Origin of the sequence: Paraburkholderia sp. RHO2 (assembly GCF_050955445.1) — a bacterium.
GTDB classification, from domain to species: domain Bacteria; phylum Actinomycetota; class Actinomycetes; order Mycobacteriales; family Mycobacteriaceae; genus Prescottella; species Prescottella agglutinans_A.
In genome coordinates, this window is the sequence record NZ_CP162617.1 from 3,842,782 (window position 1) to 3,900,452 (window position 57,671).

Genomic DNA, 57,671 nt, shown 5'->3' on the forward strand with positions numbered 1-57,671 from the left:
CGACAAGGTGAGCGTCGTCGGGGACCTGTCCGGCAAGCCCGACACCCTCGCGCGCATCGTGCGGGTCGCGGATCGGGAGACCGTGCTGCGCCGCACCGCCGACGACACCGATCCGTTCGAGCGGATCGTGGTCGCCAACGCGGAACAACTGCTCATCGTCGTCGCACTGGCCGATCCGCCGCCGCGCACCGGGTTCGTCGAGCGCGCCCTCGTCGCCGCCTACGTGGGCGGTCTGAAACCGATTCTGTGCCTGACGAAGAGCGATCTGGCGACGCCGGACGAGTTCGCCGCGACGTTCGCCGATCTCGACATCCCCGTCGTGGTCGCGGGCCGCGACGACCCGATCGAGCCGGTCACCGAGATCCTCACCGGTCGCCTGACCGCGCTCATCGGGCACTCGGGGGTCGGCAAGTCGACCATGGTCAATCGCCTCGTGCCCGATGCCGATCGAGCGACGGGCGTCGTGTCCGGTGTCGGCAAGGGACGTCACACGTCCACGCAGTCGGTGGCGCTGCCGCTGCCCGGCAGCGGCTGGGTGGTCGACACGCCCGGCATCCGCTCGTTCGGGTTGGCGCACATCTCCCCCGAGAACGTCGTCGACGCGTTCACCGATCTGGCCGCGGCCGCCGAGGACTGCCCGCGCGGGTGCACCCACCTGGGCCCGCCGGCGGACCCCGAATGCGCCCTCGACAAGCTCACCGGCAAGTCCGCGGGCCGTGTCGAGGCGGTGCGCCGATTGCTCGTCGCGCTGATGTCGAACGAGGCCTGGACGTAACCCCGGTATCTGATACCCGCAGTACCAATTTCCCGCCGGCAACCGTTAGGGTGTGCCCAGGATCACGATCCGAAGCCATCCGACCGGGGGGATCACCGTGCGAAGTCTTCTGCGCCACGCCTGCTCGAGATACGCCGTGTCCGCGCTCGCCGCCGCGACGGCCGTCGCGGTCGGCATGACCGCGAGCGCCCCCGTCGGGTCCGCCGATCCCACCGGCGGACCCGACGGGCAGGCGTGGGTCGCGGCGACCGACGGGCCGAACCGGTACCCGGCCATCGCCGTCGTGGAGGACGTGCCGATCCGGATGAGTGACGGCGTCGTGCTCCGCGCGAGCGTCTACCGCCCGGCCGACGCCTCCGGCACGGCGATCGACACCGCGCTGCCGACGATCTTCAACATCACGCCGTACACGCGTCTGGTCCCGGCCCTGGCGGACGCCGCGAGCGCCCATCCGGTGCTCGGGCAGGCCCTCGACCAACTCGGCGCGGCCGACCTGTCCGGCACACCGTTCGACGGGCTCACCGAGCTGACCGGCGGTCTCGGCGGCGGGTTGCTGCGCACGTTCGGCGTCAACCGCAACCTCGTGCAGAACGGCTACGTCCAGGTGGTGGTCGACGTTCGCGGCACCGGCTACTCGGAAGGCGTCTGGGACGTCCTGGGCGACCGCGAGCAGCAGGACACCGTCGAGGTGTTCGAGTGGGCCCGATCGCAACCGTGGTCGGACGGCACGCTCGGCATGGCCGGTGTCTCGTACTCCGCGATCAACAGCCTGCACGCCGCCGACAAGAGACCGGAGGGGCTGAAGGCGATCTTCCCGGTGGAACCGTCCGAGGACCTGGCACGCGAAATCGTCGCCACCGGTGGAGCTTTCGGGGCCGGCTTCATGCCGGCATGGCTGGTGGCCGTCAACGGGCTCAAGTTCGTCCCGATCGATTCGCTGCTGCGCGGCGACTTCGACCCGCAGTGGCTGGCCGACCGACTGGCGGATCCCGCGGTGATGTTCCCGCAGATGTTCGACGCGGTGTTGAGCGGCCGGGGCGAGGCGTCGAACGACGGCGCGTTCTACGACGTCCGCAACGCCGATGTCGAGCGGATCCAGGTACCGACGTTCGTCACCGGCGGCTGGCACGATATCTTCGGCCGCGGCGAGCCGCGGATCTTCGACCGGCTGCAGTTGCCGGCCGGGCAGAAGCAGCTGCTGATGGGGAACGGCTACCACATCAATCCGGGCCGCGGCCACGGCGAGGCGGGCGCACCGCCGCGCCTCGACGTGCTCGAGCGAGCGTGGTTCGACAAGTGGCTCAAGGGCGTCGACAACGGCATCGACCGGTACGGCCCGGCCACGCTGTACCAGCAGGGCGGCGGGTGGATCACCGCCGCGCAGTTCCCGCGCGCCGGTGCCGAATACCAGCGGATGTATCTGAGCGGCGCCCCGTCCGGTTCCGCACCGCACGCGGTGGTCGACGGCTCGCTGACCGCCGCCGCGCCGACCACGTCCAGCATGCACACCGTCGCACCGGGACTGCGTGCGGCGTGCTCGCGCGACACCGCGCAAGGCACGGCGGGAGCCGGCGCGATCCTCGGTTCGGCGTGCACCGAGGACGCCCGCTTCGCCGAGGCCGAGGCGCTGACGTTCACCACCGCGCCGGTCACCGAGACGACCGAGATCTCCGGCCCGATCGCGGTGCACCTGCTCACCACCACCGATGCCACCGACGGCTTCTGGGCGGTCACCGTCAACGACGTGGCCCCCGACGGCCGTTCGACGGTCCTCACCAATGGGGCGCTGTTGTCGTCACGCAGGGTGCTCGACGAGGCGAAGAGCGAGAAGGACCCGTCCGGCGCGTACACGGTCCCCGTCGCCGATCTGGGCGCCGACACCAAGCGCGTGGTCACTCCGGGCGAACCGCTCGTCCTCGACATCGGACTGAACGGCACCGAGGCGAAACTGGCACCGGGTCACCGACTGCGCGTGGACATCTCGGCCGCAAGCTTCCCGCGTTACCTTCCGATGCTGCCGGACCTCGAGGCGACGGGGCTGAAGCCGCAGCGCCTGCTGATCGACCCCGCAAATCCGAGTTTCGTCAACGTCCCGGTGGTCGGTACCGCCGGCTGGTGACGTCGCCCGACCTCGGCGGCGTGATGATGCGGTTGCGCACGATTCGCGGGAGCCACCGCGGGGTCGATACGGCGTCCGTGCCAATGGGCCGACAGTCCGGATCGACACCGCGCGGTCAGTCGGCGCCGCGGGCGCGCGCCGCGAGGACGCGGTACTCCTCGTCGCTGATCGCCCCGGAGTCGAGGAGCGACTTCGCGGTCGCGAGCTCCTGCTCGGCCGACGTTCCGGCGGCCCGCCGGATGTATGCGTCCTCCGCCTGCCGGAAGTGCCGGTCCGCGGCTGCCGCCCGGTCGACCATGCCGTGTCCGCGCGTGATGAGGTACACGACCTCGCCGATGACGGGAAGGACGAACAGGAAGAAGACCCACACCGCCTTCCCCCAGCCGGGGGTCCGGTGGTCCCGGAACAGATCGGTGAGGATCGAGAAGAGCACCATCACGTAGGCCGCGAACGCGAAGAACGCGAAGACGAGCCAGAAGAAATCCCAGAACGAGTCCATCGTCCGCTCCGTTCCCAGACCAAAGTCGACCAGACGTTGTCCGTCAACTGTACTGCCCCACCCCCGGCCCCGCCGGGGTCACGAGATCGCGGTAGTCGGCGGCCCACCATCGCAGACGAGTGCGCCCGGATCCCCGGTAGAGCACGCACCGAATGGTATGTGCCACACCGGGAACCCGGGTGTCGGTCGTTCTAGCGCGCCACCAGCGCCCGGAGGCCGCGGCGCTTCTTCGACGCCTTGATCGCCGAGAGCAGTCCGCTGCGGCGACCCGTCGCGGGGTCGATGGTCGCGGTGGTGTTGCCACCGAACTTGCGCTCCGAGGCCGTCTCGGGGGCATCGTCGGACGTGTCCTTGAGGTACTTGTTCGGCAGCGACAGCTTGGCGATGGTGCGCCACGCCTTGGCGTACTGCACCGGCAGCGGTCCGGTGGTGTACGGCAGGTCGTACTTGTCGCACAGCGCCCGCACCTTGACCGCGATCTCGGCGTACCGGTTGGATGGCAGATCCGGGTAGATGTGGTGCTCGATCTGGTAGCTGAGGTTGCCGGTCATGAAGTCCATGACCCGACCGCCGGAGATGTTCGCACTGCCGAGCATCTGACGCAGGTACCACTCGGCGTGTGTTTCCTTGTCGACGTCCGCCTTGGTGAACTTCTCGGCCCCGTCCGGGAAGTGACCGCAGAAGATGACCGCGTTGGTCCACAGGTTTCGGATGACGCCGGCGGTGAGGTTCGCCGTGAGCGTGGTCTTCCACGCCTTGCCGGTGAGGGCCGGGTAGACCACGTAGTCCTTGAGGGTCTGCTTCGCGATCTTGCGGCCGACCTCCTTGGCGTTCCGCTTGGTGTACTCGCGGTCGTCGCGGCCGGCCGCCACCCTGCCGAGCTCGAGCAGCTGGATCGCGATGCCGTACTCGAACAGCAGCGCCAGGATGGCGTTGTACGCGAGGTTGCCGTAGTTGAACGGCCGCCACTTCTGGTCGCGGGTGACGCGCAGCAGGCCGTATCCCACGTCGTCGTCCATGCCCAGGATGTTCGTGTACTTGTGGTGCAGATGGTTGTGGGTCTGCTTCCAGTGGGCCGACGGGTCGACGTTGTCCCACTCCCAGTTCGCGGAGTGGATCTCGGGATCGTTCATCCAGTCCCACTGCCCGTGCATCACATTGTGCCCGAGCTCCATGTTCTCGATGATCTTCGCGACGCCCAGCATGCCGGTACCGAGCAGCCACAGGGGCCGCTTGCGGCTACCGAACAGCACGGCGCGGCCACCGATCTCGAGCCCGCGCTGCAGCCGGATGGTGTTGCGGATGTAGCGCGCGTCGCGCTCGCCGCGCGACTCCTCGACATCCCGACGGATGGCGTCGAGTTCGCGCCCGAGCGCCTCGACGTCGGCATCCGTCAGATGCGCATACTCCTTGATGTCCGTAATCGCCACGCGCCTACCGTACCGTAAGTTACGACACCGTAGGTTAAGATCGTGTGACTGTGAGGCAGCTCACTTTAGCCTAGTTTCGGCGTCGTGCACGACGCTTTCCCACCCGCGCTTCGGCATGCGCGCGCAGCGCCGACAGCAGGCCGCGATGCTGGCCCGTCTCGGCGTCGACATGCAGCGCCTCCGCGATCCGGGATCCGCCGAGCCGGAACTTGTGCTCCGACGAAGTCTCCGGCGCATCGTCCGAGGTCCGCTTGAGAAAGCGATCCGGCAGCGCCAGCTTGTGGATGGTCCGCAGCGCGAGCAGGTACTGCTTGCTCAGCGGGCCCGTCGTGTAGGGCAGGTCGTACTTCTCGCACAGCCCCCGCACCCGCACCGCGATCTCGGCGTACCGGTTCGACGGCAGATCCGGGAACAGGTGGTGCTCGATCTGGTAGCTGAGGTTGCCGGTCATGAACGCCATCACCGGGCCGGCGTCGATGTTGGCACTGCCGAGCATCTGTCGCAGGTACCACTGGGCGCGCGTCTCGGTCTCGAACTGCTCGATCGTGAACTTCTCGGCACCGTCCGGGAAGTGCCCGCAGAAGATCACCGCGTACGCCCACAGATTGCGCAGGAAGTTCGCGGTCGTGTTCGCGGCGAGGGTGTGCTTCCACGCCCGACCCGTCAGCGCGGGGAACAGCACGAAGTCCTTGCCGACCTGACGGACGATCTTGACCGCGAACTGCTTGTTGGGCCCCGAGTTCCACTGGCCGGGGTCGACGCCCTCGAGCTTCTTCTGCGCCGCGAGGTCGTGCAGCGCGATGCCCCACTCGAACGTGGCCGCGAGGATCACGTTCGCGATCGGCTGCAGCAGGTTGATCGGCCGCCACTTCTCGTCGCGGGTCATGCGCAGGATCCCGAATCCCACGTCGTCGTCCATGCCGACGATGTTGGTGTACGTGTGGTGCGTGTAGTTGTGCGCGCGCTTCCAGTGCTCGGACGGCCCCGTCATGTCCCACTCCCACGTCGTGGAGTGGATCTCCGGATCGTTCATCCAGTCCCACTGGCCGTGGGTGACGTTGTGCCCGAGCTCCATGTTCTCGATGCACTTGGCGAGCGTGAGCAGCGTCGTGCCCACCACCCACGCCGGCCGATGGCGGCTTCCGAACAACACCACCCGTCCGCCCAGCTCGAGCGAACGCTGCAGCCGGATGGTGCGCCGAATGTAGCGCGCATCCCGCACGCCCCGAGACTCCTCGACATCGCGACGAATTGCATCCAATTCGCGCCCGAGGGCTTCGATGTCGACGTCGGTGAGGTGGGCGAACTCTTTGATATCGGTGATAGCCACCGAGGGTCCTCCGTTGGGGTAGATCAGTTCACCGGCGTCGACCCACCGACGCAAGGCGTTACGTGCAACGATACGGGAAATCGGACATCCGGCGACACGCCGGACCCGACATCAGCCGAGGATCACACGTCGAGAGTGCAGTCGCCCGCCGCGGCGGAGATGCACGTCTGGATGCGCTCCCCCTCGGCGTGCTCCTTACCGTTGCGCAGATCCACTGCGTGCCCCGACGCGAGCGGCACCACACACGTCTGGCAGATGCCCATACGGCAGCCGAACGGCATCAGCACGCCCGCCTTCTCGCCGGCCTCGAGCAGCGTCGTCGCGCCGTCGGCCCGGACCTCCTTGCCGGACCGCCCGAACGTGACGGTGCCGCCCTCGCCGGACAGGTCGGCGCGCGGCACCGCGAACCGCTCCAGGTGCAACTGCGGCGCGATGCCCTCGCGCTCCCACGTCTTCTCGATCTCGTCGAGCATCGGCAGCGGGCCGCACGCCCACGTCTGACGCTCCCGCCAGTCCGGGCACACCTCGTCGAGTTCGGGCAGCGTGAACTTGCCCTCCGAACGGGTGCACCGGACGTGGCGACGGAACGAGTCGTGGGTCTCGTGCAGTCGGGTGAGCTCGTCACCGAACATGACGGCGTCCTCGGTGGGTGCCGAATGGACGTGCACGATGTCGGGCACGTCGCCGCGACGATCCATCGTCCGCAGCATCGACATCACCGGAGTGATACCGCTGCCGGCGGTGAGGAACAGAATCTTCCGCGGCGGCGGCTCCGGCAGCGCGAAGTTGCCGGTGGGGGCCGCGAGCCGCACGATCGTGCCCGACGGCACGCCCGTGACGAGGTGGCTCGACAGGAAACCCTCCGGCATCGCCTTGACCGTGATGGAGATCAGCTTGTGGTCGACGTTGGGCGCCGACGTGAGCGAGTACGAGCGCCAGTGCCACCGACCGTCGACCAGAATGCCGATGCCCACGTACTGGCCCGGCTGATAGTCGAAGTCGAATCCCCAGCCCGGCTTGATCACGAGGGTCGCCGAGTCGGCCGTCACCGGCCGGACCTCGACAATCCGCCCGCGCAACTCGCGCGCCGACCACAGCGGGTTGACGAGATGGAGGTAGTCGTCGGGAAGCAGCGGCGTCGTCAACCGGGTGACGGCACCGCGCACCAGGTTGGCCACGGACCGGTTCGAACCCGCGACCCTCGCCGCAGGCGCCTCGATCCAGCTCTTCAGTCCCATCCGACCTCCATCTCGTGTGAGTAGGGCCAGCGTAGGGCATGGGCTACGGTCGCGTAAGTTGCGCCCGGTAGTGAGCCCGAGTAAGGATCCGCCGGTCGAGGACTCAGAGCAGCTCGAGCAGGAACGGCAGCTCCTGGGTCGCGTACCACGCGAGCTCGTGATCCTCGGCGTCTCCCAGGACGAACTCCGCGTCCTCGTCCCCGAGATCCGCCGCATCGACCACCTGGACGGCCTTCTCGATGTCGGCCTCGGCCTCGGCGAGGTCGACGTGCACCGACGCGACCTGGGCGAGCCGGACGACGTCACCGAGCCGGACGACCGCGTCGTCGAGATCCGGGCGCGGTTTCGCCTCGTCGACGTCGGCCGCGATCACCGCGCGCCGGTAGTGCGGCGCAGCGCCGTCGCCGCCGTCCTCCGGGGTGGCGGCCGCGATCAGGCGCAGCGACGCGCGCGCGGCCTCCGCCATCGCAACCTCGGACAGTTCGTCGTCGTCGCCGGAGTGGTACGCCTCGCGCAGCGCCGGGGTGACGGCGAAAGCGGTCCGGCTCACCGGTGACAACTCACGCTCGTCGACCAGCTGCCGCAGCATCGCGATGGTCGCGGGAACGTAGACCCTCACGCGCGACCCCCGGAAACCCGCACCCACACCGACGGGTACACCGACTCAGCCACTGGCATCCACCAACTCCTCGAGAGACTCGTGCAACGACGCGGCGACCACGTCCACATCGGTCATGGCGTCGCGATCCGCATTCAAACCGTAGTGGACGTAACCGTCGTACGACGTCAGCGCAATGCTGATCGTCTGATTCTTCAGCAGCGGCGACACCGGGTACATCTCGACCATCCGCATGCCCGCCAGGTACAGCGGGATCTGCGGGCCGGGCGCATTGGTCACCATCACGTTGAACATGCGCTGCGACAGGTTGCCGGCGACGCGCGCCGCCCGCGCGTGCAACGACGCCGGCGCGAACCCCGACAACCGGATCATCGTCCTTGCCGTCACCTGCCGGCTCTGCCGCGCGAACGCTTCCGTCGCGTGCGCCACATGCGAGAGCCGCACCACCGGATTCGGCTCGCCCACAGGCAGATCCACCAGGAACGACGACGTACGCCCGTGCGGCAGGCCCACCTCGTCGTCGCCGCACACATCGACGACGGTCGCGCCGTTCGTCCCCGGCTGGGCCTCGCAGATCGACATCGGCACCAGAGCCCGCACGGTCGTCGCCTCCGATACCGGCTCCCCGCGCGAGAGCAGCCACGTCCGAAGCGCGCCCGCCACCACGGTCAGGACGACGTCGTTGATCGAGCAGCCGTAGCGGGCACGGATCTTGCGGTACCGGTCGAGGTCGGTCCGCGCCACGGTGAACCGCCGGTTGCGGGAGATGGTCGCGTTGAGCGGGCTCGACGGGGCCGGCTGCGCCGCGGTACGGACCAGAGCCGCGACCTTGCCGACCGCGTCGGCCGCCCCGTCGATCACCGACGACATGTCCCCCAGCGTCATCCGAAGCGTCTCGAGCCCCTCTCGCGGCTGCGACACCAGTTGCGCCAGCGAGCCGGCGACGAGGGCCACCTCGCTCGGTGCCGGTTCGGGCATCCACAGGTCGTCGGTAGCGGGCGGTAGTTCGTCGTCCTCGTCGAGGATCACCTGACTGATCTCGAGCGCCTGTTCCCCGTCGACGAGCGCCGAGTGCGACTTGGTGAAGATCGCACAACGGTTGTCCGCCAAGCCCTCGACGACGTATATCTCCCACAACGGTCGGGTGGTGTCCAGCGGCCGGGACGTCAACCGCGCCACCAGGTCGTGCAACTGTTCGTCGGTGCCCGGCGACGGAACCGCGGACCGGCGAACGTGATACGTGATGTCGAAGTCGGGGTCGTCCACCCACACCGGGCGCGCGAGACCGAATGCGATCTCCCGAACCTTCTGCCGATACCGTGGAACCAGGTGCAGCCGACTCTCGATCAGCCGCAGCACGGCCTCGAAGTCGAGCCCCGACTCGGGTAGTTGCAGGATCGCGAGGGAACCCATGTGCATGGGCGTGTTGCTCGCGTCGAGGAAGTAGAACGACGCGTCCTGCGTCGTCAGCCTGGTCGCCTTCGCCATTATCGCCCCCTGCCGTCCGAACCGCCGTCACCCGATTCGTCCGCCGTGCCCGAATCGAGAAGGATCGCAATCTCTTCCACCGCAGCCGACGGATCGGAGTGATGTACACCCACCATGCCCGCCTCGGCGGCCGCGTGCACGTTGCTCGCCAGATCATCGACGAAGATGCACTCCCCCGGGTCGAGCCCGAGACGGGCAGCGGTCAGCGCGTAGATCCGCGGATCCGGCTTGGCCATCCCGACGTCACCCGACAGCACCACCTCGTCGACGAACGGGCCGGCGAGGTCCCGCAGTCCCTGCCCCGCCGGGCCCCCGGGGTCGTTGCTCAGGATCGCGGTGCGGATCCCGTGGCGACGCGCGTCCGCGACGGCCCGGGCCATCAGGGCCGGATCCGAACCCGGTCCGCCGAGCACCCCACCGAAGTCCAGCACCAATCCGCGCACGCCCTCACCCTAGGACCCCCTGATCACGATGGCGAGACGAGCCGATCCACCGGTGCGTCCCCCTCGCTTTTCGTCGTCCGACGTGCGATGCTGTGCGCCAGATTCCGTCCTCTCCGCGGAGTCGGCCCCCACCGCTGTCGCCGCGCGACAGCACACGTCGACATGGGTACCGCCGCACAGCGACCGCGGTACGGAGAGGTCAGAGAATGAACACTGCGCACCGGTTCCTTTCCCGGGCACCGCAATTCGAACCACCCGCGGGCGACGCCGCCGGGTCGGCACCGTGCCGCACCGCCCCGACGTCGGCGACGTCGCCGTCTGCACGCCGATCCCCACACAGCGGCCGTTCGCCCAGACGATCCGCGTTCCCCGACGACGCGGCGCCACCCGAAGCCCGCCGATTCGCCGAGCAGGCCCTGCGTCTGACACTCGAAGTGATGGACCGGCGCCGCACACCGACGCAACTGCGCACGGTGGCCACCCCCGCGGTGGTCGACGTGGTGCACTCCCTGGCCCGCGCGGGCGTTGCCGGAAGCCGACTCGGGACGGCCGCCCTCGAGCGCGTCCGCGTGCGACCGGTGCGCCCCGACGCCGCCGAGGTGTTCGGCACCTACAAACGCGCCGACCGGGTGTTCGCCGTCGCCGCGCGTATCGAACGCGGCGTCGGCACACACCCGGCCGGATGGGCGATCACGTCACTGCGGATCGCCTAGGTTCAGCGGTCAGCGCCTGCGCTTGGACTTGGGCGCATTCCTCTTGGCGTCCGCCCGGGCGGCCTCCCGGCGCTCCCGGCGCGTTCCCGCCGGGGCGTCGGAGTCGCCCGCGACCCTGCTGACGTGCGCGGTGCCGTCCTCGGCGGGACCCGACAGCGTGAGTCCGCGCTGCTGGGCCTCCTCCAGCCCCTTGGCCCGGAGCGCGACCGGCGCCTTCGACTCGGCGGCAGCCTGCTCCGACGGCAGCGGCGACGACTGCTGGGCGAGCGCCGGACCGCCGGCCGCGGCCGCGGCAGCGGACGCGGCCGTCACACTCACCGGAGCCCCGCCGCCCTGCGGGGTGCCGGCCTCGACCTGCAGATTGAACAGGAAGCCGACCGACTCCTCCTTGAGGCCGTCGAGCATCGCGGTGAACATGTCGAAGCCCTCGCGCTGGTACTCGACCAGCGGGTCGCGCTGCGCCATCGCCCGCAGGCCGATGCCCTCCTTGAGGTAGTCCATCTCGTAAAGATGCTCACGCCACTTGCGGTCCAGCACCGACAGCAGCACGCGGCGCTCGAGCTCACGCATACCGCCCTCACCGGCGATCTCGTTGATCTGCTGCTCCCGCTTCGCGTACGCATCGCGCGCGTCCTGCAGGAGCGCCTCGAGCAGTTCCTCCCGGCCCAGATCCGACTCGCCGGCCTCGGCCGAAGCGACGAGTTCGTTGTGGTCGATGCCGACCGGGTACAGCGTCTTCAGCGCCGTCCACAGCTGCTCGAGATCCCAGTCCTCGACGTAGCCCTCGGCAGTGGCACCGTTGACGTACGCGGTGACCACGTCCGTGATCATCGCCTCGACCTGGCCCTCGAGATTTTCGCCCTCGAGGATGCGGCGGCGCTCGTCGTAGATGACGGTGCGCTGCTGGTTCATCACCTCGTCGTACTTGAGGACGTTCTTGCGGATCTCGAAGTTCTGCTGCTCGACCTGCGTCTGCGCGCTCTTGATCGCCTTCGAGACCATCTTGGCCTCGATCGGGACGTCGTCGGGCAGGTTCAGGCGCGTCATGATCGACTCGAGCGCGGCACCGTTGAACCGCCGCATCAACTCGTCACCGAGCGACAGGTAGAAGCGGGACTCACCCGGATCGCCCTGACGGCCGGAACGACCGCGCAACTGGTTGTCGATCCGGCGGGACTCGTGCCGCTCGGTGCCCAGCACGTACAGACCGCCCGCGTCCCGGACCTTGACGGCGTCGGCCTTGACCTCGGACTTCACCTTGTCGAGGACCTCGTCCCAGGCCGCCTCGTACTCCTCCGGATTGTGCACCGGGTCGAGACCCTGCTTGCGCAGCACGATGTCCGCGATGATGTCGGGGTTGCCGCCGAGCACGACGTCGGTGCCACGACCGGCCATGTTGGTCGCGACGGTGACGGCACCGGAGCGTCCCGCCTCGGCGACGATGGTCGCCTCCTGCTCGTGGAACTTCGCGTTGAGCACGTTGTGCGCGACACCGCGCTTGGTGAACTGCCGCGACAGGTACTCCGAGCGCTCGACGCTCGTGGTGCCGATCAGGACCGGCTGGCCCTTCTCGTGCCGCTCGACGACGTCGTCGACCACCGCGTTGAACTTGGCCTCTTCGGTCTTGTAGATCAGGTCGCCGTTGTCGACGCGGACCAGCGGCCGGTTCGTCGGGATCGGGATGACGCCCAGACCGTAGGTCTGGTGCAGCTCGGCGGCCTCCGTCTCGGCCGTACCCGTCATGCCCGACAGCTTGTCGTACAGGCGGAAGTAGTTCTGCAACGTGATGGTCGCGAGGGTCTGGTTCTCGGCCTTGATCTCGACCCGTTCCTTGGCCTCGATCGCCTGGTGCATGCCCTCGTTGTAGCGACGGCCGACGAGGATGCGTCCGGTGAACTCGTCGACAATGATGACCTCGCCGTCGCGGACGATGTAGTCCTTGTCGCGCTGGTAGAGCTCCTTCGCCTTGATCGCGTTGTTCAGGTAGCTCACCAGCGGCGAGTTCGCCGCCTCGTACAAGTTGTCGATGCCGAGCTGGTCCTCGACGAACTCGACGCCGGCCTCGTGCACGCCGATCGTGCGCTTCTTGATGTCGACCTCGTAGTGGACGTCCTGCTTGAGCAGCGGCGCGATGCGCGCGAACTCGCTGTACCACTTGCTGGACGCGTCGGCCGGACCCGAGATGATCAGCGGGGTCCGGGCCTCGTCGATGAGGATCGAGTCGACCTCGTCCACGACGGCGAAGTTGTGGCCGCGCTGCACCAGATCGTCGAGGGTGTGCGTCATGTTGTCGCGCAGGTAATCGAAGCCGAACTCGTTGTTCGTGCCGTACGTGATGTCGGCCGCGTACGCCTTGCGCCGCTGCGCGGGCGTCATGCCGGACAGGATCACGTCCACCTCGAGCCCGAGGAAGCGGTGGACACGGCCCATCCACTCCGAGTCGCGTCGGGCGAGGTAGTCGTTGACGGTGACCACGTGCACGCCGTCACCGGAGATCGCGTTGAGGTACGCCGGGAGGACACAGGTCAGGGTCTTGCCCTCACCGGTCTTCATCTCGGCAACGTTGCCGAAGTGCAGCGCCGCGCCGCCCATGATCTGGACGTCGAAGTGCCGCTGGCTCAGAACGCGGCTGGCGGCCTCGCGGGCCACCGCGAACGCCTCGGGCAGCATCTCGTCGAGCGTCTCGCCGTCGGCGTAGCGCTTCTTGAACTCGTCGGTCTTGGCCCGGAGCTGCTCATCGGACAGCGCCTCCACCTCGGGAGAGAGGGAAGAGACATGGTCGGCGATGTGCTTGAGCCGCTTGACCATGCGACCTTCACCTACACGGAGCAGCTTCGATAGCGACAGTGACGGCACGGTCCTCTTTGTCCTCAATCCAGGTGGCGGAATCCGGTGTCGGAAACCTGACAAACGGAATCCGGCCGAGGTCGGGCGACCCCAGCCGGATCCCATGGTATGCGTAATCACGGTCGGACGAGTAGACCGACCGCCGACGATGTCACGCCAGGCGTATCAATCCGTAGTCGAACGCGTGGCGCCGGTACACGACAGAAGGCCGGTCTGTCTCCTTGTCGTGGAACAGGTAGAAGTCGTGTCCGACCAGTTCCATCTCGTAAAGCGCGTCGTCGACGGTCATCGGTTCGGCCGAGTGCACCTTCGTGCGCACGATCTGTCCCGGACCGGGCGGAGCCTCGCCGTCCAGGGAGAGTCCTTGATCGATCGCCAACGTGTCGTCCTGCGCCAGTGTGGCGGTGGCCTGCGCAACGGAGACCGGGGTCTTCTCGCCGTAGTGGACCTTGCGACGATCCTTCGTCCGACGCAATCGACTTTCCAGCTTGGCAGTCACGGATTCGAATGCCGCGTAGAAACTGTCCGCGCTCGCTTCGGCGCGGACGACGGGTCCCTTGCCGCGAGCCGTGATCTCGACCCGCTGGCAACTCTTGGCCTGTCGGCGATTGCGTTCGTGCTGGAGTTCCACATCGAAGTGGTAGATGGTGGGATCGAAGCGCTCGAGTCGTGCGAGCTTCTCGGAGACGTAGACCCGGAAGTGATCCGGAACCTCGACGTTCCGTCCTTTGACGACGATTTCGGCGTTGTTGGCGCCCGATGGAACTTGAGCCTCTGCGGTGTCTTCTGCAACGAAAACCGAGGCCTTTGCAGGGGTCGTCACTCGTACCTCCCGATTAACGGCCGGCTCACCTTGTGAGACCGGCGAGTTCGATCTCGACCGGGCGGGGAACCACCCGGCATCAGAACGTGAAATATCACCTCCCACCTGTGACTTCGGGTGTGAACGCGACGCTAGTACGTAACCGCCCCGTGTGCCACTGTTCGGCCGTAATTCACGGGTGTGTCGTCCGAGACATCCGTCCGGATCGCCCGAATCCGCAGGACACGGGCTCTGCGGCCGTCGGCCCCGAATCGCCGCTCACGCGGAGGCGACAACGAGGACCGCCGCCACCGGCACACCCACCGCGCCGAAAGCCCGAACGGATTCGGTGGCAGTGGCCCCGGTGGTGACGACATCGTCGACCAGAATCACCTCGGCGCCTCGGCGCCCCACCGCGAGGAGGTCCCGCGCGGCCGATGCCGACACCCGGATCCGCCCCGACAGGTTCTCCTGGCGCTGCGCCGCGGACAGCCCTACGGAGTCGCGCGCTCCCCGACGCATCGAGAGCGCGGGGCACACCCGACAGTCGTCGCCGAGGGCACCGGCCGCGACACGCACCGAACGCAGCACCGGGTCACCGCCCCGGCTGCGGGCGGCGCGGGCGCGGGTGGGGGCCGGCACCAGACACACCGGTGCCGCCCCGGGCGGTGACAACTCCCCCCACCGCCGCAGGGTCACGATCGCACCGGCCAGGGCGAGCCCGATCGGGGTGGCCAGATCCCTCCGGCCGCGTTCCTTTCCCGCGATGACCGCACCCCGCCGCGGCCCCGAGTACGGTCCGAGCGCCCACACCGGCACGCGGGGATCCACGCGGGGGCTCACCGCGACGGGGACGTCGGCCAGCGAACGGCGACACCGCTCGCACCATGCGGAGCCGGGATCACCACAGCCACCGCACTCGGCGGGCAAGACGAGGTCGAGGAGCGCGCGCACGGCGGCCAGTGTGCCCGCCGCCGCCGACAAGTCCCGGCGGCTCAGCCCGGCACGACCGGGACGGCCTGCGAGCCGGTCAGGCCGGGCACCTCACGCCAGTACCGATCGCCGGCCGGGTCGTTGTTGTTGAGTTGGAAGACCGTGCGCGCATCGGCGACGTACTCGGTGGTCAATGTGGCGTCGACCGCCCTGACCGGCGACGTGAGGTTCCGGCTGGGCAGCGGATCCATCCGCGACCCGTCCACCGCCAACTGCACCACCGGGACGTCGGACCCCTCTCGGACGACGACGACGGTGTCGGCGGTGCTCCAGTCGAGCGACACCGCGGGCCCGCCCAGCCCGTGTGCGATCGCGCGCGGACTGGTGAGCGAGTACTCACCGTCCGGCAGCCGCGACACCGTCGCGACGTAGACCTTGCCGTCCACGATCAGCGCGGCGCGCACCCCGTCCCGGGACAGGCGCAGCTCGGTGATCGGACCGCCCAGCGCGGCGATGGCGCCGCTCTCGACGGGCATCGTGGAGAGCTTGCCGGTACCGGTCTCCCGGACCACGCGCACCACCGAGGAATCGTTCACCACCGCCCACACGGTGGACCCGTCGAGGGCCCACGTGGGGCGGGTGAGGGTCTGCGCCTCCAGCGCCGTCGCCACGTTGCCGTCGTACGTCCCCACGACGAGCGCCGTCTGCGGCTCCGGCGCCGGGCGCCGCGTCTCCGCCACCGCCGCCGCGAGCGTGCCGTTCTGCGACAGCGCGACCGAACGCAGATTGTCCGACGCCCCGAAGTAACCCGGCACGGGGGTCGCGGTGGCGTCGCCGACGCTGACCAGCCCGCCGCCGCGCAGGGCGTGCATGCCCACCGACGCGCTCGACGTCGCGAGCGGATTGAGCGAGCCCACGTCGGCGATGGTCCATCCGTTCGGGTAGCGCTCGTCGAGCGGCTGACCGTCGGCCAGCAGGACGTACGGGCCCGAGATTTCGGCGTTCGCCAGCGTCCAGATCACTTGCGCGGCAAGGAGTTCCCGCGACTGCGGGGTCATCCGACCGAGCCCCTGGAAGTCCACCCGGACTCCCCCGAGGCCGACCCCGACCTGGGATTGCCGGCCGTCGGCCTTCGTGATGGGGCCGAGCACCGAGACCCCGGAACCGAGCTCGTTGCGGACCGCCCCCGACAGCGACGGCTTCGGCCCGTCGATGAGGAGTCCGATCAGCTGGGTCACCATCTGGTCCTGGCTCGACGAGATCCACCGGGGATCCGGCACCACCGTCTGCGCCGACGGATCGAGGAAGTACAGCGATTTGCGTTGGTACGAGTTGAGGAACTGCGGGCGGTCCATGATCACGCCGTTCGGCAGTTCGTCGATCCGCCACTCGCCGTCGACCTTCACCCAACTGAACTTGGCCTCGTACTGCCCTTCCTGGGCCTGGTACAGCCCACCCGGTTCGAGCTGCCCCACCCGGTTGGCCCGGATGGTGTACACGGCGCGGTTCGCGTTGCGCGACTCGGTGATGAGGTCGATCTTGTCGACGATCGTCGCGCTCGCGGCGTCGTCCCACCGTGCCGACATGTCCTTGGTGAGGTACTGGCGGGCCGCGAGATGCCGGTTCGCCGGGTCTGTGCTCGCCTTGACGAAGTCCCGCAACAGCAGATCCGGCTCACGTCCCGGTGCCGGGGCCTCGACACTGGTGCTCGCCGGCGCCCGCTCGACTCTGCCGATCGCCTGTGGCGCCGACGAGTCCGGCAGGTTCGCGCAGCCGGCGGCCAGGAGCGCGAGGGACGACAGCACCGCCGTCGCCCCCACCCGCACGCGCCTCACGACTCGCGCTCCCGCACCCTCGGCACGGTCGGGCTGTCGTCGGGATCCGGTTGCGCCGCCGGTTGCGTGGACACCGTCGCCGCCTCGACCGGTTCGGGCGCCGGCACGGACGGCTCGGCCTTCTCGGCCGCCGGCTCGGGAACGCCGGGCTCGGCCCGCATCGCGACCTCGGCCCGCGTTCCGGGCAGCGGCCTACCCTGCACCAGTTTGCCGGCGCCCGGCTTGAGGGGAAGCGGACTGCGGGTGACCTTGCGGCCACGCACCCGCGGCAGCGTCAACCGGAAGCACGCGCCCTGACCGGGCTCGCCCCACGCCTCGAGCGTTCCGTTGTGCAGATTCGCGTCCTCGACGCTGATCGCCAGGCCCAGTCCGGTGCCACCGGACCGGCGCACGCGGGAGGGATCCGACCGCCAGAACCGGTTGAACACCAGCTTCTCCTCCCCCGGACGCAGACCCACTCCCTGGTCGCGCACGATGAAGGCCGCCGCCTCGTCGTCCGCCCGCAACCGCAACAGCACGGGCTTGCCCTCGCCGTGGTCTATCGCGTTCGCGAGCAGGTTGCGCAGGATGCGTTCGACGCGCCGCGGATCGACCTCGGCCACCACCGGATCCTCGGGCAGATCGACGATGAGCTCCGTCGACGTCTCCTTGGCCAGGTGGCGGACCGTCGAGACCGCGGCACGCGCACACATCCGCAGGTCCAGCTGCTCGGCGGCCAGTTCGGCGACGCCGGCGTCGTGCCGGGAGATCTCGAGCAGGTCGCCCAGCAGGCTCTCGAACCGGTCCAGCTCCGCGACCAGCAGTTCGGACGAGCGCTTGAGCACCGGGTCGAGGTCGTCACTGCTGTCGTGGATCAGGTCGGCGGCCATGCGGACGGTCGTGAGCGGCGTCCTGAGCTCGTGGCTCACGTCGGAGGTGAACCGCTTCTGCAGGTTGCCGAACTCCTCGAGCTGCGTGATCTGCTTCGACAGGCTCTCGGCCATCTCGTTGAACGACATCGCCAGGCGCGCCATGTCGTCCTCGCCGCGCACCGGCATGCGTTCCTTGAGCCGGCCGTCGGCGAACCGCACCGCGATCCGCGACGCCGACCGGATCGGCAGCACCACCTGGCGCGCGACCAGCATCGAGATCGCGGCCAGCAGCACCGCCAGCACCGCGCCGCCGATCAGCATCGTGCCCCGCACGAGCGACAGGCTGCGGTCCTCGCTGGCCAGCGGGAATACCAGGTACAGCTCGAGCGTGGAAATGTCCGAGGACGTGGGACTGCCGATGATCAGCGCCGGACCCGAGTACCCGTTGGGGTCGGCGACCGTCGCGAACTGGTAGCTGATCTGGTCCGCACGCACGAAGTCCCGCAGGCTCGCGGGGATCTGATCCGACGGCCCGCTCGCAGTGGGTTCGCGCGGACCGTCACCAGGCACGATGAGCACCGGGTCGAACGTGCCTGCCGAACCGGACGTCTGACCGCCGTCGGACTCCCGGTTGGTCAGCGCCAACCGCGCAGCGTCCAGCCGCACCTTGAGGGACCCGCTGTCGTCGGCGCCGGCAAGCTGCGCCTCGACCGTGCTGCGGGCACGGTCCATCTCCTCGGTGGCAGCGGTGATCTTCGCCTCGAGCAGCCGATCGGTGATCTGGCTCGTGAGCACCACACCCAGAATCGTGATCACGATCAAGGACAGCGACAGGGTCGACACGACGACCCGAAGCTGGAGAGACCGACGCCAAGCGTGGGCAAGCCAGTTGCTCCACGCCCGGCACCAGCGGATCAGCGGCGCAAACAGTCTGTTGACTCGCCGCCGCTTCCGGCCGGCACCGATCACGGCGGTCCGGCCTTGTAGCCGACGCCCCTGACCGTCAGCACCACCTCGGGGTTCTCAGGATCCTTCTCGACCTTGGCGCGCAGTCGCTGCACGTGCACGTTGACCAGGCGGGTATCGGCGGCGTGCCGGTATCCCCACACCTGCTCGAGAAGCACCTCGCGGGTGAACACCTGACGCGGCTTACGCGCGAGCGCGACCAGCAGATCGAACTCGAGGGGCGTGAGCGAGATGAGCGCGTTGTCACGCGTCACCTTGTGCGCCGGCACGTCGATCATGATGTCGCCGATGCTGAGGACCTCGGCGGGCTCCTCCTCGGTGCGGCGCAGCCGCGCCCGCACTCGCGCCACCAGCTCCTTCGGCTTGAACGGCTTCATGATGTAGTCGTCGGCACCGGACTCGAGGCCCAGGACCACGTCGACGGTGTCCGTCTTCGCGGTGAGCATGACGATCGGGACACCCGATTCGGCGCGCAGCACGCGGCACACGTCGATGCCGTTCATCCCGGGAAGCATGAGGTCCAGGAGAACCAGGTCGGGCCGGGTCTCACGGACGGCCGTCAACGCCTGGCTGCCGTCGCCCACCACGTAAGGCTCGAATCCCTCACCGCGGAGCACGATGGTGAGCATCTCCGCGAGCGCCGTGTCATCGTCGACAACCAGAATCCTTGGCTTCATATCCCTATCGTTACATCTTCGAGGCTGCGAAATGTGGAAAGGAGCGTGTACTCCTGCGGCGTGCCGCGCAATTCCGGCGGCGTACCGCTCAATGTTGCTGCGGCGTGCCGTCCCGCTGCTGCAAGAGTGCCAGTTTATCGGCCAGAATGCCCGGATCGGCGTCCGGAGCGATCGTCCACCACGGCGAGTTCCAGTCCGCGGCGGCCAGCTCCCGGTAGACGGCACCGGTGCGGGCCTGCAGTCCGCTGTCCTTCTCGTACGCGTCGAGCGACCGCGCGCTGTCCTCGGCCTCGCGCCGACGGGCACGCTCCTCCGCGAGCGCGACGGGCACGTCCAGGTACATCTGGAGGTCCGGGCGCGGCAGCCCGAGCCGGTCGAACTCGAGGTGCTCGATCCACGCCGCGAACGCGCCGTCGCCGTGCTGGTGCAGCCGCGCCGCGCCGTAGGCCGCGTTGGAGGCGACGTACCGGTCCAGGATCACCAGATCGTGTGCGGCGACCAGGCTGCGCAACTGCTCGGCCGCGCCCGCCCGGTCGAGTGCGAACATCACGGCCATCGCGTGGACCGATTCGGCGAGGTCGCCATGGGCGCCCTTGAGCGCCTCCGACGCGATATCCGCGTGGATCGACACGCCGTAGCGCGGGAAGTCGAGCGTCGCGACCCGCAGGCCCCGCTGCTCGAGTCGGGCGACGACCTTGCCGACGAGCGTGCGCTTCCCGGCGCCGTCGAGCCCTTCCAGGGCGATCAGAGTTCCCACGATCGCCGAGCCTATCGGTGTCCGTCACGCGACCGCGGCACCACATCGTGGGAGGGCCGTCACAGTGCGGTCCGCGCCACGACAGCCGGCCGTCCGCGCCGGAGACGGCCGCGGCCGGGGACGGCGATGCCCGTCCCCGGCCGCGACCGACGATGTCCGGTACGGATCAGTACCGGTAGTGCTCGGGCTTGTACGGGCCCTCGACGTCGACGCCGATGTACTCGGCCTGATCCTTCGTCAGCTTGGTGATCGAGCCACCGAGCGCCTCGACGTGGATCTTCGCGACCTTCTCGTCGAGGTGCTTGGGCAGACGGTAGACCTCGTTGTCGTACTCGTCCGGCTTGGTCCACAGCTCGATCTGCGCGATCGTCTGGTTCGCGAACGAGTTCGACATCACGAACGACGGGTGTCCGGTCGCGTTGCCGAGGTTCAGCAGGCGACCCTCGGACAGCACGATGATCGAGTGGCCGTCGGCGAAGCGGAACTCGTCGACCTGCGGCTTGATGTTGATCCGCGTGACCTCGGACGAACGCTCGAGGTTCGCCATGTCGATCTCGTTGTCGAAGTGGCCGATGTTGCCCAGGATCGCCTGGTGCTTCATCTGCTTCATGTGCTCGAAGGAGATGATGTCCTTGTTGCCGGTCGCGGTCACCACGATGTCGGCCTGGCCGATGAACTCCTCGACGGTCTTGACGTCGAAGCCGTCCATCATCGCCTGCAGCGCGTTGATCGGGTCGATCTCGGTGACGGTGACACGCGCGCCCTGCCCGCGCAGCGCCTCGGCGCAGCCCTTGCCGACGTCGCCGTAGCCGCACACCAGCGCGGCCTTGCCGCCGATCAGCACGTCGGTGCCGCGGTTGATGCCGTCGAGCAGCGAGTGGCGGGTGCCGTACTTGTTGTCGAACTTGCTCTTGGTGACCGAGTCGTTGACGTTGATCGCCGGGAAGGCCAACTCGCCGGCGGCGGCGAACTGGTACAGGCGCAGCACGCCCGTGGTGGTCTCCTCGGTGACGCCCTTGACGGACTCGGCGATCGCGGTCCACTTGCCGGCGTCTGCCTCGAGCGACTTGCGCAGCAGCGCCAGGAACACCTTGTACTCGTCCGAGTCGTGCTCGTCGTCGGTGGGCGGGACGACGCCGGCCTTCTCGTACTGCGCGCCGCGCAGCACCAGCATGGTGGCGTCGCCGCCGTCGTCGAGGATCATGTTCGCGGTGGTACCCGGCCACGTGAGCATCTGCTCGGCGGCCCACCAGTACTCCTCGAGGGTCTCGCCCTTCCACGCGAACACGGGGACACCCTTGGGCTCGTCGACGGTGCCGTGCGGACCGACGACGACGGCCGCGGCCGCGTGATCCTGCGTCGAGAAGATGTTGCACGAGGCCCAGCGAACCTCAGCGCCGAGCGCGACGAGGGTCTCGATCAGGACCGCCGTCTGGATCGTCATGTGGAGCGAGCCCGAGACGCGAGCACCCTTGAGCGGCAGAACGTCCGCGTACTCACGGCGCAGCTCCATCAGGCCGGGCATCTCGTGCTCCGCGAGGCGGATCTCCTTGCGACCGAACTCCGCGAGCGACAGATCCGCCACCTTGAAGTCGATACCGTTGCGGTGCTCTGCCACCGGACCCGATGAAACTGAGGTCGTCATACTGCCTCTCCTGTTAGCCGTCTTGAATGACACCCAGGCTATCGGGTGACGGCCGGCCCCGGGGACGGGCAGTACCTCAGAAGTTCCTCACACGCGTGTCACGACGTCCACGAACGGCGACAGCAGTGACGCCAACTCCTGCGCATCGTCACGATCCGATGTCGGCGGCATCGAGATGTAGCTGAGCGCGACCCGGACGACACCGCGGCTCAGGACCATGGCATCCGCCTCCGAGGCCTGAACCCAGCTCCGCCGGAACGTCTCCGCCAACCGCTCCGACGCGCGTTCGACGAGCGGAGCGCTGTCGGTCGTGACGATCCGCAGCAGATCCGGTTTCGCCGCGCCGCTGCGCAGCGACCCGACCAGCGGATCGGCGCCGCTGGCCTGGAAGAACACCGTGAAACCGTCGACGAGGGCGGCGCGCGCGTCGCCGACGTGCGCGTAGACCGCCGCCGCGACGGCGTCGACGAACTGGTCGACGAGGCGCAACGCATACCCCTCGGCGAGCCCCTGCCGGTTACCGAACTCGTTGTACAGCGTCTGCCGGCTGACCCCCACCGCCGCTGCGACGTCCGACATCGTCACGGCCGACCAGTCCCGCTCGAGCAGGAGATCGCGGACCGCACCGAGGATCGACTCCCGCAGCAGCAGCCGGGAGGCCTCCGGATACGGCGTCCGGGGTTGTGACTCGCTCATGGCGTCGAGCCTAGAGACTGCCCTCAGCTTCGTTCGACTTCGACCATGAAGAAGTCCTCCTTGGCGGCACCGCAGTCCGGACACCGCCAGTCGTCGGGAATGTCCTCCCACCGGGTGCCGGGTGCGATGCCCTCTTCCGGCCAGCCGAGTTCCTCGTCGTACTCGAATCCGCACTGCGCACACTGATAGAGCTTGTAGTCCTTCATGATCACCAATCCAGTTCCCCCGTCACACGGGTTCGAAATCGACTTTCTCCCTGACCCCGCAGTCGGGGCAGCACCAGTCGTCGGGCACCGACTCCCACGCCGTGCCGGCGGGGAATCCTTCGCGTGGCGCCCCGACCGCCTCGTCGAACACGTACTCGCACACCGGGCACCGGTACGCACTCATGCCGCACCCCCACGCGCTCCGTGTGCCGCCAGCAGCTTCTCGCGTTTGCTCGGCTGCAGGTTCACCTTCGTGATGTCGCCTTCGTAGTGGTCGAGCACGCGCTTGTCCATGACGGCGCGCCACAGCGGCGGCACGTAGGCGAGCATGATCATGCTGGCGTAGCCGCTCGGCAGATTCGGCGCAATGTCCATGCTGCGCAACGTCTGGTAGCGCCGCGTCGGGTTCGCGTGGTGATCGCTGTGCCGTTGCAGGTGGTACAGGAAGATGTTGGTGCAGATGTGGTCGCTGTTCCAGCTGTGCGCGGGCGTGCAGCGCTCGTAGCGCCCCCGATCCGTCCGTTGCCGGAGCAGCCCGTAGTGCTCGAGGTAGTTGACGGTCTCGAGGAGCGTGAAGCCGAACACCGCCTGCAGCACCAGATACGGCGCCACCTCCCACCCGAACACCGCGATCAACACGCCGAACAACACCACCGACATCGCCCACGCGTTCAGCACGTCGTTGCGAATCGTCCACGGCCCCTTGCCCAGCCGTTCGAGCCGCGCCTTCTCGAGGTTCCACGACGAGCGCAGACTCCCCCACACACTGCGGGGCAGGAACGCCCAGAAGCTCTCTCCGAAACGTGAACTCGCCGGGTCCTCGGGCGTCGCGACCCGCACGTGGTGTCCGCGGTTGTGCTCGATGTAGAAGTGCCCGTAGAACGACTGCGCCAACGTGATCTTCGACAGCCAGCGCTCGAGGTCGTCCTTCTTGTGCCCCAGTTCGTGCGCGGTGTTGATGCCGATCCCGGCGACGCAGCCGACACTGATCGCGAGCCCGATCTTCGACACCACACCGAGCCCCCCGTCGATCCCGAGCCAACCCAGGTCGTCGGCCGACCACAGGTAGCAGGCGACGACGACGGTCAGGATCTGAAAGGGAATGTAGGCGTAGGTGCACCAGCGGTAGTAGCGGTCGTTCTCGAGCTGCTCCATCACCTCGTCGGGCGGGTTCTGCCCGTCGGCGCCGAACCAGAGGTCGAGGATCGGCAGCAGCCCGTAGACGAGCAGCGGTCCGATCCACCACCACACGGGAGCGACGGCGTCCAGCCCCGCCCGATTCGTGAGCCACACCAGGCCCATCGCGACGAAGATCGCGGTGGGAGGGATCAGCCCCAGCAGCCACAGGTACCGCTTCTTGTCCCGCCACACCGGCGCCGCGGGGGTTGGCTGCCCCACATCACTCGCCATCGCTCTCCCCTTCCACACGACCGCTCGACTATGAGCGGCATCACCATGGAATGGACGATACGCGGCTGGATGTATTCCGTCTAGACAAATAGATCGATTTGTAAAGTCAGGTCTCGTCGTGGGCCACTGCCCGAGCCCGAACCGCCAGCATCGAGTGCCTGCGGCTGTAGGAGAAGTAGACGACGACACCGATCGCCATCCACACGACGAAGCGCAGCCACGTCTCGACCGAGAGGTTGAGCATCAGCCACAGGCAGGCGAGGACCGCGAGAATCGGCACGAGCGGCACGAGCGGCACCCGGAATCCGCGAGGCAGGTCGGGTCGGGTACGCCGCAGGACGACGACACCGATCGACACCAGCACGAACGCGAACAGGGTGCCGATGTTGACCATCTCCTCGAGCGTTCCGATCGGGAAGAACGCGGCGAGGAGGCCGACGACCACACCGACCAGGACGGTGATCCGCACCGGTGTGCCGTGCTTGCCGGTCGGCGCCAGCGACCTCGGCATCAGCCCGTCACGTGACATCGCGAACAGCACGCGGGTCTGTCCCAGCATCAGCACCATGACGACGGTGGTGAGGCCGGCGAGCGCACCGAACGAGATGAGGTTCTTCGCCCAGTCCATCCCGTTGAGCGCGAACGCCGTGGCGAGCGTCGAGTCGTCGCCGGCCAGCTCGGTGTAGTTCACCATGCCGGTGAGGACAAGGGAGACCGCGACGTACAGCACGGTCACTATCGCGAGCGAGCCGAGAATGCCTCGGGGCAACGCCGTCTGCGGGTTCCTCGTCTCCTCGGCGGTGGTGGCGACCACATCGAAACCGATGAACGCGAAGAACACCAGGCTCGCCGCGGCGAGCAGGCCGTACCAGCCGAAGGTGCTCCCGCCGGCACCGGTGATGAACGAGAACAGCGACTGGTGGATGCCCTCCCCCGTCGACCCGGATTCCGAGGGCGGGATGTACGGCGAGTAGTTCTCGCCCTTGATGTAGAACGCGCCGACCACCACGACGAAGAGGACGACGGCGACCTTGATCGCGGTGATCACGGCCGAGACCCGCGAAGAGAGCTTGGTACCGGTCGCCAGGAGCACCGTGATGATCGCGATGATCAGCACGGCGCCCCAGTCGACCTCGTGGGATCCGATGTGAAACACCGGACTCGAACTGCCCAGTACCTCACCGAGATACAGCGACCAGCCCTTCGCCACCACCGATGCCGCGAGCGCGAACTCGAGGATGAGGTCCCAGCCGATGATCCACGCGACGAACTCGCCGAACGTGGCGTACGAGAACGTGTAGGCGCTGCCCGCGACCGGGACCGTGGACGCGAACTCCGCGTAGCACAGCGCGGCCAGCGCACACGCGATCGCCGCGAACACGAACGCGAGCGATACCGACGGTCCGGCGACGTTGCCCGCAGTCCGGGCAGTGAGGGTGAAGATGCCCGCACCGATCACGACCGCGACACCGAACACCGTCAGATCCCACGCCGTGAGGTCCTTACGGAGCTTGGTCTCGGGCTCGTCCGTTTCGAGAATCGATTGCTCGACCGACTTGGTGCGGAACAGCCCTGAGCGAGCATTCCGGGAACGTCCCGGCACAGCCTTCCGGTCCGGTGTCGCCATCACTGCCTCCTCGGGAGGTGGGGATGGTCGACAGCCTATGCCCGGAGAACCGCATCAGCACGGTTTCCGAAACGGCTAGTCCGCCATGACGCGGTACAGATCGGGCTCGATGTAGATCAGCCGTGCGGCCGGAACGGCGGTGCGAATGCGGACCTCGGCCTCGTCGATCGCCGACGCGACGTCCTCGATTCCGGAACCCGGCGCGATCCCCACCTTCGCCGCCACCAGGATCTCCTCGGGGCCGAGGTACTGGGTGCGGCAGTGGATCACTCGATCGATCCGGACACCGTCGACGAGGGCGGTCAGGATCCGGTCCTCCTCGTCCTGGGTCGCCCCTTCACCGATCAGCAGGCTCTTCATCTCGACGATGAGGACGATGGCGATGATGCCCAGCAGCGCGCCGATGCAGAGGGTGCCGATGCCGTCCCACACCGGGTCCCCGGTGATCATCGTGAGCCCCACGCCACCGAGCGCGAGCACGAGACCGATCAGTGCACCGGTGTCCTCCAACAGGACGACGGGAAGTTCGGGGGTGCGGGACGTGCGGATGAAGCCCCACCAGCTCGCGTTGCCCTTGAGTGGACGCGATTCGCCGATCGCGGTGACGAAGCTGTACGTCTCGAGCGCGATCGCGACCAGCAGGATCACGACGGCCACGATCGGCGACGACAGTTCCTCGGGGTGCTGGATCTTGTGCACACCCTCGTAGATCGCGAACAGCGAGCCCAAGGTGAACAGCACCAGGGCCACCACGAACGAGTAGAAGTAGCGGTTGCGCCCGTAACCGAACTGGTGGAGCTTGTCGGCCTGCTTCTCGGCGCGGTTCTGCCCGAACAGCAGCAGTCCCTGGTTGGACGTGTCGGCCACCGAGTGAACCGATTCCGCGAGCATCGACGACGATCCGGTGATCAGGAAGCCGGTGAACTTGGCCACCGCGATTCCCGCGTTCGCGGTCAGCGCCGCGAAAATCGCCTTCTTACCGCCGTTTGCCGACACCGGCCACTCCTCTCGTCGAATTCGAGCGGCTCACAGGCTACGTGATCACCCCGGAAAGCCGCGAACCGCTCGGTCACGCCTCGACGATCCCCACACCGGCCCGGAACAGCTGAGTGTCCTCGGCGCAGGCCTGGATGTGAACCTCGTTGTCCGAGGCGGAGATCCAGGCCGCTGCGCCGCGTTCGAGCATCAACGACTGCGGTCCGCACCCCAACTTGGCCGCGCCCGACGTACACAGCACGATCTGGGGGCCGTCCGGTTCGAAGCTCGTCGCCGCGCCCGCTCCGCCGCCGGAGGCGTCGAGATCGATGCGGGACAGCCGGAACTCCGGCGCCGGGGTCCGGTACGCGACCTCGCCGTCACGATCGGTCGCGGCGGGCGTCAGGACCGGAACGTCCACGGTGTCGAAGTCGAGGACGCGCAACAACTCCGGGACGTCGACGTGCTTCGGGGTGAGCCCGCCGCGTAGGACGTTGTCCGAGTTCGCCATGATCTCCACGGCCGTACCGTGGAGGTACGCGTGCAGGTTTCCGGCGTCGAGGAACAGCCCCTGCCCCGGCTCGAGCGTGACCCGGTTGAGGAGCAACGACGCCAGGACGCCGGCGTCACCCGGATAGCCCTCGCTGAGTTCGAGGGCGGTCCGCACCTCCTGTGCGAACTCGATCCCACCGGGCTCGGCGTTCGACAGGTAGGCGACGCAGCCGTCCAGGACCGCCGGGAGCAACGTCGCGAGAGCCTGCGCCGGCAACGTGATCCACGTGGTGAACAGTGCCCGGAGTCCGCCCGAATCGGGTTGTCCCGCAAGCAGACCGACGTACGGTTCGAGTTCGGGCACCTGCAGGGCGCCGAGCAACCGCACCGTCCGGTGCGGATCCCGGAATCCCGCGAGCGCCTCGAATCGGGTGAGCGCCACCACCAGCTCCGGCTTGTGGCTGGCGTCACGGTAGTTCCGCTCGGCCGAGTCGACCGGGATCCCCGACGCCTCCTCGCGGGCGAAGCCTTCCCGCGCCTGCTCCGCGCTCGGGTGTGCCTGCAACGACAACGGCTCCTCGGCCGCGAGGACCTTCAGGAGGAACGGCAGGCGCTCACCGAACTCGGCGACGCACCGCTCGCCGAGTTCGCGGGCCGGGGCGGCGTCGACGACGTCGCGCAGGGACCGGTCCCCACCGTCCTCGATCACCCGCGCGGGATCACCCGGATGGGCCCCCAACCACAGTTCCGCTTCCGGATGCGCGCTGGGGCTCGGACGTCCGCACAGCTCCGCGAGCGCGGTCCGCGACCCCCATGCATAGGACCGGAGCGCACCTTCGAGTTGGCGCACTAGTTACCACCGATCAAACGTAGGTATGCCGCGCTCATCTCGAGGCGGCCGACGAGAACTGCAAGCTGTTCGATCTCCGTCCGCGTGGCGGCTGGAGCCGCGGTGGACGATCCCGGAGGACCCTGCGGCCCCTGAGGTCCCGGCGGACCCGCCTGCTCCGATGCCGCGACGACGACGTCGGCGTCCGGCAGGGCGGCGACCCGGCGCTCGACGACGGGCCGGTCCGCCTCTGCAGCGAAGACGAACACCCGCAGCGGCATGCCGGGCACGGGGCCGTCGAGTTCCTCGTCGTGGAAGAACGGGTCGTAATCGGGTGGCATCGCGGTCGCCACCGATCCGAAGCGGGGCACACCGGCGAGAACGCCCGACAGGTCCGTCGCCGCGGCGACGGCGGCGCCGCTACGCAGCAGGATCTCGCCGCCGTGGCGTGCCAGGTGCGTGGTGGCGCGGGTGTCGCCGGAGAGGACGACGCGCCGGCCCTGCATCCGTGCCGCGAGCGACTTCGCCGGATTGTGGAAGACCTCGTTGCGCGGGTGATCGCGCAACGACTCCTCGTCCAGGGCGTCCGCGAGGCGACCCAGGTCGGGACACACCTTCGCGGCCCGCTCGGACTCGATCGCGACCAGGACCGCGAGGAAGGCCGCGAGGTACCGCAGCAACCCGTGATGGTCGGGAACCGCCACACGGGGCGGCAGTACCGTTGCTCGACCCGCGCCCGCAGCCCGCAGCGGACCTTCGTCGGGGGCGGCGACGACCACCTCCGCGCCGCGCCGCAGCGCACGGTCGACGGACTCGACCAGCCGCGGGTCACCGGCGTCGTCCCCCGCCACCACCACGACGTCCAGGGGCCCGACCCACAGCGGGGTGTCCACGCTCTCGACCAGGGGGATGCCGATCCGGCTACCGATCGCGGCGGTGACCAGGCCCGCGGCGCGGGAGGCCGGGCCCTCACCGGTGACGAGCACCACGCTGCGCGGTTGCAGACCGCGCAGCCGCGCGAGGCCGTCCTCTTCCTCCACCGCCGCCTGGGTGGCACGGATCTGCGCGCCGCCGAGCGCGGCGAATCGGAGCGAGCCGTCGACGTCCGCGGCCAGCAGTGCATCGGCGTCATCGAGATCGAGCAGAGACGACGGAGCTGTCATGACGGACACACCTCCCTTTCTCCCACTCCCTGTCCCCCCGACGAGTTCAGGTGACTCGAGTATCCCAGCAATTCACCGACTAGGCGCGCACAGCAGCGAGGATCTCGGTGACGAGTGCGTCGACGTCCGCCGGCGTGCGCGCCTCGACGTTCAGGCGCAGCAGGGGTTCGGTGTTGGACGCGCGCAGGTTGAACCACGCGCCATCCGCGAGGTCGACGGTGACGCCGTCGAGGCGGTCGACGGACACCGCCCGGTCCGCGAAGAGATCGACGACCGCGGCCGTGCGCTCGGCGGCATCCGCGACGGTCGAGTTGATCTCGCCGGACGCCGCGTAACCCTCGTACGACTGCATCAACTCCGACAGCGGACGATCCTGCTCGCCGAGCGCCGCCAGCACGTGCAGCGCCGCGAGCATGCCCGAGTCGGCACCCCAGAAGTCACGGAAGTAGTAGTGCGCGGAGTGCTCACCGCCGAACACCGCGCCGGTCTCGGCCATCTGCTGCTTGATGAACGAATGGCCGACGCGGGTACGCACCGCGGTGCCGCCGAGCTTCTCGACCAGTTCGGGGACGAAACGGGACGTGATCAGGTTGTGGATGATCGTGCCGCCGGGCTCCTTCGCGAGCTCACGGTCGGCGACGAGCGCGGTCACCGCCGAGGGCGAGACCGGGTTGCCCTTCTCGTCGACGACGAAGCAGCGGTCGGCGTCACCATCGAAGGCCAGGCCGATGTCGGCGCCGGTTTCGCGCACGAAGTTCTGCAGGTCCACCAGGTTGGCCGGATCGAGCGGGTTCGCCTCGTGGTTCGGGAAGCTGCCGTCGAGCTCGAAGTAGAGCGGCAGGACGGTCACCGGCATCGGGCCGAACACCGCGGGCACGGTGTGTCCGCCCATGCCGTTGCCGGCGTCGACGGCGATCTTCAGCGGCCGCAGTTCGGACAGGTTCACGAGCCCGCGCACGAAGCTGGCGTACTGCTCGAGCACGTCGTCCTCGCTGACGGTCCCGGCCGCGCCGTCGTACGCCGGGACCCCGTCGGCGACCTCGCGGGCGATCACGGCGAGGCCGGTGTCCTGCCCGACGGGCTTGGCGCCGGCCCGGCAGAGCTTGATGCCGTTGTACTTGGCCGGGTTGTGGCTCGCAGTGAACATCGCACCCGGGCAGTCGAGCACTCCCGACGCGAAGTACAGCTGGTCGGTGGACGCCAGGCCGATGTGCACCACGTCGAGGCCCTGCGTGGTCACGCCCTCGGCGAAGGCCCGTGACAGCTCGGGCGACGAGTCCCGCATGTCGTGGCCGATCGCGATCCGCGTCACACGCTCGCCACCGGTCTGCTCGTCCCGCACGAGCCGGGCGAACGACGCGCCCACGTCGCGGACGAAGTCGGCATCGATCTGTTCGCCCACGACACCACGCACGTCGTAAGCCTTGATCACGGCACTCACGGATTCGACGGATCGAGCCACTGCTGGTTTCTCCTGCTGTTCGTTGATGCGACAGACGTTGTTCGTCCCACCGATTGATCGACTCGGCCGGTTGCCCGGCCGAGTCGTTCCACCGAGCCTAGTGGGGAGTGCCCCGACTGCGCTTCCTGAGCGAATTGTCTGGTTCTGGAGACATGGTTCGACCAGGAAAAACGACACGGACGCGACGCACCGGTCAGGGCACGGGAAGTTACGAGCCGCTCAGTTCGCGGGATCGGGCAGGACCCGGAGGTGACCGCGACGACCGGTGCGCGCGGTGGGCGGAGCCGACGGTGACACCGCACCGGGCCGCGACTCGGAGGAACCGGCGTCGGTGCGGGGGCGCTCACCCAGTCCCGCCTCACGGACAGCCTCGGCAAGCGCGGTGAGATCGTCCTCGTCGGGCGTGCTGGACGAGAAGCCGCCCTCGTACCGCACGAGTTCCCACCCCTTGGGCGCGGTGATCCTCGAGGCGTGGGTCTCACACAGGTCCCACGAGTGCGGTTCCGCGACCGTGGCCAGGGGGCCGACGACTGCAGTGGAATCCGAATACACGTACGTCAAGGTCGCGACAGCAGGGTTCTTGCACCCAGGTCGGCAGCATCGACGCAGTGATCTCACAAGCAAGGAGACTAACCCCAAGTTTCAAGTTGACCTACTCGGACACACCGATACACGGCGTCCGAACGACGGACGGGAGAGCGCCCGAGCCGACGGGACCGGTGACGCGACGGGGGTGTTGGACAGCCGCTGTAATCTCGCCTACATGGCTAGATCTCGTCGCCCCCGCCCGCTGACTTCACGATCGGTCGCGCGGCGAGGCCGAGGCATCCGCGGCCCGCTCTTCCCACCGGACCTGCCGGCGGCGCGGACACGCGCGGAGAAGTTCGATCACCTGGTTCTGGGCGCATTCGAGCCGATCGACGCGCGATGGCACGACCGCCTCACCAAACTCGACATCGCGGTGGACGACGTTCCCCGGATCCGGGCGATCGACCCCGATTCGGTGAACTGGCCGCCCGAAGTGGTCGCCGACGGACCGGTACCACTGTCGCGGCTCATCCCGGCCGGCATCGACCGACACGGGACCGCGACACGCGCCCGTATCGTATTGTTCCGTCGCCCAATCGAATTGCGCGCCAAGGATCCTCACGATCTCGAGGACCTCGTCCACGACGTGCTCGTGGAGCAGGTGTCGACGTATCTCGGGGTGGACCCCGAGGTGATCGACCCCGATCTGCCCGGGGCCGACGACTAGAAACTGCGGGCGACTGCGCCCGTCAGATGATTCCGCGCTTGAGGCGCCGGCGCTCACGCTCGGAGAGCCCGCCCCAGATGCCGAATCGCTCGTCGTTCGAGAGCGCGTACTCGAGGCACTCGCCCCGGACCTCGCAGCCCATGCAGATGCGCTTGGCCTCGCGAGTGGACCCGCCCTTCTCCGGGAAGAAGGCCTCGGGGTCGGTCTGCGCGCACAGCGCGCGGTCCTGCCACTGCTCCTCCTCGGCCTCGAACATCGCGTCGAAACCTGGGATCAGACTCAGCTGGGGAACCGTGACCCCGAGCTCGAAGTCTTCGAAGCCGGCGCCTCCCGTTGCACCGGCATCAGAATCGGTCGGTTCGTTGCCGACCACGCTCAGAGGAGTTTCGAACTCGTAGTGCTGGTAGGGCATCATCGCTCCGCCTCCTCACCTGTATTTAGCGCAGAAAATGTGAATTCTTCTCGAATCGCGTTCTGCCGCTCCCACCCCGACGATCGTCCTGGCTCTCGCCCGAACGATCGGTCGAGCCGAGGGTCGCTCCAAGTGAACTCGCCCCTCGAACCTGGAATGACATACATGTGATTAGACATGCCCTGGCGTGTCGGGTCAAGCTGAAACGGAAAGTCGTCTACCATCCCACACCCCCCGAGCAGCGTGGTACAACTCGGCCGAAGAGACTGCGCCGAGTGGCATGCGACACCACCGCATAGGCTTCGAGTTGTGAATGTGACTGTATTGGTTGGCGGCGTCGGAGGGGCCCGTTTCCTCCAAGGAGTTCGAAGTCTGCTCGGCGGCGCGGTCGGTGACGGCGCCCCCGGGGACCCGAACTCCCCCGCGGAGACCGACCATCGAATCACCGCCGTCGTCAACGTCGGCGACGACGTGTGGATGCACGGCCTGCGCATCTGCCCGGACCTCGACACCTGCATGTACACCCTGGGCGGGGGCATCGACCCGGAGCGCGGCTGGGGTCACATCGGCGAAACCTGGAATGCCAAAGAGGAACTCGCGGCGTACGGCGCCCAGCCCGACTGGTTCGGACTCGGTGACCGCGACATCGCGACACATCTGATCCGCAGCCAGATGCTGCGCGCCGGATACCCGCTCTCCGCCGTCACCGAGGCACTGTGCAACCGCTGGAAGCCCGGTGTCGCACTGCTTCCGGTCACCGACGATCGCAGCGAAACCCACGTCGTCGTCACCGATCCCGAGGCCGAGGCGGATCCGGCGGGTGAGCAGCAGAAGGCGATCCACTTCCAGGAATGGTGGGTCCGCTACCGAGCGCAGATCCCGACGCACAGCTTCGCGTACATCGGTGCGGAGCAGGCGAAGCCGGCGCCGGGCGTGCTCGAGGCGATCGAGTCCGCCGACATCATCCTGCTGGCACCGTCGAATCCGGTGGTCAGCATCGGCGCGATCCTCGCGGTTCCCGGCATCCGCGGCGCACTGCGGACCACCAAGGCGAAGATCGTGGGCCTGTCCCCCATCATCGGCGGAAAGCCGTTGCGCGGCATGGCCGACGAGTGCCTCGAGGTGATCGGCGTCGAGACGTCCGCGGAGGCGATCGGCCGCCACTACGGTGCGCGGTCGGGCACCGGCATCCTCGACGGCTGGCTGATCCACTCGACCGACGAGGCCGACGTCCCCGGCGTCGAGGTCCGTAGCGTGCCGCTGCTGATGACCGATCCCGAGGCCACCGCCGAGATGGTCCGCGCCGCATTCGACGTTGCCGGAGTGAGCTTGTGAGTGTCCGCGATCACGGTGCCGGACGGGCGATCGAGATCCTGCCCGTCCCGGGCCTTCCCGAGTTCCGACCGGGCGACGACCTGGCATCGGCGATCACCGACGCGGCACCCTGGCTCGCCGACGGCGACGTGCTCGTCGTCACGAGCAAGGTGTTCTCGAAGGTGGAGGGGCGGATCGTGCAGTCCCCCACCGATCCCGACGAGCGCGACGCCGCACGCCGTGTCCTGGTCGACCAGGAGGCGGTCCGGGTGGTGGCGCGCAAGGGACGCACCCTCATCACCGAGAACAAGCTCGGCATCGTGCAAGCAGCGTCGGGGATCGACGGCTCGAACGTCGACGGCGCCGAACTGGCTCTGCTGCCCGAGGATCCTGACGCCAGCGCACGGAAACTGCGCGCCGACATCAAGTCTCGACTCGGCGTCGACGTCGCGGTCGTCGTGACAGACACGATGGGACGTGCCTGGCGCATCGGCCAGATCGACGCGGCGATCGGAGCGTCGGGCGTCCCGGTCCTGCACGCGTACGCGGGTGCGGTCGACAGCCAGGGCAACGAACTGTTCGTCACGGAGATCGCCGTCGCCGACGAGATCGCTGCCGCGGGCGACCTCGTGAAGGGCAAGCTGGGCGGCATGCCGGTGGCCGTCGTCCGTGGGCTCGGTCTCGACGACGACGGATCGGCCGCCCAGAAGCTGATCCGTCGCGGGCCCGAGGACCTGTTCTGGCTCGGCACCGCGGAGTCGTTCGAGCTGGGCCGGCGCGAGGCACTGCTGCTGCGACGTTCGGTCCGCGAGTTCTCCGATGAGCCCGTCGACGAAGATGCACTGCGCGCTGCCATCGCGGAGGCGCTCACCGCGCCGGCCCCGCACCACACCCGCCCGGTGCGCTTCGTGTGGCTGCGCAGCCCCGACGTCCGCAAGCGTCTGCTCGACACGATGCAGCAGCGGTGGCGTGAGGATCTCGCCGCGGACGGGATGAGCGAGGAGCGGATCGAGCGGCGAGTTGCCCGCGGCGACATCCTCTTCCGCGCCCCCGAGATCGTGATCCCGTTCTGCGTGCCGGACGGCGCGCACGAGTATGCGGACGAACGTCGCACGCGGGCCGAGTCGACGATGTTCACGGTCGCGGTGGGCGCCGCGGTCCAGGCACTGTTGGTGTCGCTCGCCACGCGGGGCATCGGGAGCTGCTGGATCGGGTCGACGATCTTCGCCGCCGACACGGTCCGGGCCGAGCTCGAGCTGCCGGCGGACTGGCAGCCGCTCGGGGCGATCGCCGTCGGACATCCCACGGAACCGCTGACGCCACGCGAACCACGAGTTCCGGGCGACGCCCTGCTGGAGCTGTGAATGTCGGCGCGATCACTGCACGCATCCGCGCGTGAGGCCCTGGTGAACTGGGACACCGATTCGGACGACGCGGAGTCGTTGCGGCACACGATGCTCGCGTTCCTGGACTCGGCGCCGGACGGCTGCCTGCGCTCGCACGCGGCCGGGCACATCACGGCGTCGTCGCTGGTCCTCGACGAGGGCGGCGATCACGTGCTGCTCACGCTGCATCCGCGGGTGGGCCGGTGGATCCAGCTGGGCGGACACTGCGAGGAGGGTGACGACACCGTCGTCGCGGCGGCGCTGCGGGAGGCGCGGGAGGAGTCGGGCATCGAGGGGCTGCGCATCGAGCCGCGGATGCTGTCGGCGCACACTCACCCGATCACGTGCTCATTGGGCGTGCCCACCCGCCACCTGGATCTGCGTTTCCTCGTCATCGCGCCCGGACCGGCGTCGGAGGTGCCGATCACGATCAGCGACGAGTCTCAGGACCTGCGCTGGTTCCCGCTGGACGCGCTGCCCGACGGGGCGGAGAAGCAGACGATCGATCATCTGGCGCTGCGCGCCCGTGCGCACTTTCGGTAGGGCGAGTTCAATCGGTCGTTGCAACATCCCTGATCCTGGAGGGTGTTGCAGATGGTGTGGATCGGTCGGCCGCCGGCGCCGGCGCATGCTCGGCTGAAGTTCTGGCAGTGCCGTAGCGAGGGCGCGTCGACGGCAGCGGCCGCGGGTGCGGCATCGGTGGCGTATTCGACGGCGCAGCGGTGGCTGGTGGCGTCCGGTGGGGTTCGTCCCCGCCGGACGCCACCACCGTCGGGCCGGTACCTGTCCCTCGAGGATCGTGAGACGCTCTCCGAACTGCTGCAGGCCGGAAAGAAGCAACACGAGATCGCCGCGGCGTTGGGGCGGTCCCCGTCGACGATCAGCCGAGAGATCGCCCGGGGCACGAACAAGCGTGGCTACTACATCGCCTCCACAGCGCACCGGGCCGCCCAAGCGCGGGCGAAACGACCGAAACCAGCGAAGCTGAACTCGTGCGAGCGGCTGCGGACGTTCGTGCAGTCCCGGCTCGGGAAGAATCATTCTCCGGAGCAGATCTCACGCGCCTTGGTGCGTGAGTTCCCCGACGATCCGGAGATGCGTGTGTCCCACGAAACGATCTACCTCTCGCTCTATGTCCAGGCCCGCGGAGGACTCAAACGGGAACTGACACAGCATCTTCGGACCGGAAGGGTGTTGCGTCAGGGTAGCCGCAAGCCCGACGAGCGGCGGGGCCGGATCCCCGACATGATCAACATTTCCGAGCGTCCCGCCGAGGCCGGGGACCGGGCCGTGCCCGGCCACTGGGAGGGCGATCTGATCATGGGTGCCGGCAACCGGTCCGCGATCGGCACCCTGGTCGAACGTTCCACCCGGTTCGTGATGCTGCTGCACCTGCCCGACGGTCACTCCGCCGAACACGTCAACGTCGCGATGGCCGCCAAGATCCGGGAACTGCCCGCTGCACTGGCCCGCTCGATCACCTGGGACCAGGGCACCGAGATGACCCGGCACGCCCAGTTCACCGTCGACACCGGCGTCCAGGTCTACTTCTGCGACCCCCGCTCACCCTGGCAGCGCGGCTCGAACGAGAACACCAACGGACTGCTGCGCCAGTACTTCCCCAAGGGCACCGACCTGGCCGTTCACACCGCCGAGCGCCTGCAGTTCGTCGCCGACGAACTCAACGAACGGCCCCGCAAGACGCTCGACTGGCATACTCCAGCCGAGCGTCTCGACGAGGCCCTCGTTGCAACGACCGCATGAATCCGCCTAGCGGGAGCTACCGGAAAGGCGCACGGGCGGCGGAGCCGCCTACACCACCAGCTCGGCCGCGGTGGCCGCGACGACATCGTCGACGCTGATACCGGGGGCCGTCTCGACCAGTCGCAGGCCCTCGTCGGTGACGTCGAGCACGGCCATGTCGGTGATGATCCGCTGCACGCAGGCCTTGCCGGTGAGCGGCAGCGTGCACTCGTCGAGGATCTTGGGCTCACCCTTCTTGGAGACGTGCTCCATCATCACGATGACCCGCTTGGCGCCGTGGACGAGGTCCATCGCGCCGCCCATGCCCTTGACCATGTGGCCGGGAATCATCCAGTTGGCGAGGTCACCCGTGGCGCTCACCTGCATCGCCCCGAGCACCGCGACGTCCACCTGGCCGCCGCGGATCATCCCGAAAGACTGCGACGAGTCGAAGTACGACGCTCCGGGCAGGACCGTGATGGTCTCCTTGCCGGCGTTGATGAGTTCGGGGTCGAGTTCGTCCTCGGTGGGGTACGGGCCCACGCCCAGGACGCCGTTCTCCGAGTGCAGCACCACCGTGATGTCGTCGGGGATGTAGTTCGGCACCAGGGTGGGCATGCCGATGCCGAGGTTGACGTACTGCCCGTCGGACAGTTCCTGCGCGACGCGCGCGGCCATCTGCTCGCGCGTCAGCTTCTGTGCAACAACCTGAGTCATGCTCGTACCGTTCGCTTCTCGATTCCGACAGTGACCTTGCCGACGTGCACGACGCGCTGCACGTGGATGCCCGGGGTGTGGATCTGGTCCGGATCCAGCTCCCCGGGTTCGACGAGATGCTCGACCTGCGCGATGGTGATGCGACCGGACGCGGCCGCGGGCGGGTTGAAGTTGCGGGCACTGCGCCGGTACACGAGGTTGCCGTGGCGGTCGCCCTTCCACGCGTGCACGAGCGCGTAGTCGGCGGCGATGCCGCGCTCCATGACGTACGTCGTCCCGTCGAACTCGCGGGTCTCCTTGACCGGGCTCGCGACCGCGACGCCGCCGTTGCCGTCGTAGCGACGCGGCAGCCCGCCCTCGGCGACCTGGGTCCCGACACCGGCCGGGGTGAAGAAGGCCGGGATGCCGGCGCCGCCGGCGCGCAGACGCTCGGCGAGCGTGCCCTGCGGCGTCAACTCCACCTCGAGTTCGCCCGACAGGTACTGCCGCGCGAACTCCTTGTTGTCACCCACATACGAACTGATGGTGCGGCGAATGCGGCCCTTCTCGAGCAGCACGCCGAGCCCGAAGCCGTCGGTGCCGCAGTTGTTGCTCACCGTCTCCAGGTCCGTGGCGCCCTGGTCGAGGAGCGCGTTGATCAGGATCTCGGGCACCCCGACCAGGCCGAATCCGCCGACCGCGATGGTCGCGCCGTCCGGGATGTCGGCGACGGCCTCGGCCGCTGTGGCAATGACTTTGTCCATCATGACGGCCAGCATACGACGGTCTGTGCGTATTGTGAACCCTCGTCCGCATGGCGAACATACTGGCGCGCGGTCATTGATTGCCGCGCCCGCACCCACTACGTTGTTCGTATAGCGTCACATCGTCCACATTGCGAACAGCCTCGATTCAGCCCCCCGCACCTGTTCCACGGTTCCCCCCATGAGGTCTCACATGCTTCATCTGCCCCCGCAGTACCGGCCCGCCGGCGACGGCGTGAACGCGCCGCCGGACTTCGCCGACTACAAGACCACCCGGCTGCGCAGCCCGCGCCAGCCCCTGAGGCTGCTCCCGCAACGGCTCGGTGAGATCACCGGACCGGTGTTCGGTGAGGACCGCGTCCAGCCCGGCGACGCCGATCTGACGGTCGTCCGCGGCGGCGAGGCGCAGGGACAGCGGATCATCGTCCACGGCCGGGTCCTCGATGCGAACGGCAAGCCCGTCCCGAACACGCTGCTCGAGGTGTGGCAGGCCAACGCCGGCGGCCGCTACCGCCATACCGGCGACAACTGGCCCGCTCCCCTGGATCCGCACTTCGACGGCGTCGGCCGATGCGTCACCGACGCGGACGGCCACTACACGTTCACCACGATCAAGCCGGGCGCGTACCCGTGGCGCAACCACGACAACGCGTGGCGGCCGTCGCACATCCATTTCTCGCTGTTCGGACGATCGTTCACGCAGCGACTGGTGACGCAGATGTACTTCCCGGACGACCCGCTGTTCTTCCAGGACCCGATCTACAACGCGGTCCCCGCCGAGGCGCGGCACCGGATGGTCAGCGTCTTCGACTACGACGCGACCGTGGCCGACTGGGCCCTGGGCTTCCGTTTCGACATCGTCCTGCGCGGACGCGACGCCACCCCGTTCGAGGACGAGGATCACGATGACTGACATTGCCCCGCAGACCGCCGGACCGCAGAACACCGCACCCACGTACCCGGTCACGCCGGGCGACTTCACCACCGCCGCGTTCGGTGTCACCCCCTCGCAGACCGTGGGCCCCTACTGGCACATCGGCCTGCCGTGGCCGGACGGACCCGACGCGGCACCCGAGGGCACTCCGGGCCGGATCGCCCTGTACGTCACCGTGATCGACGGGGACCGCGTGCCGGTCGCGGACGCGATGGTCGAGACGTGGCAGGCCGACGCGGCGGGCCGCTTCGCGCATCCGGACGACCCGCGCCGCGCAGCCGAACCGGTTCCTGCGGGATTTCGGGGTTTCGGGCGCGCCGGCGCCGACGACACCGGCACCGCGGTGATCCATACGGTCAAGCCGGGTGCGCTGCCCGCCGAGAACGACGCCGTCGAGGCTCCGCACGTGAACGTGGGCATCTTCGCCCGCGGCATGCTCGAGCGCCTGTACACGCGGCTGTACTTCCCCGAGGACACGGATGCGCACGCCACCGACCCGGTGCTGACGTCGCTGCCCGAGTCGCAGCGTCCCAAGCTGATCGCGCGCAAGACCGACGACGGCTACAGCCTCACGGTCTATGTTCAGGACAGCGATCCCGACGGTGTCGAGACGCCGTTCTTCGAGCTGTGATCAGGAGCCTCTCGTGACCTACACCCGCGGCGAACTGTTCGATCCCGTCTTCGGCGCAGACGCTCTCGCCGAAGACATCTCGGATCTCGCGTGGGTGCGGGCCCTGCTCGAGGTGGAGGCCGCCCTGACCCGCGCGGCCGCCGACGTCGGCCTGGTGACCGCCGAGCACGCGGCGACCGTGACCGCGGTGGCCGCCCGGCTCGCCGAGCCCGGCGCGATCGACATCGCCGACCTCGGCCACCGGTCCGCGTCCGGCGGCAACCCGGTGATCCCGCTCGTGCGGATCCTGCGGTCCGCGTGCGCCGAGGACGGTGTGCCCGCCGCCGCAGTGCACGTGGGCGCCACCAGCCAGGACGTCATGGACTCGGCCCTGATGCTGATGTCACGCCGGGCGGGCCGAAAGGTCCTCGCCGACCTGCGGACCGCGGCCGACGCCGCCGCCGACCTCGCGGCCCGGCACCGGAGCACCCCGATGGTGGCGCGCACGCTCGGGCAGCAGGCACTGCCCACCACCTTCGGCGCCCTCGCGGTGTCGTGGTTCACCGGGCTCGACGACGCCGCCCGCACGCTCGACCGGGCGCTGTCGGCGCTACCGGTCCAGTTCGGCGGCGCGGCAGGCACTCTGGCCGCGACCGCACCCCGCGGACTCGACCTGGCCGACGCGTTGGCGGACGAACTCGGACTGGCCCGACAGGTGGTTCCCTGGCACACCACCCGCATCCCCGTCGCGGCGCTGGCCACGGCACTGGGCGTCGCCGCGGGAGCGGTGTCGAAGCCGGCCACCGACATCACGCTGATGGCGTCCACCGAGTTCGGTGAGGTGGCCGAGGACGCCCCGGGCGGCTCGTCGGCCATGCCGCACAAGCAGAATCCCGTCGCCGCCATCACCGCGCGCGCCGCCGCGCGCCGGGTTCCAGGACTGGTCGCGACGGCGCTGTCGTCGATGGACCACGAGTTCGCCCGCGCGGCCGGTGCGTGGCACGCCGAATGGGAGACGGTCACCGATCTGCTCCGGCTCACCGGTGGCGCGACGCACCGACTCGCGTCGAGCATCGGCGGGCTGCGCGTCGACGCCGACGCCCTGGCCCGCAACCTCGGGATCACGGGCGGACTGATCCTCGCCGAACGGGTGACCGGAGCGCTCTCCGAGCACACCGATTCGGCCCGCGACATCGTCACCGCCGCAGCCGCGTCGGGCGTCCCGCTGGACCAGGCGCCCGACATCACCGCGCACCTGTCCGCCGACAGGCTCCGTGACCTGCTGGACCCGTCCCACTATCTCGGCCACGCCGTCGACCTCGTCGACCGTGCCCTCGCCAACCGGGCGGCACGGCCCGCCCGCACCACCGGAGGACATCCATGACAGTGGACCTGCATTTCCAGACGCACGGCGACCCCGCCGCGCCCGCGGTCCTGCTGCTCGGCTCGCTGGGCTCGGACCTGTACATGTGGGATCCGCAAATCCACGCGCTGTCGAGCGGCCACCACGTCATCGCCGTCGACCACCGTGGCCACGGTGGCTCGCCCGCCCCCGCCGGTCCGTACACGATGGCCGACCTGGGCGGCGACGTGATCGCGCTGCTCGACCGGCTCGGTCTGGACGCGGTGCACTTCGTGGGTCTCTCGCTCGGCGGCGCCGTCGGGCAGTGGCTCGCGGCGCACCACCCGTCGCGGGTGCGGACCCTGACGGTGATGTGCACGTCGGCGCAGTTCGCGCCGGCGCAGCCGTGGCTCGACCGCGCCGCGACCGTCCGCGCCGACGGCGTCGCCTCGATCGCCGAGACCGTGGTCGGCCGCTGGTTCACGCCCGAACTGGCGCAGCGGGATCCGGAGCTGGTGACCCGCCACGTCGCGATGGTGTCGGGCACCTCCGACGAGGGGTACGCCGCGTGCTGCGAGGCCCTGTCGCAGTGGGACGGGCGCGCCGACCTCGCCCGCATCGTCGCACCCACGCTGGTGATCGCCGCCGAGCAGGACGGCCCCACCCCACCGCCCGCGCTGCGCGCGATCGCCGACGGCATCGCCGGCGCCGAGTTCCACGTCGTCTCCCCCGGCGCACACCTCGCGAACGTCGAGCAGGCCGGTGCGATCACCCGCCTGATCGAACGTCACGTCGCCGCGGCCACCCCGGTCGGCGTCGCCCGCCGCGCGGTGCACGACGTCGGAATGTCGGTGCGCCGCTCGGTACTCGGCGACGCGCACGTGGACCGGGCGATCGCGGGCAGCACGCCGTTCACCGAGCCGTTCCAGGACTTCATCACCCGCACCGCGTGGGGCGACATCTGGGCCCGCGACGGCCTCGACCATCCCACCCGCCGCCTGCTCACCCTCGCGATCCTCACCGCGGTCGGCAACGAGCACGAACTCGACATGCACATCCGGGCCGCGCTGCGCGCCGGGATGGACCCGAACCTGCTCGTGGAAGTATTCCTGCACACCGCGGTGTACGCGGGTGTGCCGAACAGCAACCGGGCGTTCGCGCTCGGCAAGCAGGCCCTCGCCGACCTGGCGGGCGCCACCGATGGGAGTACGTGACCGTGACGAATACGAGTGGGACCGAACCGACCGGGGCCTCGACCGACTACGTGCAGTCCCTCGCCCGCGGGCTGTCCGTCATCAAGGCGTTCGATGCCGAGACCCCGCGCCGCACGCTCAGCGACGTGGCACGCGCCACCGACCTCACCCGCGCGACCGCCCGTCGGTTCCTGCTCACCCTCACCGAACTCGGCTATGTCCGCACCGACGGCTCCGCGTTCTGGCTCACGCCGCGCGTGCTCGAACTCGGCTACAGCTACCTGTCGAGCCTGTCGCTGCCCGACATCGCCGCACCGCACCTCGAGGAACTGTCCGAACGGGTCAACGAGTCGACGTCGGTGTCGATCCTCGACGACGGTGACGTCGTGTACGTCGCCCGCGTCCCGGTCCGGCGGATCATGACGGTCTCCATCACGATCGGCACCCGCTTCCCCGCGTTCGCGACGTCGATGGGCCGCGTGCTGCTGGCCGGGCTCGGCCCCGCCGACCTGGACGCCTACCTGGCGAGCGTGGAACTGACCCCGCTCACCGGACGCACCATCGCGACACCCGACGCGCTGCGCGCCGAACTCGACAAGATCCGTTCCGACGGATTCTGCGTCGTCGACCAGGAACTCGAGGAGGGGCTGCGCTCGCTGGCCGCGCCCATCCGCGATCGGGACGGCGCCGTCGTCGCGGCAGTGAACATCTCGACGCAGTCCGCCCGCTACACGACCGAGGCCGTCTACGACACGCTCGTCCCCGCGGCCGTCGCGACCGCGGACGCCATCTCGGCGGACCTCGCCCGCACCCAGACACAATCGCCTTCGCACCAAGGGAACAGACATGCCTGACGCCGTCATTTGCGAACCGCTCCGCACCCCAGTCGGCCGCTTCGGCGGCGTCTTCCGGGACATCGCGCCCGAGGACCTCGCGGCCACCGTCATCACCGAACTCGTCACGCGCACCGGCATTTCCGGAGCCGACATCGACGACGTCATCCTCGGCCAGGCATCCCCCGGCGGCGAAGCCCCGGCGATCGGCCGCATCGCCGCCCTCAACGCCGGACTGGGCGTCGACGTCCCGGGCCTCCAGGTCGACCGCCGCTGCGGTTCCGGCCTGCAGGCGATCATCCAGGCCGTGATGCAGGTCCAGTCCGGTGGCAGCGACCTCGTCCTCGCCGGCGGCGTCGAGTCGATGAGCCAGGCCGAGTTCTACGCCACCGGGATGCGTTACGGCGTCCGCGGCGAGTCGCTCGCCCTCAACGACCGCCTCGCCCGCGCCCGCGTGACCGCCGGCGGCCGCAACTACCCGGTGCCCGGCGGCATGATCGAGACCGCCGAGAATCTGCGCGCCGAGTTCTCCATCAGCCGCGAGGACCAGGACACCCTGGCCGTCCAGTCGCACCAGCGCGCCGTCGCCGCGCAGCGCAGCGGCGTCTTCGCCGAGGAGATCGTCCCGGTGACGGTCCCGCAACGCAAGGGCGATCCGCTGATCGTCGACACCGACGAGCACCCCCGCGCGGACACGAACCTCGAGTCCCTCGCCACGCTGCGGGCCATCCGCTCGAAGATCGACCCCGACTCCACGGTGACGGCCGGCAACGCCAGCGGCCAGAATGACGGCGCCGCCATCGCGATCGTCACCACCGCCGAGAAGGCGAAGGCGCTCGGCCTGCGTCCGCTCGCCCGGCTCGCGAGCTGGGCCGTGGCCGGTGTCCCGCCGCGCACGATGGGCATCGGCCCGGTGCCGTCGAGCGAGAAGGCCCTTACCCGCCTGGGTCTCACACTCGCCGACATGGACGTCATCGAACTCAACGAGGCGTTCGCCGCCCAAGCCCTCGCGGTGACCCGCACGTGGGGCCTCGAACCCGACGATGCGCGCCTGAACCCCCACGGCTCGGGCATCTCGCTCGGCCACCCCGTCGGGGCGACCGGTGCCCGCATCCTCGCGACGCTGCTGCGCGAGATGGACCGCCGCGAGGCCCGCTACGGCCTCGAGACGATGTGCATCGGCGGCGGCCAGGGCCTGGCCGCGGTGTTCGAGCGCATCGCCTGACCCCGAACATCACAAGCAGGCCGGTCCCGCGGAATGATCCGCGGGACCGGCCTTCTCGATCGGGAACGGTGCGCCGTCAGCGAGCCGTGGCCGCCTGCACGATCTCGTACATCTCGGCGAGTGCGCGTGCGCAGTCGCCCTTGGTGTAGCCGAGCAGAGCAGTCTCGTCCGGATCGGTCTCGTACGAGATGACGTTGCCGCGGCCCTGCACGATGAAGCTGTCGGGCAGCAGCGGGTGCTCCTCGTCACGCGCCTCGATGGTGCGATTGCCGCCGGTGGCGTCGACGAGCAACTGGAAGTACTCGGCGAACGTGAGGTTCTGATCGCCGATCAGGTACGCCTTGCCGGACTCGGCGCGCTGCAGCGCACCCCAGATCGCCTCGGCCAGCGAGTGCGCCGACATGTAGTTCGTGCCGCCGGCCGGGGCGAAGTCCGGGATCTGCGGCTCGTTGCCCGCGGCCCACGAGAACAGCTTGCGGTAGCGCTTGGCGGATACGCCGCTGATCGCGCCGAGGATCGACGGCGGATTCAAGGTCGAGACGTTGAACGTGTCGTCGGCCAGGGCGCGAGCGCCCTCGTCGGCCGCCTTGCGGGCCGCGACGTACGGCATCGTCTCCGCGTACTCCGGCCGCAGGTGGTGGTAGTAGCTGCCGACCTGGACGAAGCGGGAGACACCGGCCTGCTTGGCGAGTGCCGCGAAGCGGGGCACGCCGCCCGACTGCGTCTTCTCCCAGAACTCCGCCTCGGCGGCGGCATCTATACCGCGGCCCATGTGGCGGATGTCCTGGCCGGCCGCGAACACGACGGCGTCGAACGGTGCCAGCTGCTCGGCCGTGAACGTCTGCTCCGTGTAGTCGCCGAGCAGCACCGGGAAGTCCCGCACCGGGGAATCGTCGGCGAGCGGGTTGCGCGCGGCGACGGTGACGTCGTTACCGGCCTCACGCAGGTGGATGGCCGTGTGGGCACCGATCATGCCGGTGCCGCCGACGATCAGGATCTTCATGGAATGCCTCTTCTGTAGGTGGAGCGGTACAGCACTCACGAACCTAGGGGCGCCATCCCCGAACGTATCCCCCGTTTCTCACCGAGCGAGAAATCAGCCGTATCGGATCTCGGAGACCGCTTGACTCCCCCCGCTTCGGGGTAGTCCTTCGGGGCGGCGGCCGGTTACACACGGGACCGGACGGCAACATTCCGAGGCCGCAGCGAAGGAGCACCAGCGATGACAACAGGAACCGGGCCCACTTCGAGTGGTCTGGCCGACGTCGTCGACACGATCCTCGACAAGGGTCTGGTCATCGACGCCTACGTGCGGGTCTCGCTGGTCGGCATCGAACTGCTGACCATCGACGCGCGCATCGTCGTCGCCAGCGTCGACACCTACCTGCGCTTCGCCGAGGCCGCCAATCGACTCGCGCTCGGCAGCGAACCCATGGGTCTGACGGACCTGGTCTCCGATGTGAAAGGCAGTGGCAGCACGAAATCCAAGACCAAGGGCGTCCTCGATGCGGTGGGCGAGACCATCGGCGAGCTGCTCAGCGAACCGCACGACGAACACGAACACCAACCCGCGCGTCGGCGCTCACGGAGGCGGGAATGACCGCCGACGACGACACCACCGAGAACCAGTCCTCGCCGGGCGGGATCTACGTGTACGGCATCGTGCCCGCCGACGTCGAAGCTGCGGACGACGCCACCGGCGTGCACGACGCCCCACTCGATACCGTCCTGCTCGGTGACATCGCGGCCCTGGTCAGCGAAATCGACCCGACCCGCGACCTCGGCACGCCCGAGGATCTACGGGCCCACGCCCGCATCCTCGACGGCACCTCGCGGGTGGCACCGGTGCTTCCGCTGCGGTTCGGGGCCGTCGTGTCCGATCGCGCCGCGGTGGCAGAGGAACTGCTCGCCGCGCACGTCGACGAGTTCGCCGCCGCCCTCGACGAGCTCGAGGGCCACGCCGAGTATCTCGTGCAGGGTCGCTACATCGAGGAGACGATCATCCGCGAGATCATTGCCGAGAATCCACGAGCCTCCGCCCTGCTCGATCGGATTCGCGAAGAGCCCGACGAACTCGGCCGCGACGCTCGGATCGAGCTCGGGAAGTTCATCAGCGGAACCCTCGACGCCAAACGCGAGATCGACACGCGCGTCGCATTCGATGCCCTGCTCGCACTGACCGACACGATCACCGTCCGCGAGCCCACGCACGACGAAGACGCCTTCCGGATCGCGGTCCTCCTCGAGGTCGCCAGACAGCACGAACTCGAGGAGAAGGTCGGCGACCTGGTCGAGCGGTGGCGGGACCGGGTCGCCGTCCGCCTGGTAGGCCCCCTCGCCCCCTACGACTTCGTCGGCAAACCCGAATAGACGACGCGCTTCGGCCGGCCCCGCCCCGACGCGGGGGCCGGCCGAACCCGTCCCCGCGGGTCAGCCGAGCGGCGTACCGACGTAGTTCTCGGCGATCAGGGTGCGACCGGCGACCGATCGGGTCACCATGTCGAGCTCCGCGACCTGACGCTTGTGGTCGAAGCCGGAGGCGTCGGGCAGGCGGTGCAGCATCGACGACATCCACCACGAGAAGTGCTGCGTGCGCCAGATCCGCGGCAGCACCGTCTCGGTGTAGGCGTCGAGCCGACCACGGTTGCCGGTCTCGAAGAACTCGGCCATGCCCTTCGAGAGCACGTAGACGTCGGCGACAGCGAGGTTGAGACCCTTGGCACCGGTCGGCGGAACGGTGTGTGCGGCGTCGCCGGCCAGGAACAGATTGCCGTGCTGCATCGGCTCGCACACGAAGCTGCGGAACTGCAGGATCGACTTCTCGAAGATCCTGCCGTCCTTGATCTCGGCGCCCTCGCCGTCCACCCGAGCGTGGAGTTCGGACCAGATCCGGTCGTCGGACCAGTTGTCCACCGAGTCGTTCGGGTCCACCTGCAGGTAGTGCCGCTGCACCTCCTGCGTGCGGGTGCTGATGAGCGCGAAGCCGCGCGGGTGGTTGGCGTAGATCAGCTCGTCGGACGACGGCGGCGCCTCCGCGAGGATGCCGAACCATGCGAACGGGTACTGGCGGAAGTGGTCCTGCCGGATGGACGGCTCCGGGATCAGCTTCCGTGTCTGGGTGCGAGAGCCGTCGCAACCGCCGACCAGCGCGCACTTCAGCGTCTGGGTGTTGCCGTCGGCGTCGGTGTAGGTGATGTACGGGTTGTCGGTGGTGTGGTCGTGCACCTCGACGTCGGAGACGCCGAACCGGATGTCGCCGCCGTCGGCGAGGCGCTTGGCGATGAGGTCCTTGAGAACCTCGTGCTGCGGGTAGACCGTGACGGCGCGGCCGTTCGTCAGCTCGTCGAACGCGATGCGATGCCCGCGGCCGCCGAAGCGCAGTTCGATGCCGTGGTGCTCGAGACCCTCGGCCTTGACCCGGTCACCGAGGCCGGTCGAGGTCATGAGGTCGACGGTGTTCTGCTCGAGCACACCGGCCCGGATGGTGCCTTCCACCTCGTCCCGGGTCCGGGCCTCGAGGACGACGGACTCGATGCCCCGCAAGTGCAGCAGGTGGGACAGCATCAGTCCGGCGGGGCCGGCGCCGACGATGCCGACCTGGGTGCTCGAAATGGTCATGCGTCATCTCCTCGGTAGATCGTGATCGCCAACACTGTCCCGGCGCACGGCCCGAGGCGACAGACGGACTTTCACTCAGTGAAAGACGAATCCGGGAACGAGACGTGCGTCACGCGATATTTCGTGAGATTCCCCGGGCGGCGGCCCGCAGCGCGGGGATCAGCGGAGCCGGATCCGCTGCCGCGCCGACGACGACGGAGATCGACGCGACCACCTCGCCGCCGGGCCTGAGAATCGGGGCCGCGACCGCGAGCGTGCCGATGTTCAGGTGCTCGCGGCAGACGATGAACCCGGTCCGGCGGATCTCGTCGAGCGTCTGCCGCAGCCGATGCTCGGTGGTGATGGTGTTGGGCGTGAACCGCTCGAGACCCGCGGCCAGCACCTCCTCGAGCAGGCCCGGACCGCCGTGCGCGAGGAGCACGAGACCGCCGCTCGACGCGTGCAGCGGCAGGCGGCCACCGGCGCGGCCGACGACGGCGACCGCGCCCCGCGCGGAGAGCCGTTCCACGTAGAGGGCCTCGAGCCCCTCCCGGACGATCAACTGCACGTTCTCGCGGGTCGCCTCGTAGAGGTCTTCGAGGTACGGCATCGCGACCTGCCGCAGGCCGTGCGCGCGCGGCGCGAGCGCCCCCAGCTCCCACAGCCGGACCCCGATCTCGTACCGGCCCTCGCCGTCGCGCTCGAGGGCTCCGCGCTCCACCAGCTGCGCACACAGCCGGTGCACGGTCGGGAGCGGAAGCCCGGTGCGGCGGCTCAACTCCGACTGCGTCAGCCGCGGCCGCTCGGCGGAGAAGGAATCGAGCAGATGAAAGGCCCTTCCGAGCATGCTGCGGCCGGCTTCGTTCGCGTCACTCACCCGTCCAGTGTCGCCGCCCGGCGCCCGCTGGCACGAAACGCGTGGGCTTATCAGACCGGCAGGTTCGCGGTTTGACTTTCGCGTGTGATCCAACCAACAATTGCCGCGTTCCAAAATTGAACGGTAGTTCGTATTGCGAACACCTCGGCTTCTGGAGATCGAATGAGCACCATCGAACGACCCGCGACACGCGGTCGAGCCGCGATGTGGGTGGCCCCGCTGTGTTGGATCGCCGTCCTCCTCGACGGATTCGATCTCGTCGTCCTGGGTGCGGTCATCCCGTCGTTGCGCGAGTACGGCGACTGGAACCTCAGCACCAGCGCGATCACCACGATCTCGACCTTCGGCCTGATCGGCATGACGATCGGCGCCCTCATCATCGGCACACTCACCGACGTCATCGGCCGCCGCCGGGCGCTGATCTACGCGGTCGCCGCGTTCTCGGTGCTGACGCTGCTGTGCGCGGTCGCGCCCAACCCGTTCGTCTTCGGCCTGCTGCGCTTCCTCGCGGGCATCGGCCTCGGCGGCTGCCTACCGACTGCGCTGGCGCTGGTCAACGAGTTTTCGAAGAAGCAGGGCGGCGGATCGGCGTCGACGATGCTCATGACCGGCTACCACGTCGGTGCTGTGGCGACCGCCGCCCTGGCTCTCGTCCTGATCGACCCGTTCGGCTGGCACTCCATGTTCGTCGTCGGTGCGGCGCCCGCGCTCGTGCTGATCCCGCTGATGATCAAGTACCTGCCCGAATCGCCGTCGTACCTGCTCTCCAAGGGCCGCCGCGAGGAGGCCGAGAGCATCGCCGCGCAGTACGGCCTCGAACTCGAGGCGACCCCGGCAGTCGACGCCCCCGTCGCGACGGCCGCGGACCCGGTGCGCACGCTGTTCTCCTCGAAGTACCTGCGCAACAGCATCGCCATCTGGGTCACCTCGTTCATGGGCCTGCTGCTGGTCTACGGCATCAACACGTGGCTGCCGACGATCATGCGCGAGGCCGGCTACGAACTCGGCGCCGCGCTGACCTTCCTGCTCGTCCTCAACGCGGGCGCCGTCGTCGGACTCCTGATCGCCGGTCGTGTCGCCGACAAGGTCGGCCCGCGCACCGCCGCCATCGTGTGGTTCGCCGGTGCGGCCCTGTTCCTCGCGCTGCTCAGCATCAAGATCTCGGCCGGCATCTACGTCATGGTCTTCCTGGCCGGCTGCTTCGTCTTCAGCGCGCAGGTGCTCGTGTACGCCTTCACCAGCGCCAACCATCCCGCGAACATTCGCGCCACCGCCCTGGGCTGGTCGGCGGGCGTCGGCCGCGTGGGTGCGATCTGCGGCCCGATCCTCGGCGGCGCGCTGCTCGGCGCCGGCTACGCGGTGCCGTGGGGCTTCTACGCTTTTGCGCTCGTCGGCCTGGTCGGCCTGGTCGCGATCTCCTCGACCCGCACTATCAGCACCGACTGACGACCCGCAACCACGACGAAGGCCGACCGGACGTCTCCGGTCGGCCTTCGTCGTCGACCCGCGGGGTCAGCGAATGGGCGCGAGGGTGGGGCGCTTGGCGGTGATGCCGTCGCCCGACGACGTGCCCCGCACCCGGCGCCCGATCCACGGGATGAGGAATTCGCGGGTCCACTTCAGGTCGGCACGGCGCCGCGACGCCGTGTCGGTGGGCAGATCCGGGCCCAGCGAATCCATCACGATGTGGTGCTCGACGCCGAGCGTCTCGAGGACGCGGATCGCCATGTTCTGATGCCCCGGGGTCGACATGTGCAGCCGATCCCAGTCCCACATGCGCAGGTCCTCGTACTCGTCGAACCGCCAGAAGTCGACGATCTTCGCGCCGTGCCGGTCGGCGACCTCGCGGACCAGTTCGTTGTAGATCGCCGAGCGGCCCCGGAGCTTGCCGAACACCGTCGCCCACCCGGCGTCGTACGCGGTCCACACCAGCACGGTGGCACCGGTGGCGGTGAGCTTGCCGATCGCCTCGTCGTACCGCGCGACCAGTTCGTCGATGTCGATCTTGGGCCGCATGAAGTCGTTGCCACCGGCGTAGATGGTCACCAGGTCCGGTTCGAGCGCGATCGCGGCGTCGAGTTGCTCGTCGATGATCGGGCCCAGTAGCCGGCCCCGGACGGCGAGGTTGGCGTACCCGAAATCCGCGGTGCGCTGGGCAAGCTCCTCGGCCACCCGGTCCGCCCAGCCGCGTAGGCCGTTCGGTCGGGTCGCGTCGGGGTCGCCGACGCCCTCGGTGAACGAGTCACCCAGGGCGACGTACCGGTGGAAGACGGGTTCCTGCGACATCATGCCCCCAGTATTTCAGTAGCGGAGCTAAGGAAGCCCGATCCGTGCGCAATCACACGTCGGTGCTGAACCGCACTCCACCGTCCGGCAGGGCGACGCCGGGCCACACCCGGGCACCGCTGATGAGCTCACACCGGGCACCGATGTCGGCACCGTCGCCGATCACCGCGTCGCGCACCAGCGCACGCGGGCCGATGCGGGCACCGAAGCCGATGATCGACCGCTCGACCACCGCACCGGCCTCCACCTGTGCACCGTCGAACAGCACCGCACCGTCGAGGCGGGCGCCGGCACCGACCTCCGCGCCGCGGCCGACGACGGTGCCGCCGATCAGCAGCGCACCCGGCGCCACACCGGCACCCGGGTGGACGAGCGACTCGCCGCGCGGACCATCGAGGGCGGGCGACGGCGCGATGCCGCGCACCAGATCCGCGGAGCCGCGCACGAAGTCGTCGGGGGTGCCCATGTCGCGCCAGTAGGAACTGTCGACGTGACCGAACACGCGGGCCCCGTCGGTGAGCAGCGCGGGGAACACCTCGCGCTCGACCGACACCGGGCGATCCGACGGGATCTTCTCGATGATCTCGCGCCGGAAGACGTAGCAGCCCGCGTTGATCTGGTCGGTCGGCGGATCCTGCGTCTTCTCGAGGAACGCCTTCACGCGGCCGTCGTCGTCGGTGGGCACGCAGCCGAAGGCACGAGGATCACCGACCCGGACGAGGTGCAGGGTGACGTCGGCGTTGGTCCGGTGGTGCGTCTCGAGGACCGCGCCCAGGTCGGTGCCGCCCAGGACGTCGCCGTTGAAGACCATGATGTTGTCGGCCCGCAGGCTGGGCAGCACGTTGCGGATACCGCCACCGGTGCCCATCGGCTCGACCTCGGTGACGTACTCGATCTCGAGGCCCAGATCACTGCCGTCGCCGAAGTGCTCCTCGAAGACCTCGGCCTTGAACGAGGTACCGAGGACGACGTGGGTGATGCCGGCCTGCTTGATGCGAGCGAGCAGGTGCGTCAGGAAGGGGACGCCCGCGGTGGGGAGCATCGGCTTGGGCGCGGACAGCGTCAGCGGACGCAGCCGGGTGCCCTGGCCTCCCACCAGAATGACGGCATCGGTGGCCGAAGCAGTTGTCATGCTTTCCCCTCAATCTCGATTTCTCGACGGTCGTCCGCGCTGCGCCGACGAACGGCTGCGGCGACCGCGAGCTTTGAACGCAGGGCGAGTCCGCCCCGCAGCGCCCACCGCAGTGGCGCCTGCCACCACGCGGGATGCCGGTCGGCCTGGAAGCGATAGGCGCTCTGATGATGAGCGGGCAGCATCAACTCGGGATGCCGGCCCGCAGCGTGCCCCTTCGCATGGGTCACCTCGGCCGACGGCACGAAGACGTTGAGCCAGCCCGCCTTGCCGAGCCGGTCCCCCAGGTCGACGTCCTCCATGTACATGAAGTAGCGCGAGTCGAACCCGTCGATCGAGTCGAAGGCGACCCGGCGCAGCAGCAGGCACGAACCCGACAGCCAGCCCGCCGGGCGCTCGGTGATCGTCTCGTTCTCCTGGCGGTACGCCCGCGTCCACGGATTGGACGGCCACACCGAGCCGAGGACGGCGTGCCCGGCGCCGGAGACCAGATCGGGCACCCGCCGCGCCGACGGATACACGCTGCCGTCGGGCTCGCGGACCATCGGGCCGAGCGCACCGGCCCGCGGCCACCGCTCCGCCGCGGCCAGCAGTTGGTCGATGGAACCCGGCGACCAGCGCACGTCGGGGTTGACGACGACGACGAACTCGATGTCGGGGTCGACCTCGGCGACGGCGCGGTTGATCGCGCCGCCGTAGCCGATGTTCCCGCCGGTGTGCAGCAGCCGGACATGCTCGTGAGCCGCCGCGGCAGCCTCGGGCGCACCGTCGGTGGACCCGTTGTCTGCCAGGATGACCTGCGGTTTCTCGACCGTCGCATCGACCAGCGTGCTCAGGAAATGCTCCAGATGCTCGCCGGGCGAGTAGGTCACCGTCACCACGGCCAGCTTCGAACTCACGCGGGCAAGCGTAGCCCGAAAGCCCGCTTCGTCCTCACTCGAGCCGCGCCAGCGCGTCGGCCAGAGCGTCCCGCCAGGGCCGCAACGGCGTGAGTCCGGCGGCCGCCCACGCCGCCGGCGAGAGCACCGAGTACGACGGCCTCGGCGCCGGGCGCACGAACTCCGCACTGGTGCACGGCAACACACGGTCGGGGTCGGCTCCGACCCCCTCGAACACCGCACGGGCCAGGTCGAACCAGGTCGCGGCACCGGTGTTGGTCGCGTGCAGTGTCGTGACCCCCGCGGCGCAGTCGCCCCCGGTGCGGGCCAGTTCGAGCAGCCCGGCCGCCAGGTCCGCCGAGAACGTGGGCGACCCCGTCTGGTCGTTCACGACCTGGACCGTCTCGCGCTCGCGTTCGAGCCGCAGCATCGTCGCGACGAAGTCGTTGCCGGTGCCGGTGTACACCCATGCCGTCCGGACGATCTGCGCGTCGGGCGACACCTCGCGGATCGCTTGCTCGCCGGCCAGCTTGGTCCGTCCGTACGCCGTCCGCGGACCGGTCGGCGCATCCGGCTCGTACGGGGTGGTCGCGTCACCGGCGAACACGTAGTCGGTCGAGACGTGCACCAACCGCGCACCGGCCCGCGCACACGCCGACGCGAGATTCCGCACCCCGATCTCGTTGACCGCCGCGGCGGCCTCCTCGTCGGACTCGGCCGCGTCCACCGCCGTGTACGCCGCGCAGTTGACGACCACCGCATTCGGCCGCACCCACGAATCCACCGCACCGCGATCGGTGATGTCGAGTTCGGCCGAGCCCACACCGGAAACGGGGACGTCGGCGGCCTCCGCGCGCCGCAGCAATTGGCTTCCCAGCTGCCCACGGGCACCGGTCACGAGAAGAGTCGTCACAGCTGCCGAGTCTGGCACGCCGGACAGCTGTATCGCGTGCCGAGCGGAGAAGACCAGTAGCCTTGACGACAGTATGAGAACCGACCGTCATGGAGGCGCACACGTGCCGCAGGAGCCCACCACACGGGAGGTGCCGAGACCGCCAGCTCCGGTCTCGCGCATCCAGATCGCCATCGCGATTGCGGCGGTCCTCGTGCTCGTGGTCACCGGATTCGCTTGGCGCAGTGTCGATTCGCTGCGCTCGAGCCTCGCCACGGCCGGCGGACTCGGTTTGGGCGGCGGCAAGGACGGCGCCATCGACATCCTCCTCGTCGGCACCGACAGCCGCACCGACGCACACGGAAATCCGCTCAGCCAGTCCGAACTCGCCGCACTGCGCGCCGGTGAGGAGGTCGCGTCCAACACCGACACGATCGTCCTCGTCCGGGTCCCCAACGACGGCAGTTCCGCCACCGCGATCTCCATCCCCCGCGACGCGTACGTCGACGTGCCCGGGATCGGGAAGTCGAAGATCAACGCGGCGTACGGCGCCACCAAGGAGATGGAACGCCAGAAGCTGATCGAGGAGGGCGAATCGGAATCCACGGTCGACAAGGAATCCACCCAGGCGGGCCGTGAGGCGCTCATCGAATCGGTCGCGAAGCTCACCGGCATCACCGTCGACCACTACGCGGAGATCGGCCTGCTCGGATTCGTCCTGCTCACCGATGCCGTCGGAGGCGTCGACGTGTGTCTCAACGCGCCTGTCGACGAACCGCTCTCGGGCGCGAAGTTCCCGGCCGGCGAGCAGACACTGAGCGGCTCCGACGCCCTCAGCTTCGTCCGCCAGCGGCACGACCTGCCCCGCGGCGACCTCGATCGCATCGTCCGGCAGCAGGTTTTCATGGCGTCCCTCGTCCAGCAGGTGCTGAGCGCGAAGACGCTCACCAACCCGGGCAAGCTGAACCAGCTGACCGCCGCCGTCCAGCGGTCCGTGGTGCTCGACTCCGACTGGGACATCATCGATTTCGCCACCCAGTTGCAGGATCTCGCCGGCGGCGAGGTCAAGTTCGAGACCATCCCGGTCGTCGACATCAATGCCATGACCGACTACGGCGAGTCGATCGTCCAGGTCGATCCCAAGGCGGTCCGCGCGTACGTCGCCGGACTCGTCGGCGAGGAACCCCAGGAGGACGACAGCGAGACGACCACCTCGGCCGTCCCGACCACGATGCCCGAGATCGACGTCTCCTCCGTCACCGTCGACGTCGCCAACGACAGCAGCATCGGTGGCCTCGCGGCGACCGTCGCCACCACGCTCGAGAACAAGGGATTCGGCCTCGGCGACGTCGGCAACAACACCGGAAAGTCCGTTTCGCGGACCACGGTGTTCGCGAACAAGTCCGACAGCAAGGCCGCGCAGGCCGTGTCCGTCACGCTCGGCGGCCTGCCCGTCGAGACCGACACGTCCCTGCCGTCGGGCGAGGTCCGCGTCGTCCTCGCCGGTGACTACAAGGGCCCCACCGGATCCTCGTCCTCGGCGTCGTCGGCCTCCGGCGGCATCTCGAGCGCCGGCACCTCGCCCACGCCAGTCGAACCCGGCCCGCCGATCGACGCGGGTAACAAGGGTCCGCACTGTGTCAACTGACGGGAGCCGGCTCTCGGACGGAACCGTGAAGTGGCTGAAGGACTTCCTGGTCGACTGGTACGGCGGCCGGAGTGCCGGGTACGGCTGCCCCGACGCCGACCTGCCGGCGTCCCTGCCGTCCGCCTTGCGGGATCTGTACGCCTTCGCGGGACGGTGGCCGTGTCGAGATCCCGAAGAGCACCTGCCCGCCTCACCGATGATCTTCCAGCACCAAGATGTGCTCGTGCGCGCGGCCGACCTGTCGGCGAGCGGCGGCACGATCGACTTCCTGCGTGAGAACCAGGACAGCTGGACCTGTCGAGTGGCGGCGAGCGCGGATTCGTCGGCGGTGTTCAGCAACGCGCACTGGATGTGGGATGACGTCGACATGGACGACTATGTCGAGCTCGCCCCGACTCTGGAACATTTCCTGACATCGTTCGTCCTGCAGGAGACCGTGATGGGCTGCCGCAACCTGGTCGTCGCCGACGACGAGGCGGCACCAGCCGTGTCGGGCCTGACCGATCGGGCCACGCCGCTGTGGCTACACGGCTGGTACGTGTTCGACGAACCCACCCACAGTTTCTGGCAGTCCGGACCGTTTCTCCTGGCCGAGATCACCGGCACCCGCTGGATCGGATGGAACGACGTGTCGGCGCGCCTTCCGGACGCTGCGTCGGACTGGCGCCGCATTCGAACCGATGGGATCTGACAGCGGCTACACCGGTGAACTAGGGAGCGATCAGCAATCGCGTCCGACACGCAGAGCGAAAACCGTTGAGGGGCCGCGCCTTCCCCTATCGCCGATAGGGACCCCCCACCTCCCCCTAATCGCCCCCTAATCTGCCGCCGATCCCGCCCGTCGACGGCACGGCGCACGGTCCAATCACTCTCGACACCAGCCGGTGTCGACCTGGATCGAGTGACACACAGGAGCACATCATGTCCTTCTCCGCTCTCTTCTCGGCACTGCTGTCCGCGATGTTCGGCGCCGATTTCGGACTCGGCTCGGACGGCGGTTCCGTCGGCTCCAGCGCTCAGGCCGGCGGCGGCGCCAACGGTGGCGCCAACGGCGGGTTCAACTTCGGATCCTGACGTCGGACCGACTCCGGTACCCGCGGCCTCCTGACGCCGCGGTCCACGCAGGCGGGGCACACACCGCCGTGTCCCGCCTGCGCACGGGAACCTGCCGACACGATCCGAATCCGTCGAAGTAGATTGGCCCCGTGCCCAACCTGACCACCGCGCTACTCGATCCGATCCTCGCCGCCGACCCGGCCGGCCCGCGAATCACCTACTACGACGACGCCACCGGTGAGCGCATCGAGTTGTCGGCGGTAACCCTCGCCAACTGGGCCGCGAAGACCGCGAACTTCCTGTGCGACGAATTCGCGCTGATGCCGGGTGCGCGCGTGTCGGTGCTGCTGCCCGCGCACTGGCAGACCGCCGCCGTCCTGCTCGGTGCCTGGTGGGCGGGCCTCGAGGTGACGCTCGACGCCGATCCCGACGCGGAGGCCGCCCTCGTCACCGTCGATCGACTCGACGACGTCGCCGACGTCCCCGAGGTCGCGGTGCTCTCGCTCGACGCGTTCGGCCGCCCGGTGCCCGACCTGCCCGTCGGGATCACCGACTACGCGACGGCCGTGCGCGTGCACGGCGACCAGTTCCGCGCCGTCGGCTCCGGCCCCGCCGCACTCGACGGGCGCGGCGTCGACGAGGTCGTCGCGGCGGCCCGGGCCGTCGCCGCCGAGCAGCACGTGACCGGAGCCGACCGGGCGCTCTCCACGCGTACGTGGGCCACCGCCGACGAGTTGATCGCGGGACTGGTCTCGGTCCTCGCGGTCGGCGC

56 protein-coding genes (2 of these 56 only partly in view) are annotated in these 57,671 nt (G+C 68.9%); 21 read left to right on the top strand and 35 right to left on the bottom strand.

Features of this window, described 5'->3' with window-relative positions; all coding sequences use genetic code 11:
- Both rsgA and ABTV10_RS17925 read left to right on the top strand, forming a co-directional pair.
- On the top strand, positions 1-775 hold the 3' portion of the coding sequence (rsgA, locus tag ABTV10_RS17920) for a ribosome small subunit-dependent GTPase A (protein WP_499029008.1). The gene continues 113 nt to the left of window position 1, outside the view; the window shows 775 of its 888 coding nt (coding positions 114-888); its start codon lies beyond the left edge, outside the window; it ends in the stop codon at positions 773-775.
- A 97-nt stretch (positions 776-872) separates the two neighbouring features.
- Positions 873-2,894 carry a CocE/NonD family hydrolase gene (locus tag ABTV10_RS17925; protein ID WP_499029010.1) on the top strand — a complete coding sequence of 674 codons (2,022 nt, stop codon included), beginning with the start codon at positions 873-875 and terminating at the stop codon, positions 2,892-2,894.
- 115 nt (positions 2,895-3,009) lie between these two features.
- On the opposite strand, the gene ABTV10_RS17930 is transcribed toward ABTV10_RS17925, so the two are convergent.
- The 7 genes from ABTV10_RS17930 to ABTV10_RS17960 all read right to left on the bottom strand — a co-directional run bounded on the left by ABTV10_RS17930 (position 3,010) and on the right by ABTV10_RS17960 (position 9,941).
- Positions 3,010-3,393: an SHOCT domain-containing protein gene (locus ABTV10_RS17930; protein WP_499029012.1), complete on the bottom strand. Its 384-nt coding sequence runs from the start codon at positions 3,391-3,393 to the stop codon at positions 3,010-3,012.
- Between the two features lie 191 nt (positions 3,394-3,584).
- Positions 3,585-4,823 carry a fatty acid desaturase family protein gene (locus tag ABTV10_RS17935; RefSeq protein ID WP_499029014.1) on the bottom strand — a complete coding sequence of 413 codons (1,239 nt, stop codon included), beginning with the start codon at positions 4,821-4,823 and terminating at the stop codon, positions 3,585-3,587.
- A 70-nt stretch (positions 4,824-4,893) separates the two neighbouring features.
- Complete coding sequence (locus tag ABTV10_RS17940) at positions 4,894-6,153, bottom strand: fatty acid desaturase family protein (RefSeq protein ID WP_499029016.1); 1,260 nt, start codon at positions 6,151-6,153, stop codon at positions 4,894-4,896.
- Between the two features lie 122 nt (positions 6,154-6,275).
- Positions 6,276-7,391, bottom strand: a complete 1,116-nt coding sequence (locus tag ABTV10_RS17945; RefSeq protein WP_499029018.1) for a ferredoxin reductase — start codon at positions 7,389-7,391, stop codon at positions 6,276-6,278.
- A 103-nt stretch (positions 7,392-7,494) separates the two neighbouring features.
- Positions 7,495-8,010, bottom strand: coding sequence for a DUF6912 family protein (locus ABTV10_RS17950; RefSeq protein ID WP_499029020.1), 516 nt, complete (start codon positions 8,008-8,010; stop codon positions 7,495-7,497).
- Positions 8,011-8,055: 45 nt separating this feature from the next.
- On the bottom strand, positions 8,056-9,498 hold the full coding sequence (locus ABTV10_RS17955; protein WP_499029023.1) for a WS/DGAT/MGAT family O-acyltransferase: 1,443 nt from the start codon (positions 9,496-9,498) through the stop codon (positions 8,056-8,058).
- On the bottom strand, positions 9,498-9,941 hold the full coding sequence (locus tag ABTV10_RS17960) for an HAD-IA family hydrolase (protein ID WP_499029025.1): 444 nt from the start codon (positions 9,939-9,941) through the stop codon (positions 9,498-9,500). Before ABTV10_RS17960 ends, ABTV10_RS17955 begins: the two co-directional genes overlap by 1 nt.
- Positions 9,942-10,147: 206 nt before the next feature.
- Here ABTV10_RS17960 and ABTV10_RS17965 point away from each other — a divergent pair, with 206 nt between their 5' ends.
- Positions 10,148-10,654 (top strand): Rv3235 family protein, encoded by a 507-nt coding sequence (locus tag ABTV10_RS17965; protein WP_499029027.1) that lies wholly within the window; start codon positions 10,148-10,150, stop codon positions 10,652-10,654.
- A 9-nt stretch (positions 10,655-10,663) separates the two neighbouring features.
- On the opposite strand, the gene secA is transcribed toward ABTV10_RS17965, so the two are convergent.
- From secA to ABTV10_RS18055, 18 genes are all read right to left on the bottom strand, one after another.
- The gene (gene secA, locus ABTV10_RS17970; protein ID WP_499029030.1) at positions 10,664-13,510 is read right to left on the bottom strand and encodes a preprotein translocase subunit SecA; all 2,847 of its coding nucleotides are present in this window, start codon (positions 13,508-13,510) and stop codon (positions 10,664-10,666) included.
- Between the two features lie 142 nt (positions 13,511-13,652).
- The gene (hpf, locus tag ABTV10_RS17975; RefSeq protein WP_499029032.1) at positions 13,653-14,324 is read right to left on the bottom strand and encodes a ribosome hibernation-promoting factor, HPF/YfiA family; all 672 of its coding nucleotides are present in this window, start codon (positions 14,322-14,324) and stop codon (positions 13,653-13,655) included.
- 258 nt (positions 14,325-14,582) lie between these two features.
- Positions 14,583-15,257 (bottom strand): ComF family protein, encoded by a 675-nt coding sequence (locus ABTV10_RS17980; protein ID WP_499029034.1) that lies wholly within the window; start codon positions 15,255-15,257, stop codon positions 14,583-14,585.
- Between the two features lie 41 nt (positions 15,258-15,298).
- Positions 15,299-17,071 carry an MtrAB system accessory lipoprotein LpqB gene (gene lpqB, locus ABTV10_RS17985; protein ID WP_499029035.1) on the bottom strand — a complete coding sequence of 591 codons (1,773 nt, stop codon included), beginning with the start codon at positions 17,069-17,071 and terminating at the stop codon, positions 15,299-15,301.
- On the bottom strand, positions 17,068-18,891 hold the full coding sequence (gene mtrB / locus ABTV10_RS17990; RefSeq protein WP_499029037.1) for an MtrAB system histidine kinase MtrB: 1,824 nt from the start codon (positions 18,889-18,891) through the stop codon (positions 17,068-17,070). Before mtrB ends, lpqB begins: the two co-directional genes overlap by 4 nt.
- A complete protein-coding gene (gene mtrA, locus ABTV10_RS17995; RefSeq protein ID WP_005518730.1) occupies positions 18,888-19,565 on the bottom strand; it encodes an MtrAB system response regulator MtrA in 678 nt (225 codons plus the stop codon). The genes mtrB and mtrA overlap by 4 nt, the downstream gene beginning before the upstream one ends.
- An 88-nt stretch (positions 19,566-19,653) precedes the next feature.
- Positions 19,654-20,322 (bottom strand): dTMP kinase, encoded by a 669-nt coding sequence (locus ABTV10_RS18000; RefSeq protein ID WP_499029040.1) that lies wholly within the window; start codon positions 20,320-20,322, stop codon positions 19,654-19,656.
- Positions 20,323-20,488: 166 nt separating this feature from the next.
- Positions 20,489-21,967 carry an adenosylhomocysteinase gene (gene ahcY, locus ABTV10_RS18005; RefSeq protein WP_499029042.1) on the bottom strand — a complete coding sequence of 493 codons (1,479 nt, stop codon included), beginning with the start codon at positions 21,965-21,967 and terminating at the stop codon, positions 20,489-20,491.
- Between the two features lie 87 nt (positions 21,968-22,054).
- Positions 22,055-22,663 carry a TetR/AcrR family transcriptional regulator gene (locus tag ABTV10_RS18010; RefSeq protein WP_433606104.1) on the bottom strand — a complete coding sequence of 203 codons (609 nt, stop codon included), beginning with the start codon at positions 22,661-22,663 and terminating at the stop codon, positions 22,055-22,057.
- A gap of 23 nt (positions 22,664-22,686) precedes the next feature.
- Positions 22,687-22,869, bottom strand: coding sequence for a rubredoxin (locus ABTV10_RS18015; RefSeq protein ID WP_499029044.1), 183 nt, complete (start codon positions 22,867-22,869; stop codon positions 22,687-22,689).
- A 22-nt stretch (positions 22,870-22,891) separates the two neighbouring features.
- Positions 22,892-23,053: a rubredoxin gene (locus tag ABTV10_RS18020; protein ID WP_433606107.1), complete on the bottom strand. Its 162-nt coding sequence runs from the start codon at positions 23,051-23,053 to the stop codon at positions 22,892-22,894.
- Entirely contained in the window at positions 23,050-24,279 is a 1,230-nt protein-coding gene (locus tag ABTV10_RS18025) for an alkane 1-monooxygenase (protein ID WP_499029047.1), read from the bottom strand. The genes ABTV10_RS18020 and ABTV10_RS18025 overlap by 4 nt, the downstream gene beginning before the upstream one ends.
- Positions 24,280-24,385: 106 nt before the next feature.
- On the bottom strand, positions 24,386-25,906 hold the full coding sequence (locus ABTV10_RS18030) for an amino acid permease (protein WP_499029048.1): 1,521 nt from the start codon (positions 25,904-25,906) through the stop codon (positions 24,386-24,388).
- Positions 25,907-25,981: 75 nt separating this feature from the next.
- Positions 25,982-26,902 (bottom strand): cation diffusion facilitator family transporter, encoded by a 921-nt coding sequence (locus tag ABTV10_RS18035; RefSeq protein ID WP_499029050.1) that lies wholly within the window; start codon positions 26,900-26,902, stop codon positions 25,982-25,984.
- 73 nt (positions 26,903-26,975) lie between these two features.
- Positions 26,976-28,223, bottom strand: a complete 1,248-nt coding sequence (manA, locus tag ABTV10_RS18040) for a mannose-6-phosphate isomerase, class I (protein WP_499029052.1) — start codon at positions 28,221-28,223, stop codon at positions 26,976-26,978.
- Entirely contained in the window at positions 28,223-29,365 is a 1,143-nt protein-coding gene (locus tag ABTV10_RS18045; RefSeq protein ID WP_499029054.1) for a hypothetical protein, read from the bottom strand. Before ABTV10_RS18045 ends, manA begins: the two co-directional genes overlap by 1 nt.
- Before the next feature lie 79 nt (positions 29,366-29,444).
- Entirely contained in the window at positions 29,445-30,827 is a 1,383-nt protein-coding gene (locus ABTV10_RS18050; RefSeq protein WP_499029056.1) for a phosphomannomutase/phosphoglucomutase, read from the bottom strand.
- 219 nt (positions 30,828-31,046) lie between these two features.
- On the bottom strand, positions 31,047-31,445 hold the full coding sequence (locus ABTV10_RS18055) for a DUF3499 domain-containing protein (RefSeq protein ID WP_433606121.1): 399 nt from the start codon (positions 31,443-31,445) through the stop codon (positions 31,047-31,049).
- Positions 31,446-31,590: 145 nt separating this feature from the next.
- Here ABTV10_RS18055 and ABTV10_RS18060 point away from each other — a divergent pair, with 145 nt between their 5' ends.
- Positions 31,591-32,082, top strand: a complete 492-nt coding sequence (locus tag ABTV10_RS18060; protein WP_348604483.1) for a metallopeptidase family protein — start codon at positions 31,591-31,593, stop codon at positions 32,080-32,082.
- Between the two features lie 22 nt (positions 32,083-32,104).
- Here the strand turns inward: ABTV10_RS18060 and ABTV10_RS18065 are convergent, their stop codons facing one another.
- Complete coding sequence (locus tag ABTV10_RS18065; RefSeq protein ID WP_499035211.1) at positions 32,105-32,338, bottom strand: WhiB family transcriptional regulator; 234 nt, start codon at positions 32,336-32,338, stop codon at positions 32,105-32,107.
- A gap of 471 nt (positions 32,339-32,809) precedes the next feature.
- Between ABTV10_RS18065 and cofD the strand changes: the two genes are divergently transcribed.
- From cofD to ABTV10_RS18085, 4 genes are read left to right on the top strand one after another with little or no spacing between them, the layout of a single operon-like run.
- The gene (gene cofD / locus ABTV10_RS18070) at positions 32,810-33,829 is read left to right on the top strand and encodes a 2-phospho-L-lactate transferase (RefSeq protein WP_499029059.1); all 1,020 of its coding nucleotides are present in this window, start codon (positions 32,810-32,812) and stop codon (positions 33,827-33,829) included.
- Positions 33,826-35,172, top strand: a complete 1,347-nt coding sequence (locus ABTV10_RS18075) for a coenzyme F420-0:L-glutamate ligase (RefSeq protein ID WP_499029061.1) — start codon at positions 33,826-33,828, stop codon at positions 35,170-35,172. Before cofD ends, ABTV10_RS18075 begins: the two co-directional genes overlap by 4 nt.
- Positions 35,173-35,736 (top strand): NUDIX hydrolase, encoded by a 564-nt coding sequence (locus tag ABTV10_RS18080; protein ID WP_499029063.1) that lies wholly within the window; start codon positions 35,173-35,175, stop codon positions 35,734-35,736.
- A 51-nt stretch (positions 35,737-35,787) separates the two neighbouring features.
- Entirely contained in the window at positions 35,788-36,957 is a 1,170-nt protein-coding gene (locus ABTV10_RS18085; protein ID WP_499028866.1) for an IS30 family transposase, read from the top strand.
- Positions 36,958-37,005: 48 nt separating this feature from the next.
- Here ABTV10_RS18085 and ABTV10_RS18090 read toward each other — a convergent pair whose 3' ends face one another.
- Together ABTV10_RS18090 and ABTV10_RS18095 are read right to left on the bottom strand one after the other, a co-directional pair.
- Complete coding sequence (locus ABTV10_RS18090) at positions 37,006-37,653, bottom strand: CoA transferase subunit B (RefSeq protein ID WP_499029066.1); 648 nt, start codon at positions 37,651-37,653, stop codon at positions 37,006-37,008.
- Positions 37,650-38,396 carry a CoA transferase subunit A gene (locus ABTV10_RS18095; RefSeq protein ID WP_433613602.1) on the bottom strand — a complete coding sequence of 249 codons (747 nt, stop codon included), beginning with the start codon at positions 38,394-38,396 and terminating at the stop codon, positions 37,650-37,652. Before ABTV10_RS18095 ends, ABTV10_RS18090 begins: the two co-directional genes overlap by 4 nt.
- A 193-nt stretch (positions 38,397-38,589) precedes the next feature.
- Between ABTV10_RS18095 and pcaH the strand changes: the two genes are divergently transcribed.
- From pcaH to ABTV10_RS18125, 6 genes are read left to right on the top strand one after another with little or no spacing between them, the layout of a single operon-like run.
- Positions 38,590-39,309 carry a protocatechuate 3,4-dioxygenase subunit beta gene (gene pcaH, locus ABTV10_RS18100; RefSeq protein WP_499035214.1) on the top strand — a complete coding sequence of 240 codons (720 nt, stop codon included), beginning with the start codon at positions 38,590-38,592 and terminating at the stop codon, positions 39,307-39,309.
- Entirely contained in the window at positions 39,302-39,961 is a 660-nt protein-coding gene (gene pcaG, locus ABTV10_RS18105; protein WP_499029069.1) for a protocatechuate 3,4-dioxygenase subunit alpha, read from the top strand. Before pcaH ends, pcaG begins: the two co-directional genes overlap by 8 nt.
- Before the next feature lie 13 nt (positions 39,962-39,974).
- Positions 39,975-41,324, top strand: a complete 1,350-nt coding sequence (gene pcaB / locus ABTV10_RS18110) for a 3-carboxy-cis,cis-muconate cycloisomerase (RefSeq protein WP_499029071.1) — start codon at positions 39,975-39,977, stop codon at positions 41,322-41,324.
- Positions 41,321-42,496 (top strand): bifunctional 3-oxoadipate enol-lactonase/4-carboxymuconolactone decarboxylase PcaDC, encoded by a 1,176-nt coding sequence (gene pcaDC / locus ABTV10_RS18115; protein WP_499029073.1) that lies wholly within the window; start codon positions 41,321-41,323, stop codon positions 42,494-42,496. Before pcaB ends, pcaDC begins: the two co-directional genes overlap by 4 nt.
- A gap of 2 nt (positions 42,497-42,498) precedes the next feature.
- Positions 42,499-43,329, top strand: coding sequence for an IclR family transcriptional regulator domain-containing protein (locus ABTV10_RS18120; RefSeq protein WP_499029075.1), 831 nt, complete (start codon positions 42,499-42,501; stop codon positions 43,327-43,329).
- Entirely contained in the window at positions 43,322-44,533 is a 1,212-nt protein-coding gene (locus tag ABTV10_RS18125; RefSeq protein WP_499029077.1) for an acetyl-CoA C-acetyltransferase, read from the top strand. Before ABTV10_RS18120 ends, ABTV10_RS18125 begins: the two co-directional genes overlap by 8 nt.
- Before the next feature lie 76 nt (positions 44,534-44,609).
- On the opposite strand, the gene ABTV10_RS18130 is transcribed toward ABTV10_RS18125, so the two are convergent.
- A complete protein-coding gene (locus ABTV10_RS18130) occupies positions 44,610-45,536 on the bottom strand; it encodes an NAD-dependent epimerase/dehydratase family protein (protein WP_499029079.1) in 927 nt (308 codons plus the stop codon).
- Positions 45,537-45,755: 219 nt separating this feature from the next.
- Here ABTV10_RS18130 and gvpJ point away from each other — a divergent pair, with 219 nt between their 5' ends.
- Positions 45,756-46,133, top strand: coding sequence for a gas vesicle protein GvpJ (gene gvpJ, locus ABTV10_RS18135; RefSeq protein WP_499029081.1), 378 nt, complete (start codon positions 45,756-45,758; stop codon positions 46,131-46,133).
- Positions 46,130-46,903, top strand: coding sequence for a GvpL/GvpF family gas vesicle protein (locus ABTV10_RS18140; RefSeq protein WP_499029083.1), 774 nt, complete (start codon positions 46,130-46,132; stop codon positions 46,901-46,903). Before gvpJ ends, ABTV10_RS18140 begins: the two co-directional genes overlap by 4 nt.
- A gap of 60 nt (positions 46,904-46,963) precedes the next feature.
- Here the strand turns inward: ABTV10_RS18140 and ABTV10_RS18145 are convergent, their stop codons facing one another.
- Complete coding sequence (locus tag ABTV10_RS18145) at positions 46,964-48,151, bottom strand: 4-hydroxybenzoate 3-monooxygenase (protein WP_499029085.1); 1,188 nt, start codon at positions 48,149-48,151, stop codon at positions 46,964-46,966.
- 109 nt (positions 48,152-48,260) lie between these two features.
- On the bottom strand, positions 48,261-49,007 hold the full coding sequence (locus ABTV10_RS18150) for an IclR family transcriptional regulator (RefSeq protein WP_499029087.1): 747 nt from the start codon (positions 49,005-49,007) through the stop codon (positions 48,261-48,263).
- 162 nt (positions 49,008-49,169) lie between these two features.
- On the opposite strand from ABTV10_RS18150, the gene ABTV10_RS18155 reads away from it, so the two are divergent.
- On the top strand, positions 49,170-50,453 hold the full coding sequence (locus tag ABTV10_RS18155; protein WP_499029089.1) for an MFS transporter: 1,284 nt from the start codon (positions 49,170-49,172) through the stop codon (positions 50,451-50,453).
- Positions 50,454-50,519: 66 nt separating this feature from the next.
- On the opposite strand, the gene ABTV10_RS18160 is transcribed toward ABTV10_RS18155, so the two are convergent.
- Genes ABTV10_RS18160 through rfbD form a run of 4 tightly spaced genes read right to left on the bottom strand, consistent with a single transcriptional unit; the run spans position 50,520 to position 54,216 of the window.
- Positions 50,520-51,296 (bottom strand): SGNH/GDSL hydrolase family protein, encoded by a 777-nt coding sequence (locus ABTV10_RS18160; RefSeq protein ID WP_499029091.1) that lies wholly within the window; start codon positions 51,294-51,296, stop codon positions 50,520-50,522.
- A gap of 49 nt (positions 51,297-51,345) precedes the next feature.
- Entirely contained in the window at positions 51,346-52,425 is a 1,080-nt protein-coding gene (manB, locus tag ABTV10_RS18165; protein ID WP_499029094.1) for a mannose-1-phosphate guanylyltransferase, read from the bottom strand.
- Positions 52,422-53,324, bottom strand: a complete 903-nt coding sequence (locus ABTV10_RS18170) for a glycosyltransferase family 2 protein (RefSeq protein WP_433606157.1) — start codon at positions 53,322-53,324, stop codon at positions 52,422-52,424. Before ABTV10_RS18170 ends, manB begins: the two co-directional genes overlap by 4 nt.
- Positions 53,325-53,358: 34 nt before the next feature.
- Positions 53,359-54,216: a dTDP-4-dehydrorhamnose reductase gene (gene rfbD / locus ABTV10_RS18175; protein WP_499029096.1), complete on the bottom strand. Its 858-nt coding sequence runs from the start codon at positions 54,214-54,216 to the stop codon at positions 53,359-53,361.
- A gap of 130 nt (positions 54,217-54,346) precedes the next feature.
- Here rfbD and ABTV10_RS18180 point away from each other — a divergent pair, with 130 nt between their 5' ends.
- The 4 genes from ABTV10_RS18180 to ABTV10_RS18195 form a co-directional block, all read left to right on the top strand.
- Positions 54,347-55,843 (top strand): LCP family protein, encoded by a 1,497-nt coding sequence (locus ABTV10_RS18180; protein ID WP_499029098.1) that lies wholly within the window; start codon positions 54,347-54,349, stop codon positions 55,841-55,843.
- 25 nt (positions 55,844-55,868) lie between these two features.
- Positions 55,869-56,534 (top strand): hypothetical protein, encoded by a 666-nt coding sequence (locus ABTV10_RS18185; protein ID WP_499029100.1) that lies wholly within the window; start codon positions 55,869-55,871, stop codon positions 56,532-56,534.
- Positions 56,535-56,764: 230 nt separating this feature from the next.
- Positions 56,765-56,917 carry a hypothetical protein gene (locus ABTV10_RS18190; protein WP_499029102.1) on the top strand — a complete coding sequence of 51 codons (153 nt, stop codon included), beginning with the start codon at positions 56,765-56,767 and terminating at the stop codon, positions 56,915-56,917.
- A 131-nt stretch (positions 56,918-57,048) separates the two neighbouring features.
- Positions 57,049-57,671, top strand: partial view of a TIGR03089 family protein gene (locus tag ABTV10_RS18195; RefSeq protein ID WP_499029103.1) — the 5' portion only. The gene runs 88 nt beyond the window's last position; only the first 623 of its 711 coding nucleotides appear in the window; the start codon lies at positions 57,049-57,051; its stop codon lies off the right edge, out of view.

Coding starts and splice junctions, on each gene's coding strand:
- ABTV10_RS17930 (WP_499029012.1), bottom strand. CDS start 3,393: ATGGACTCGTTCTGGGATTTCTTCTGGCTCGTCTTCGCGTTCTTCGCG.
- ABTV10_RS17945 (WP_499029018.1), bottom strand. CDS start 7,391: ATGGGACTGAAGAGCTGGATCGAGGCGCCTGCGGCGAGGGTCGCGGGT.
- ABTV10_RS17955 (WP_499029023.1), bottom strand. CDS start 9,498: ATGGCGAAGGCGACCAGGCTGACGACGCAGGACGCGTCGTTCTACTTC.
- ABTV10_RS17965 (WP_499029027.1), top strand. CDS start 10,148: ATGAACACTGCGCACCGGTTCCTTTCCCGGGCACCGCAATTCGAACCA.
- mtrA (WP_005518730.1), bottom strand. CDS start 19,565: ATGAAGCCAAGGATTCTGGTTGTCGACGATGACACGGCGCTCGCGGAG.
- ahcY (WP_499029042.1), bottom strand. CDS start 21,967: ATGACGACCTCAGTTTCATCGGGTCCGGTGGCAGAGCACCGCAACGGT.
- ABTV10_RS18010 (WP_433606104.1), bottom strand. CDS start 22,663: ATGAGCGAGTCACAACCCCGGACGCCGTATCCGGAGGCCTCCCGGCTG.
- ABTV10_RS18015 (WP_499029044.1), bottom strand. CDS start 22,869: ATGAAGGACTACAAGCTCTATCAGTGTGCGCAGTGCGGATTCGAGTAC.
- ABTV10_RS18020 (WP_433606107.1), bottom strand. CDS start 23,053: ATGAGTGCGTACCGGTGCCCGGTGTGCGAGTACGTGTTCGACGAGGCG.
- ABTV10_RS18025 (WP_499029047.1), bottom strand. CDS start 24,279: ATGGCGAGTGATGTGGGGCAGCCAACCCCCGCGGCGCCGGTGTGGCGG.
- ABTV10_RS18030 (WP_499029048.1), bottom strand. CDS start 25,906: ATGGCGACACCGGACCGGAAGGCTGTGCCGGGACGTTCCCGGAATGCT.
- ABTV10_RS18045 (WP_499029054.1), bottom strand. CDS start 29,365: ATGACAGCTCCGTCGTCTCTGCTCGATCTCGATGACGCCGATGCACTG.
- ABTV10_RS18060 (WP_348604483.1), top strand. CDS start 31,591: ATGGCTAGATCTCGTCGCCCCCGCCCGCTGACTTCACGATCGGTCGCG.
- ABTV10_RS18065 (WP_499035211.1), bottom strand. CDS start 32,338: ATGTTCGAGGCCGAGGAGGAGCAGTGGCAGGACCGCGCGCTGTGCGCG.
- ABTV10_RS18080 (WP_499029063.1), top strand. CDS start 35,173: ATGTCGGCGCGATCACTGCACGCATCCGCGCGTGAGGCCCTGGTGAAC.
- ABTV10_RS18085 (WP_499028866.1), top strand. CDS start 35,788: ATGGTGTGGATCGGTCGGCCGCCGGCGCCGGCGCATGCTCGGCTGAAG.
- ABTV10_RS18090 (WP_499029066.1), bottom strand. CDS start 37,653: ATGACTCAGGTTGTTGCACAGAAGCTGACGCGCGAGCAGATGGCCGCG.
- ABTV10_RS18095 (WP_433613602.1), bottom strand. CDS start 38,396: ATGGACAAAGTCATTGCCACAGCGGCCGAGGCCGTCGCCGACATCCCG.
- pcaH (WP_499035214.1), top strand. CDS start 38,590: ATGCTTCATCTGCCCCCGCAGTACCGGCCCGCCGGCGACGGCGTGAAC.
- pcaG (WP_499029069.1), top strand. CDS start 39,302: ATGACTGACATTGCCCCGCAGACCGCCGGACCGCAGAACACCGCACCC.
- pcaDC (WP_499029073.1), top strand. CDS start 41,321: ATGACAGTGGACCTGCATTTCCAGACGCACGGCGACCCCGCCGCGCCC.
- ABTV10_RS18125 (WP_499029077.1), top strand. CDS start 43,322: ATGCCTGACGCCGTCATTTGCGAACCGCTCCGCACCCCAGTCGGCCGC.
- ABTV10_RS18130 (WP_499029079.1), bottom strand. CDS start 45,536: ATGAAGATCCTGATCGTCGGCGGCACCGGCATGATCGGTGCCCACACG.
- gvpJ (WP_499029081.1), top strand. CDS start 45,756: ATGACAACAGGAACCGGGCCCACTTCGAGTGGTCTGGCCGACGTCGTC.
- ABTV10_RS18140 (WP_499029083.1), top strand. CDS start 46,130: ATGACCGCCGACGACGACACCACCGAGAACCAGTCCTCGCCGGGCGGG.
- ABTV10_RS18145 (WP_499029085.1), bottom strand. CDS start 48,151: ATGACCATTTCGAGCACCCAGGTCGGCATCGTCGGCGCCGGCCCCGCC.
- ABTV10_RS18155 (WP_499029089.1), top strand. CDS start 49,170: ATGAGCACCATCGAACGACCCGCGACACGCGGTCGAGCCGCGATGTGG.
- ABTV10_RS18160 (WP_499029091.1), bottom strand. CDS start 51,296: ATGATGTCGCAGGAACCCGTCTTCCACCGGTACGTCGCCCTGGGTGAC.
- manB (WP_499029094.1), bottom strand. CDS start 52,425: ATGACAACTGCTTCGGCCACCGATGCCGTCATTCTGGTGGGAGGCCAG.
- ABTV10_RS18190 (WP_499029102.1), top strand. CDS start 56,765: ATGTCCTTCTCCGCTCTCTTCTCGGCACTGCTGTCCGCGATGTTCGGC.